This window comes from Fibrella forsythiae (assembly GCF_017353175.1).
Lineage (GTDB): Bacteria > Bacteroidota > Bacteroidia > Cytophagales > Spirosomataceae > Fibrella > Fibrella forsythiae.
On the sequence record NZ_JAFMYW010000008.1, the window covers coordinates 114,781 to 172,451 of the forward strand.

Here is a 57,671-nt window from a genome sequence, read left to right on the forward strand (position 1 = left end):
CTGGTGCTCGACATTTTTGCTGCGCTGGCTGAATATGATCGGGAGAGTCTGAATGAACGTACCCGCGTCGGTCGGGAACTGGCGAAGGCAAAAGGCACCTACATGGGTAGACCTGCTGGTCTTGACCCCGTCAAGTTGGAAAAGATTAAGACCGCAGCTTTGGCGGGTTTATCAATAACTGACATTGTTAAACTAACAGGTATCAGTATGTCTACAGTAAAGCGATACCGAGGGATAATATTATGACTAGAGTACTGGTCGCTTATATATTGCCTTGTTAAAACATAAAACATTTAATCTAAAGCTGTAGAATATGGAATTTCGTTATAAACATGTCTTCGATTTTATTAATCAATTTGAAACACCAAAGGAAGGAATTTTAAAACAGAAAAATTCTACTCTGGATCAAGTTCAAGCAAAATTAATGTTAAATGAATCTGAGTTTGCAATCCGCTTTTCTATAGACAATATTGAGACAAGAATAAACAAAAAACCAATTCATAAAAATGTATTTTTTTCAGGTATTGATCAACTTAAATTTACTACCTTCTTTATAAATCATAGCTATTTTAATATTTCTACGAATAGCCCATTCATAGAACACTACAATGCCCAGCTTAGTCAAATAGAATCTAAAAATTTCAATTCAAAAAAAGATTTTTTTTACAGGTTAGTAATTCCAGTCAAAGAAAAAGTAGACATTATTTTTAAAATTCAAGATACTGTTTTTAAAACAGAACTTGGAAGGAGTAGAACAGGCACATGTACCATTATTGATAGTGTTGAATATAATGTACATTGCATTGAAGATAAAAATACAAACAGGCACTTCTTGGTTATAAATTCTTCCAAAGAACAGAACATAAATATCTTTAGAAAAAAATCTTTTTCTGTACTAATTGGCTTAGGTTATTTATTAGGGTATTATGCGGGTGGGCGTGGATATTATATCGCTTATAATAATATCCAGATGGATAGTATTCATCAATATTTACATTCTGAATTACGCGACACGATGCAATCTTCATACCATCCTGTCTATGCTAATGCATATGGATGGTCAAGAAACAGGAAGCACCTAAAAAGGAAGATGGAACCTGTGAGTATAAAAGACTTTAGTAAATTGTGTCAGAAAATAGATGGGTCTCTTGATTTTGCATCCGTTTGTTTATCTATCATAGAAGTTTCTACATCCTCCCTTTTTCCTATGGCTTGCGGTTATGCTGTAGCTCTGGAATCCTTATCAGAGATTATCTTATCTGATTGGGAGCAGAATGGAGTTTCTAGTGCTCCTATTACTGATAAAAAGGTGTCTAAGCTTTTAGTACGAGAACTTATAAAAACTCTTCATCAAATCTGCCCTCCTTCATCAACGCCCGAAAACTCACTAACTCCATTACAAAAGAGAATTGAAAACGTCAATCAAAAAACAAACTTCAATGCACTAAAAGCACCATTCGAACTCTACGGCATTAATTTGACAGAGCAAGACATTGATGTATTGAAGACGCGTAATGATTTCCTACATGGTAGAATACCATTACTTGCAAAAGACGCTAATGACACTATAGACAATCTAAATAAAGGTCTATTTTATGCCGCAATCAGACTTTATACATTAGTTAATATACAGATTTTAAAATACATTGGTTTTAGTGGATGGATCGTAAATTACCCTAAGCGTTTCGAAAAGTATCATAAGATTAAGTTACCATTAGAAAAAACGTTCAGAAAGATTTGATGCCGTTTCATAAGCTATGGTGAACTCAGTCAAGAAAACCATAAGATATATTGCTACTATTATTTAGTATTAAAAAAGTCAAAAACATTAATCTGCTCCCGTTTTCTCTGTTCGCTCAGGTGCACATACTGCATAGTGGTCTGAATCTTTAGCCCATGTATCCCTGGAGCATGGCAAGATTCAGACTACTATGAAATTTGTGCACATAAGTGAGCGCAGAAAACGAGAGCAGATTAGTGTATTTGATCACTTCAATAAATAAACGATTAATTTGTAATTCCAATCTTGTCAAGTAGACTCTTTTTCTCTAAAAACTCTAAAATTGTAACCAAAGAACTAATTGTTTTTTTACTTAAATGTGAATTGTAAACCGAAAAATTAACATTTTTGGGAAAGTTTTCAAATGTAGATTCATAATAACTGTGACTAGAATTATACAAGTTATCCTTATCCCACTTTATAGGGATGGACACGCTATCCCCAAAAACATTTGAAGATGGTCTTTGCATTTCAAATACGTCTTGACCACTTCCGAGCGTATATCGCCCTTTTCCAAGCGAGAATATTATATCGTCAGCTTTATCGTTATTCCAACAGCTTATAAAATGTATAATAGGTAAAAAGGCGGCGAGAAATATGGTTGTTTTGTCTATAGGAATTGACATGTGACGATTAGTCAAGGTAGAGATTTCTTCTCTGAAGTGTTTATAATCTCCAAAAATGGTAGTTAGAATTGGTATAATTTGAAATAATGGAAAATCACCACTTTTTATAGAAAAACTATTTACTTTACTATTAAAATACTTTCCATATCCCGTTGTGAATTTCTGGTTAGTTGAGCCAGATGGAAAAAAACTATATATATGGGCGTTTGGGTCGTGTATTGAAAATGCTGGAATTTTGAATGACCCTAAATCGAAAGCATTTACTTTGTAACTTTTGTTGTATTTAATGATAGATCTTATAGATATCTTATTGGTTTCAACAAAGAAAGAAAGCAAGATCCCTAAAAGCGCGATGGTGTCTTGGTTTAGCTCTTCCGAAAATAAGCTTTGACAATGATATGAAATTGCTGACTGATTGTTAAAATGAAAAATTTCAGATGAATAAAATTTCTCCATGTAGCCATTGAAGTCAACATTTTCCCCATACTTGTGTTTGTATATATTTCTTATATTATCAATACTGCAAACAATTATTAGTTTGTCAAACCCAAATTTATCTTCTCCATCTTTAGAGCCACGATGAACGCTTAGAATGTTCAGGATTCTAAATATATGCTCTGGGTCTAGTCTATCAAAGTCATCTATAATTAATACGTTTTCTATGTCAATAATATCTTCAGTATCGCTATAGTCAGTATTAACTTTGTGTTGTATCTTGATTGTTTCTAAAGCTAATTGTATGGATTGAGTTATTAAATCTTCTTCATAAATAGAACCTGTTACCTTATCTTGCTTTGACGCAAAATCGTAAATGTCATCTCTATTGCTTTTGAAAGATTTATTAAGTTTCTTCTTCCACGCTTCATAACTTTTTATACTTGCTAACCCTTGTAAGAGCAATTTAGACCCCTTCTTTACCAAAAGCGCTTCGGGTGTATTGAAATCATCAGGAATGTCGATGTTATCAATTACTTGTAATATGGTGGTCGCAATCTCACGAGAATTTTTAAGGATATATTGATATAAGAAAGAACCTTCAGAAAAATCAGGTTTGTTTTCTGATATTAATTCTGGGCAGGCTAAAAGCTGTATCGCTATATCTGTCTTTATGTATTCGAATATGTCTTCGTTTTGACCAACTACATATTTGACTGGAGATAACCAGAATGTTTTATATTTTTCTTTGCGGTTAGTAAAGAAGTCATTTAGGAAGTAAGTTTTACCATATCCAAACGGAGCTGATAATAATATGTATTTATTATCAGGTTTATTAAGATGGCTTTCAAAAAGGGATATCGGATTGTCTAGATTGACTATCATGAAATTTTAAATATTTAGCTTGTAGTTGTTAATAAAATTGCTAACCGTCTGTCTGTCAACACCCATAATTCTCCCGATGGCGGAGTGTGAAACTTTGGACTTTAGCAGCTCTCTGATTGCTGACTCTTTGCCGGAGAGTTTTACTGACGCATTTAGACTTCCCTTTGGCCTACCAAGTTGCATTCCTTCCGCCTTCTTACGTGCTAGCGCCTCGGTAGTACGCTGACTAATTAGGTTCCGCTCGATCTCGGCGGATAGACTAAAAGCAAAGGCTAGCACCTTTGAGTTGATGTTGTTACCTAGCTCGTATCCTTCTTTGATGGCGAATACCCGGACATCGCGCTCCATGCAATCGTGCAGAATGCTCATGATTTCCATCAGCGATCGGCCGAGCCTGGATAGTTCCGTTACGTATAAAACATCCTTCGCCTTCATTGATGCAAGTAAACTTCCCAGGGCGCGGTCTGCTGCCGACCTGGTGCCACTGGCAGTTTCCTCAATCCACTGATCAACGTGCACACGATCGGCGCTGGTCTTCTTCAGGATCTCGAAACGCTGGTTTTCGGCGGTTTGGCGGTCGGTTGATACCCGGATGTAGGCGTAAATCATAGGGTGCTTGGTTAAACCCATTCAAGTCGTTAAATATAGGCAAGTATTGAGAGATTTTAACGCCACTTAGTATACATCATATGTGGGGTAGATAAACGCTCATTTAATGGCCATAACCTATCTGTTTGCGACTATTCTAGGTTAGTTTCAAACTATTTTTAAAAACCGTTTTCTGGTTTGGAATCGGAGACACTAAGTGGCCTTTTGCTTCAGCAAATTTTGAACCGGTAAAACGACGGGTCCTCAAAAGCTAATATCAATCGTACTTATGCTATAGCCCTAGTTCTATTAGATTTATTAACATTACACATGCCACAAAGAGGCGCTAGATTTAAGAGGTTATTCTTACACATGCGCCTAAGGTCTTCAAGGCCATTGACAGAGTCCACCAGCGTCAGAAAGGCACTTCCCTCTTCGTTAGTTGTCCATTTGGCAGCGGCAGATATAGTAGCGAACTGAGTTACAATACCCCGCCCTCTCCCTTTGGGCATCAGCTTAAAGTTCAGTCCAAAATCGGCGAGATTTGCTATATCTAATGCAACTCCTTTTAGTCCATTTGGCACTTGATCGGTTAGTCTCAATGCGCGTAGCGTCTTAAGGGCATGAAGATCCGTGTTAATACCCCCCTCTTGGGGCATGTAGTGATCAACTTGAATAGCATCCTCCGGCAAAATAATGCCACAACTGTGACAGGGGATAGTGGATATCGACTGGGGAGTTGAAGGACCAGCTCCTGTCTTGAAATTCATTGGGCGGTTCTTAGCGCGGTAGAGCACGCGCCAGTTTGGCTCGGTTTTTACGTCTCCATGTACAGAGCCTATATTTAGGCCGTCAATGATATTAGCATAATTAAGAGCCGCCGCTTTTGTCAGGATCATCCTATTGGGTGCCACAGGGTAAGGTGAGGAACTGTGTGGATTCTTTGGTGTCCTCATGACTCTGTTTGAAGCGCTACGAGGAGGCGCAGTAGTAACGCCAGCCGTAGTTAATAAGACTGAAGTAGTCACGCCACCTAGCGGGGTGCTGTGAATAGCACCACTTATCCCTTTAACAAGGGGCACATTGACTGGATACTGATCCGATAGGCTGCCAAATGCATCTTCGATGATCCGTCTTGCTAATTGATACATCTTTCGACTTAATTGAGGTTAATATTAGTATAGCATATTTCATGAAGTAGTAGATAAAGACGAAACTAAATTGAGCATTTTGACCCAATGCGGCGTTGGTATTTATTGAGCGGTTTGTCGTGTTTTAAGCAGGTACTGTCCTTTAACTAATTGATAGAGAAACGGCAAACAGCCATTAGGCTTGATTTAGCATATGAATGATGTCTTCCTCTGAAACATCGACATGCTCGGCATACCGTTTGAGCGGTATAACAGATACGTAAGTCCCTACGACCTGAGCCCCCCGTTTCTTAACAGGCGATCAAGAAAGGATTGGGTTATACCGTTAAACCAATGACTCACCTTTATGCAAAGCTGCATCTCGGCATCAGTTATCTCGTAACCGTCGCTGCTTTTGGGGTGTGTAATGTGATTACGAATTTTGATAGCCTCTTGAAAATTCTGCCATGCAGTTGTTCCTACGTCTAAGTTGATACCTGCGCTGTGCCGATAGTTAATTACCTTGACCGTAAACTGCAGATTTTCAGTTGAGGAGAGAAACTTTGACTGTTCTCTTATATTACCATTACCTTTCAATTAATACTCTGTTTCAGATAGCAGCAAATACTCACTCATGGGCATTTCAGGGGAGTTCGGTGACTTTACAGCCGATAAACATCCCTGTTTCATCAACCAGGTGCTTCCTTCTATACTGGTGGCGCTTATCTCATATTGCTGTAGCGATTTATTCGCTGTTTAAAAGTTGCGAATTTAGACATTTCATTGATTTGCCTAATGCTCAACCCTTGTCCTAATACCGGCTAATACCTGACCACTATCATCCCAGTATTCATCACTATTGCCCCAATAGTGCCCCGGTATTAGGACAATACCGGGTGAATAGTGCCTGGTATTACGCCAATACTAGGACACTATTCACCCACTATCATCATAGGGTTTGTCTAATGGAAGACGGTTTGCCTCCATATCGTCTTATTGATATCGCATACGCTTTCAGTAACCCGATTCTGCCCTTTGGCTCTGGCCAACTAAATAAATCTCGTTTAGTAGATGAACTCGCTGCTCCTATCTTTTCCAATCCGGATCATAACCTAATTGCCGCATGATCCGCTCCTTGGTCAGGTTGAAGTAGGTTGCTACCTGCTCTACAGTTAGCGGTAAGTCATAGTTTATCTGATTAGCGTCTTGAATGGTCTTGTACAGCTTGTAAGCGGTTGTTGTGCCCCGGACGGTATAGATGTACTCCGCGAACTCCTTGCGAGAAATGAATAAAGGCTCCTTAGTCAGAATACGCATAGCCGAAAACTAGATTTAGTACATGGGTATATCCCATAAAGATACTTGCCATTTTCGCAATAATTCACCCAGTTACTTGCGCATTTTGTAATAAATAACCTCCCCCTCTGCGTTTATCAACAGCTCACTTAGGATGCAGGCCAAAACAAAACAGGTCCCAAGCAGTGCTCGGGACCTGTACGCTGTCAGCGGTGGACAACTCCAGCTGAACGTTGGCAACTCCTGTCCAATTACTGCCATTACTGCTGTACTCAAGTGAGAAAACTGGCTCTAGGTTGGTGTCCCAACCAGAGAGACAACAGCAAGAACTAAGGTGGGACAGCGTTGGGTCAGTGGCCCGAAAAGGGGATGAGACACTGACCCAACGCCATTTTAAGGCTATCAGGCTACTTTTTAGCGTCTAGAACGCCCTTTGGGACGCTCCTCATCGTCTTCCTCTTGATCCTCCTCCGCATCGTCTTCCTCCTCCGATTCTTCACCGGACACCTCAGTCACCTGATCGTCAAAAAACTCCACAAACCAAGACTTGATGTTGAGGATCTCCTCTTTAGAAAGATCCAGCTCTACGTCATCGGAGAACCACCCCGTCAGATCTTCTTTCGCCTTCTCCCAGAAAGTGAGCAAAGCCTGGAGCGAATGCCAGATATGCAGCTCTTCTTCATCGATCTGGTGCCGATCACAGAAGACAATCAGCTTGTCTTTGAGCGCATCGACACGGACCAGGTATTCATTGACCTCTTCGCCTTCCCAGGTCGATTCCTTACAGTTATCCAGCAGCTCCTGAACCAGGCGGTTAAATTTATTGACCAGTAACGATTTGCGACCTTCGATACGCGTCTGTTCCGCCTGCTCGTCCTGCTCCAGCTGCTTTGTCTGCAAGACCAGCGTAGTCCGCTCGTTTTCGACTTCCTGCTGACGAATAGAGAGCTCTTTAGTCTGCTGGGTTGTCTGCTCCCGGCGAATGGCCAATTCCTCCATCTTAAGCTCGTGGTTGAGTCGGAGTGCTTCGAGCTGCACCTCTTTGTCAATACTACCGCCCTCTGCAAGGGAAGGCAGCTCTCCCACCGATACCGATCCGGGTGTGTCCTTCAGCGCCCGCTCGATAGTGCTTTTGGGCAGGCCCATCATCCCGGCAATTTCCCGGATGGAACAACCGTCTTTTTTCAGATCGGTGGCTTCGGCAACTTGTTTCTCTGTCATACTGATTATTGGTTTGGACAAAGAAAAAGGGCCGAAATTCGGCCCTGTCGTAGTTTGTCAAACGTTGTCGATTCAGTTCTCGATCGTTCCCGATTATTTTCACGGTTCGGTATAGTCGGTTTCCCAAGGGCCGAGAATGGCCACTAACCGGCGTACCTGATCCGGGAAAAAGACCTGTAGTCCCTTAATTTCGTTACGAAGTTTAACTGTCTCGGCCCGGTTATCGCGTTTGAGTCGGCGATTGAAGGTTACGTCAGTCAGTTTGTACTGCGCCAGCAACTCTTTCCGGCGCATGGTACGAATTCGGATTGTGGGGTTGTCTGTGGGTTGCATCGCATTGGGTTAACGCGTAAAGAGTATGGAAGACCTAGTAGTAGTGTCCCTGGGCCAGTCTGGGCTAGCCTACCCACCTCGCCGCCGCGCGGCCTGAATGGTGCGTAAAATGTACTTGTCGGTGTAGTTGCCTTTGCGGGCCATCAGGTCGGGGCTATGGGTCAGTAAATGCGCCCTAATGCGGCTATCGTCCCAGCCCTTTTGCACCAATCCTACCACAATGCCAAAGTCATGTTCACTGTGACTGGCTTGCCCTGTCCCACCCTGTCTACCAAAGGTTTGCGCTGTCCTGGACAGCGAGTGGGCCACCGTCCCGCTCCTGTCTGGGACACTCCTGTCCGGGACAGATAATCCATCAGAAAAGCCGCTTGCCATCATGTCCTGGCTTAAGGGAATAGACGCGGTCGGCACACACCCCCCCACTGGGGTAGAAAAAGAAGAGAGTCGGGAAGTGGCCCGGAGTAGTCGCACAAACGGATACCGTCCATTGGCCAGTTGGTACTTGGCCTTTCGGTTAGTCAGTCCCGGCAGACGGCCCACGTGGTCAGGCTCGGCGCTACACAGATCCGCCCCGTAACGCTGAGCCATGTCCCGGCAAGTAGCTTTAGCGTGCGCTCGGTCGGTGGGAGGGTGAGCCAGGATCACCCACGCCTGGTAGTTGGCTGGGGAAGTCTCCAGCAGCAGACAAGGCCGCAGTTCATCGGCTTTGATAAGGGTCAAGGCATCCCGCGTCAGATCGTCTAATAGCACATACTGCCAGCCTACAGGCCGGGCGTAGACATCGAAGCCCAAGCTGTTTTGCCAGCGCAGAAAAGCCACTGTCTTGGGGTCAGTCAATTGGGTTCCAGTATAGGTCACGGGCTTGGCCTGGTCAGCCTGAAAGTTGACCAGACGCACTCGGTACTGCGCCGCTTGTAAGGCCTCTACGTACTGCTCGATGGCGTGTTGTGTGAGATTAAGAGAAGACATCTTTTTACCCTGTGGGGGGTGTGTGGTGAACGACTTTCACTGTATTCCCTCTCATGACTTAAAGTTGGAATAGTACTAAAAAAATCATCTAATTAGTTGGCCAAAATGACTAAAAAATAAAAAATTTACAAACCTTTTCAAAACATGATCACTACACCACTACATCACTACAATCCAATCGTATTTTTTTGACTATCAATGAGTTAATTACTCGAAAACGTTGTAGCGATTGTAGTGATTAGTTTGAATTAGCCCCTTTTTTGTAGTGATTCGTAGTGATCCAGTTGAATCGTATTCACTACAAACTAATCAGCTATAAATCAGAATTTTAGATGACTATACATAGTTCTGTAGTGATGTAGTGATCAACTTTCCAAAACTTTATTTTTTAGCTAGTCAAAGAGTTGAAGCCAGTACGCATTTATTGGATAGGTACAATCTGACCGTCTAGCTGACGTAAGTGCGAAGCCCATGGATTGCAAGGCTTTTCCCATGTTTCGACTATTGATTCCTCCCGTTTTCCCCTCATACCGGTTTTGGAGCCATTGGACCAGTTCACCAGCCATCAGGAAGTGAGCATCGACTTGCTGCGGGACGGCGGGTTTGAAATGCCGGGATATGTATTCTCGCTCTGCCGTGATGAGCATATGCTGGCTATTGTGCCGTTCAGATTGATCGATCTCTTCGCGGCTCATCTGAAAGAAAAAACCGTTTTTGAGTAGGGCGTACGCTTGCGACCAGACCAGGTTGATATCGATGTTCCGAGCGTAGCCTTTCGGACCGCCGTTGTCGTGCTGAATATCATAGATTTGCATAACCAGCCAACGCACATTTCCCGTCTCATCGGTCAGAAAGTTGGCCTGGTTCGTCGAGCCAAAAAAGCTCGCCCGGCGCTTGTCAGGCATCGCTTTGCGGGCAAACGGACGGCGGACCTTCACCTTATCTTCGGTCAGGATGGCTTTGAACTTGCTGATATCGAATTTGGAGAACGCAGCCAACTCATCCAGGTTAATAATGAAATTTTCACATAGAGCAATCTTGGAATCCGTTCCCCCTTTAGCCAGATCGATGTGTTCGGTGTAATACGCCTCCAGGGCAGCGGGCAGATGGAAACGGGTAAACGATGACTTACCATCGTTTTGCTTGCCCACCAGCACGAAACATTGCTTGTTGAATGGAATCACTCCAATCCCACAGGCAACGGCCCGGACCAGCCATTTTCTGTACTGAGACAGAAACCAGGTATTATCCCGCGCTTTGACATAGCTAGCCAACTGAGCGATGTAATCCGGCTTTGTCTCATCCCAAGCGGGCAGAGTCTCGAAATATTCTTTGATGGGATCGTAGGTGGGTACGTAGCTGGAACGCATCAAGGCCATCAGCTCTTTGTCAAATCCTTTAAAACCCGCTTCGTACAACTCGACCATTATCGTGTTCTCGTTGAGTGGCTTAAATGGCCCTGTCTTCTGACCCTTTCTGGACTTAGCACGGGCCTCGATTTCGTTGGCGACTACATCGAGTCGAAACTCATAGCGATAATCCAGGTAGCGCCGAATACGAATAATTTTGGGTTCATTCTCGTCCTCATCTTGTAGAGCCGTAACTGGAGGCGCAACGACCGTACTGGGCGGCAAGTCAGGAGTAGGCTGGCCACTACCAGTAGGGGCTTCGGTAGCTGAGGTAGAAAAGGAAAGGTTAGGAATAGCGGAGTGATCTTGGGTACGCATATAGGTAAAAGATGAAACCCCGTACCGCGTTAGGAGCCGGTACGGGGTTTGGTGAATGGTCAAGCACTAAGCACTGTGGCGGGGTTGGCTGAGGGGCACGGTGAACATACCCACCCGGCTCATCTCGGCATCTACCCGCTTGTCATAAATGCGGGCGTAGTGCTTCTGCGTAGTACCGATTTTAGTATGGCCTAAAATCTGCTGCACCACCTCGATACTAAAACCTGCATTGAGAAACAGGGACCCCGCCGTTTTGCGGCAGATCTTGCAGGTTAGCCGGTGAGGGAAGTCAATGGCATCCTGAAGCACCTTTAGAAACAGATTGATATAGGCGTGCGTCGGCATCCGGCAGGGATTACTATAGCGGGCCAGTAGGTCAGCTACGCCGGGCAAGAGCGGTATCTGAGCCTGCACTGCCGTTTTACCCCGGTGAACGATGATCTTCTGCCCACCGCCCAGCAGACTCACCATGTACTTGGCCGGATCATCAAGTACCTGGCGCAGATCAGCCGGGTCAAGCCCGGTATAACACATCATCAGGGCCGCGTCGCGCACCGTGGCCAGCGTCCCGGTCAGGGGCAGTTTAGCCAGGCGGTCAATGTGCACATCCTCCAAAAAGTAAATGGGCTTACTAGGCCCTTGCCGTAGCTTGAGACTGCTCAGCGGGTTGACTTCCAAATGACCCTCCTCGATCATGAAGTCTAGCACCGCCACCAGTTGCTTGACGTAGATGCTGGCCGTAGTCCGGTTCATCTTAGGCAGTCCGCTGGGCGTTTTTAGCTTCAGTAGATAATCCAGATAAGCCTTGGCCCACTTGATATTGATCTGACCCAAGGGTAAATCTTTGGCCCGGTGAACGGCCTTCACAAAACCCGTCAGGTGAGCCGCGCCAAAGCGCCATTTTTTAAGCGTCGTTTGCTGGCGCTGCTCAACGGTGGTCAAGCAGGCGATAAAGGCCCGAAAACCGTCCAGGAGCATAGGCTGAACCTGCACCTTGGCAATAAAAGCCGAACGGATCGTCTCAGCGGTCGGCGTAAATTTGCCCTCCTCCGTTTGTTCCAGCAGAATGCGTAGATGTCGATCATACACTAGCTGCAGCTGCTTGTTAAGCAGGCGTATTTCGTCAGTGGTGCCAAAGAAGCACTGGGCTTTCTGGCTCCACTGATCAGGCCTGCCGTAGACTTTGGAGCCGTGGCGGGAACGAGCAGGCACTTCATTGACCGTCACCAAGATCATCACTTGTTGACGTTTTTCTTTGGGTAAGGCCTTAGTCTGTTTGCTTTTGCGAAAGGAAAAAAGGAGCCTAATCCCCGCCGTTTCATGGGGGTATGCTAGAGAAGCCATACGTTCGATGATTTAGGCCTGGCCACCAGGGGCAACCAGGCGTTGGGTTGGGATTAGGCCTGGGGAAGAATAAGCTTGGATTCGAGCGAATTGATTAGTTCGTGGAGCTGCCAAAGCCGGGCGCTGGCCTGCTCGATAGTCAGTTGGCCGCTAGCCTGGTCCTCCTTGATGAGGGCTACCCACTGGGGGAAGTCGGCCCGGCAATCGCGCAGGAAGCCATGCACGCCAATGATCTGCTCAATGAGGGTGCGGGTAATGGGGAGTCCCGTGGCAATGGCTTCGCCAAAGAGGGAAAATAGCCTTGATCGCAAATGTTGTTCTAAGAGCCAAGCGTCAAGATTTCTCAGTGGGAGAATGCCCCACTCATTGACTTCCCAGGTGAAGCACTGGATATTGGTGGGCACCCACAGGAAGTCGGAGTCTTCGGGCAGATTGGACGTTACAAACAAGCGCAGTTGATTGAGTGCACCATCGCTCAGAGCGGCTAGGCGGAACTCGAAGGGCTGATGGGCCTGAGTTTGTGGCCTGATCTTACCGCTGGGTAAAGCGGTAGCAGTACTCGGTCTGTTATGCCGGATTCTAAAAACCTTTTTGTATTTTTGCATCGTTGATTTTGCCTTTCCTTCGGCGTTCGACATAGCCCGGTTTGTGTTGGTAGCACAATCGGGCTTCTTTGTTTAATACCCTCTCGAGCAATAGTTATGTTAGATAAGTGACTATTAATTGATCTCATGACTCATATAGCCTGAGCACCAATAACTGGCTTTCCAGTCTCGATGAATTGCTGAATATCAGCCCTCCGAACGAAAACAATACGCCCTTGTGGGCCATCTGGCCGCACTAATGGAAAATAGTCTGCATTTGCCCATGCCCAAAATTTTGCTCTACTAATACCAAATAGTTCCAACACTTCAGTTGGGCGCAGAAAGGGCTTTTGGTCAAGCGCTATCGTGACTCTTGATTTTTGCAACGGCTTTTGAGTGCGCTGCACCTCTTTTACTATGGTTTGTTTCATCCTGCTATGGCTCTTTAGGAGCATTTACATACTTACAGGACAAATATTGATTACATAATATATACTACCAAAACATTTTACATAAATAATTTAATAGGCTACATTTTCCACCAATTCATTAAGTACTCCGTATCTCTCACATAGAGCCTTAAAGCCCTGACGTACAGAGAATAACACTTCTTCATTATCACAATATTCAATAAAGAGGTTATCAAACTCGGAGGATAGAAATAAACTTAAGGTTGGTAACCTCCGGGCACGTACTGCGAAGTTCTCTAAGTACTGATTTAATCTAAGAAGAGGTAGACCATATCTTTTAACTAAATCTTCAACATAGCTTCCTTTGACAGCATCGGCACGTATCCGGTTATAAACTGAGAGGGGCAAGATGCCCGTCAAACTATCATGAATAGCTTCTCTGGTACTAAATGTTAAGCGAGCAACCCGGTCTATTGGATTGAATTCAGTGTCATCAATTTTATAAGCTGTATTTAGCCACTGCCTAGTGGGGTATTGGTCATATTCATCACAAAACCAGCCCAAAAGGTCTAATGACCTAGCCTCATGGTATTCCTGTATAAGGTATGATCCTATAATATATCGGATATCATACTTTTCAACAGAAAAACCCTGAAGTGCAATAGCTATCTTAAAGCTCTCATTATCAAACGGTTTGAAGGCAAGAATTCTCCTTTTAATTTCATTCGTTTCATCCTGGATAAGTGGCTTAATGGGCGCTTTTTGTAAAAACTCATCCAATTTTTCAGGGGGAACGTAGTGTTCAATCACACTTTTAATCTGGGCACTCTGCCGCTTAACAGTTATTCGTATGTACAATGGATAGCCTTCTAGAATCTTGTCTCCGTAGTAGAGTCGTCGAGACTTTAAACCTTTCTCCACGTAATATTTCACACCAATCTTTTGCCCGTATATATTTTGGTGTTCTGTTAGCTTATTCATAATTAAAAGTTTACCATTTGATGACATTGGCAAGAGCCTGTTCCACATCAGAGCCAGCCAAGTGAACATATGTCATAGTCATCTTAATGTCAGCATGCCCAGCTAGACTTTGCACGACTGCCAAAGGCACTCCTCGACGCACTAAACATGTAATACCGCTGTGCCTGGCGCTATGAAACCCAATGTTGATCTTTGTAATCTCAGCGAGCTTTAACACATCTTTTAATCGGCGGTTCATGTGTTGAGCAGTCCGGCTGATAAATCGTTTACCGTCTACTGTTGGCCAATATTTTAGCAACAATTCCTGTGCTTTACCTCCATGCAACGTCCCTAAAGGAATACGAACTCTTTGCTTTGTCTTACACTGGACCTTTTCAATCAATAGCCCTTCAGCAGTTTTAACGACATGCTTGGGTGTGAGTGTAATGAGATCACTTACACGTAGCATCGTGTAGTACGCCAACAAAAATGCATCCCTGTAAATAGCTAATTGGATTTGTTCTTCATCTAATGGAAGTAACTCTATACGCTTAATTTCTTCGTCAGTCAAAATTGCTTTATCAACGGCCTTACCCCTAATTTTGAACTGATCATAGGGATTGTGAGACAAGAGTCCACTTTTTACAGCCCGACTGATATAACGCTTTAGAATTTTATGTTCAGCTTCAACAGTGTTGTCATCTAGTTTAAAGCGACCACGCTTGGCCTGATCGAACCTATTAATAAATGCAAAGGTCAAATCCCCAAATGCTACAGGCCCACCATGATGTAAATTCAGTCGATTTAACACTCTCCCACGCCGCTGATAAGTAACAGCAGCAATGCTAGGTTTATCTGCATCAATTTCAGCTCGCATATAAGCTGAAAACGTTTGTTTAGGTGCAGCTTCTTCCACGGTCAAATTGAGCATCAAGTCAAAATCTGCCAATGCAAAAACACGACCATGTGTGGCGGGGAAGTAGCTCTCGAAGTTTTTCAACTCCATAAGCCGCTGCATTATCTGCCGATTAGCTTGAGTATTGTTTTTGATCTCCCGGCTCTTGGGATTCCACTCTTGTGGAGTGATCCGAACATCGGTACTGAAATAGCGACGTGGACAGTTTTTCTGGTAAACTTCGATTTGTACTAATGCTTTACCCTCTGAGTTGAGCTTATTCTTACGATTGAATACAAGTTTATAGCTGACCATCGAATTGTGTTTTAAACAGTGATGGGCCAAACCTACGCGGCAAGTACTAGATAAAACCGGGTAGCAAACGAGTAGCAAACGAGGAGATATGTAAAACATCCTAACGCGCTCTAATAAACAAAAAGCCAAATCAGGAAAATATCAAAAAAGCCTGTAAGTGACTAACCTACAGGCTTTTAATTTTAAATCTGGCGGTCCGGACGGGACTCGAACCCGCGACCTCCGCCGTGACAGGGCGGCATTCTAACCAACTGAACTACCGAACCAGATTATTATTTCGAAGCCAGACGTCGTTGCCGTTGTCCTTTATCGTGGTGCAAAAGTAGGGTGCCGATATACTCGGCGCAAGCCTTGACCTTAAAAAAAACGACATTTTTTCACTAAAAAAGGCTTCTTGACTGGCTTACAGACAGATACAACGCAATCTTTTTTCGCCCAGGGCCACCATCCACTCAATTACCGCCAATTCATTTGGAGCGTGTTAGGGCAAAGGTTATATTTCAAATTGGTAGTCACCTTTCTCTATCTAGCTATGATTTTTTCACAGGCATACTCCGACATGCAACAGCAGGCTGGCCGCAGCAATAATCTTGATGGTCAACGGTCGTTTCCAGCGCCGTGTATGGAGATCTACTTGTTAACGCAGGCTCAACAGAAAGCGAGGCGGAAAGAAGCGGGCATTTTTGGAAAACTAGCCACTATTTTCGATTGGCAACTGACCCGCAAGCAGCGTAGAGACTACCTTCAGGCGTTGAATCAGGGGTTCACACTGGTGCTGACAGATTCGTCGAAAACCGTCTTGTGGGCCAGTCATAGCTTCCTGACTATGACTGGCTACACAACCAGCGAGGCTGTTGGGCAAACCACTAAGTTCCTGCAGGGCGAACAGACCAGTTCTACTGAGCTTAACCGCATTAACAGCCAACTCCAAAAACGAATGCCTGTGAAAGCTGATCTAGTCAACTACCGGAAGAATGGCGAAGCCTATGTCTGTCGGCTGGAAATTGAGCCACTTCGTAATAGCCAGGGCGAGTTCACCCATTTTCTGGCTGTGGAGATGGAAGTGGTTTAACGTAGCTTCCATTGGTTTTACGCCTGATACGCCTCTACAAACCCTGTCAGTTGTCATCAGGGCCTGGCGCATCATCGGGACTCATGAGCTCGGCCGCACCGGCGGGTTTCTCAATGGCAGGATCGGCATCCACGGCCAATGCCGACTCGTCAGCATCGGCTAGTCTTGACAGGTTAGGCAGATCAAGGTCGTCTGTAGTTGGGTTAGTTTCCATGTTACTTGTTCCAGTTAGTTGGTTTGTAAACCCGTCGCGCCATATCTGGTTTCAGACTTCGAGGCTGCGGAGCCAGGCCGGTACGCATGGAATCGGGCGTAAATCAGGCCGTAGCTAAACAATTCGTGGTCTGATTTTGGTTAGTCGGTTGTAGAAGTATATTGCTTTGCTCGACACCACTTCACACCATATGAAACAAGCAGGACGTATTCTTGGCTGGAGCTTTCTCGGGCTTTTGCTGCTCATCAGCGTTGCCCTGTCGCTGGCCTGGCTGTTCGATTTCAGGCAGACTGACAGGGAACTCAACGACGAGTTCGCCGCCCAGTCGGTTCGGCCGGTCGTGAGGCGCTATACAGTAGGGCAGCGCACTATTCGTTACATAGAAACGCCGCCACTACCCGGAAAACCGACGATCATTTTCGTACACGGTGCTCCCAGTTCGCTTTCCTTCTTCAATGGTTTCTTCAAAGACACGGCGTTGCTGCATCGTGCTCAGTTGGTGGCTGTTGATCGTCCCGGCTATGGCTATTCTGATTTCGGCCAGGTAGAGCCCTCTATTCTCCGGCAGGCCGAGCTATTACAACCTCTTATTGACCGCTATAAAAACACCACCGATCTGATTGTTGTGGGCTCATCGTACGGTGGATCGGTATCGGCCCGGCTGGCTATGAATAACCCCGGCATAATTGATCAGGTGGTGTTTGTTTCGTCGGCACTGGGGCCGGGGCTGGAACGTACCTACGGCATAAGCTACTGGGTTGATAAAGAACCGCTGCGGGCGCTTGTACCACCGCTGCTTCGATTAGCTAATGACGAAAAACTGGCGCATAAAAAAGCGCTCGAAGCTATTTTGCCCGACTGGCCGCGCATTACATCGGGTATCACCATGCTTCACGGTCAGCGCGACGAATTGGTGTATCCTACCAATGTTGCGTTTGCAAAAAAACAGCTACGGAACGCTCAGTTCAAGCAGTTTCTTCTGGCCGAAAGTCGCCACGACATCGTGGATAATAAACGGGAATACATCGCCTCTATTCTACTTAGTCTTCTGTCTACGCCCAACGGGGCTGCGTTAAGTCATACTGCTGGCAGGCCTTGATGCCTCCGCGCCATTTTCAGTGCTTCAGGCAGTGATTTCAACCCGGTTTTGCTCGGGGTCAAAAATAACGCTTTCATAATAGCCGTCGCCCGTGTGGCGTGGTTCACCCACAACGGGAAATCCATCAGTCCGGAAGCGCTCGGTCAGGGCATCTACGGCAGCTTCGCCGCCAACAGAAACGGCGAAATGAACCAAGCCGGTAAATTGCGCCAGAACATCATTCATTGTATCTGGAATACCCGGCATCTGCATCAGTTCAAGGCGCGGACCGCCCTCGGGAAATGACAGGAAATATGATGAGAAGCCTTTCGAATGGTTCGTGTACTTCTCATTGGCCGTTGCCTGAAAATAGGTTTCGTAGAAAGTCCGCATGGCTTCCAGATCGCGGACCCAAAGGGCAAGATGTTCGATACGCATAGTGCAAAGCTGGCCGATTTTTTTTGTGTTCTATACCACCTGCTTAGCTGTCTCCGATGCTGTATGAACACATTGACTGTTGCCTTACCGCGCTTTGATATCGAGCAGTTCAATCGTTTTTAGCTCCTGCTTCGCATTCCAGCCGCACAACAACGTTGCCGTCTGGCCAGTCTCCCGATACCGAATCAGCACGTCTTTACTACCCATCCAAAGCGTCCCGGTTGGCTGGCTGGCCGCTTCTGCCTTGATAATGTTATCCATCAGTGATCGGGTAGCATCTGTTGGCAACCGTTGGAATGTGCGTGAATCTGACGAGGGACTGGTAAAATTCAACCATAAATGAGCCCCACAGCCATCGACAGGCAATTGGTCGCCCACAACCCTGGCGTTAATTTCTACAATAGGTTGCTCTGCCAGAACAGTCGACTGATTCTGACAAGTAGCCGATACAGCCAGCAGGGCAACGATCAATAGCTTTTTCATAGTGATCAGTATCTGAAACTCAATAGACCCCGTTTCGATGGGGTTAGTTGTAATGCGCACCCGTTAAGCAGTCTACTTTTCAACATAATCGAGTTCTTTGGCGAAGGTTTCTTCCATTTGCGATAGCGACCAGAACGCCAGGCCAAACACCACAACGCCCAGTACAGCCGCTGCACCTAACGTACCTGCAAACGGCTTCAGGGCCTGAAAACTTAATGTCATGGGAATAAGCATTCCGCGCACGATACTGGGCGCCGATGTAGTGGCAGTAGCACGCAGATTAGTACCATATTGCTCGGCCACCATGGTCAGGTACATGGCTATGTAGCCGGTACAGATACCAAGCAGCAGGCAAATGACATACAGGCTACCGGTTGTTTTTACACCACCAAACAGATACACAGTACACAGAGTCAGACTACAGATAAGCAGGTACGTTACAGCCCGCCGCCTCGATTGCAGCCATTGGCTGAGCGGGCCGGAAAGCAAATCGCCAACTGCCAGACCACAATAGATCAGCATAACGCAGCGCCCCGGTTCAACGGTTGTCGTGAGCGCCATGGCCTCGCCAAACTCGTTGGCAAATGTGGCCAGGATACCCACGATAAACCAGGTTGGAAGCCCAACCGCCACGCAGCGTAAAAATTTGATGCTCCGCGACCGGCTACTGAAAAAATACAGAAAATCGCCCCGCCTTACTTCACCGTGTTCCTGCTTCAGGTTCGTGAACAGGCCCGACTCAAACATGCTCACCCGCAACAGCAACAGGGCTAACCCCATGCCACCGCCAACGAAAAAGGCCGTTTGCCAGTCGAACAGCGTGCTGGTTGCGTAGGCCACACCCGCCCCGAGATACCCAATGCCCGCTACGATAGACGATCCGTAACCACGAATGGCTCTCGGCAGAATTTCAGACACGAGCACCATCGCCGCGCCGATCTCACCCGACAACCCTACGCCCGCCACAAACCGCATCAGAGCATAATAAGTAGTTGGTTCGATGATGGTGATATACGGCACAAACCCGCAGGCAATGTTGGCCAGTGAATACATGATAATGCTGCCAAATAGAACTGACATACGGCCACGCCGGTCACCAATAACGCCCCACAGAATACCGCCCACGAGCAACCCGGCCTGTTGGAAGTACAGAATATATGCCCCCAGATGCGATACCTCTCCTTTGGTTAGCCCCAGCGACTGCAGACTGGGCACTCGCACTATATTGAAAATGAGCATATCGTACACATCCACGAAAAACCCCAACGCGGACACAATGACGGGCAAAGACCAGAGTGGCGATAGAGAAGTGCGAGGGGCGGAAGGCGAGGGGCTTAGGGTTGTAGGCATTAGTTGTGGTGGAATTTACGCTGGCGGATTTACTCTTCAATAAAGTCCATGTCCTTGCCGTGGGTTTCGGGAATGGTCAGGATACTGTAAAAGCCTAGCGCAAAGGCGATTACACCCACTATAGCTCCGGCATAGACGACGCCGTGCAGGGGCTTGGCAAACTGATATAGGGTTGTCATGGGGAAGGTTAGTCCGCGCACCATGTTGGGTACGGTGGTGGCGGCCGTCGCACGTAGATTGGTACCGAATTGTTCAGCGCCAATGGTCACGAACATAGCCCAGTAGCCAATACCGAAGCCCAGCGCCAGACAGGCTATGTACAGACCGTCGGCGGTAGTGAGTCCGCCGAAGAGATAAACAAGGGTTGATATAAACGTGAAGGCCATCAGCAACGTAACCGCCTTTTTCCGCGACGCCAGGGCCTGACTGATGAAGCCACTCGCCAAATCCCCTGTCGACAGACCCACGTAGCACCACATGATGGCCAGGCCAGGTTTGATTTCTTCCGTGATTCCCAACGCCGTTCCGAATTCGTTGGAAAACGTGGCCAATACCCCAATAACAAACCAGGTGGGAATGCCCAGCCCAATGCATTTCAGATAGCGGCTCAGCCGTTCGCCATTCGTAAAAAAAGCAAAGAAATTTCCTTTTGTCACCGACGTGTCGGCCGATACGTTCTTGAACATACCCGACTCAACCACGCCGACGCGCAGCAAGAGCAACCCGATACCGAGCCCGCCACCAATGAAATAGGCCAGCGGCCAGTCGAACAATTTAACGGTGAAATAGGCCACTACCGCGCCGGAAAGGCCCACGCCCGCCACCAGCGACGTACCTATGGCCCGCAGCCGGGTGGGCAGCACTTCGCTTACCAACGTAATGCCCGCACCAAGTTCGCCGGCCAGCCCCACACCCGCCACAAAGCGCATCAGGGCGTAATAGGTAGTTGGCTCCATGAATGTCACGTTTGGAATAAAACCACAGGCAATGTTGGCGATCGAGTAAGTAATGATGCTGCCGAACAATACGGAAAGTCGCCCCCGTTTGTCGCCCAGAATTCCCCAGAGGATACCGCCCAGCAGCAGCCCAACCATTTGCCAGTTGAAAATACGGGTGCCTTCGGTCGAAATCTGTTCGGCGGTTAACCCCAGTGCTTTCAGGCTGGGAACGCGTACGATACCAAACAGCAGTAGATCATAAATATCGACGAAGTAGCCCAACGCCGCCACGATGACAGGTAAGCTGAAGAGGCCAACGGCAGGTTTAGCGGATTCGGTATCAGGTAAAGAGGTTTGCATGGTTTGGTGAATTAATGCGCGAAGGTTACGTACAGAGGAAAGAGCATTACACGGCAAGCGTTATATCATCGGACGTGGCCGAATCCGTTTGCCGGGGCGTTGTTTCGCTGGTAGATTGAGAAGGAGTCACATTTGGTTTAGCTACTGAACGCGCAACGGGCTGAGGCAGGGTTTGCGCGTTCGTAAACGCAAGACGCAATGACCACACAGTCAGCGTTACCCGGCTAAACACGAAGGCCTGTTGCAGCAGGAAGAGAATACCAATCAGCAGCCAGTTACCGGCATTGAACGCCGATTCGACCAGCAGATACACCCCAAGCAGCACCGTTCCGATCAGAAGCAATAACAGATACCGGCCAAACGTAGCCAGCCGGTGAAGCCTGATAAACCGCCAGCTTTGCGCAAAAGCATGCATGGCCGCCGTTACATCATGCTGATACATCAGCACGCTGGCATACTGGCTGGTACAGAGAATGCGAACCAGAATAAGGCCGAATATCAACCCCACTACCGCCCCAAGGGCAACGTACCCACGTTCGGTGTACGAGACGTCGAGCGTACCGTCTAGTAGCAGTACAATTAACGTACCCACCAAGAGTAGACTGAGTCCCCACAACAGCACGAAAAGGCCCGTTACGGCAAGCAAGCGCAGATTTCGGCTAAAATAATGCGTACCTGCCTGCCAGAACGTGACCGCCGAAAACCCATTGGTAAAGCTATACAACACCCCTCCTTTTGCCCACACGCTGATCAGCAACGACAGAACCGCCGTCCACCACCCAGCCCGGATCAACGGCCAGACCGCGCCACCGTGATCGTGCATGAAATCGCTGAAGACAGTGTAGTTGAACCCCGGCATCATCTGCACCGGAGCCAGCGAACCGTGGACTTCGCTGGTCAGCGTACTGAAGAAGGCCAATGCCGGTGGCAGGGCGGGTATCAGCGTGAGCAGGAAGAGCAGTACCAGCAAGTGCCACTGGCGCAGGGTGTTGATTAACGTTTGGGAAAGCATAAGAAACGCGGCAGATAGCCACGCCGAAGATAACCAACCGCCTGTGGGCCACCAAAACCTTCTGCCTGCCTTCCGCGTATAAACTGGTATGGTCAACGCACTACTCCTATCCATTACCCTACTCACCCCCCCCGATTCAATGGCCCCGAAGCGGTTCAGCCTGCTACCGTTACCCCTGATCTATTACACGCCTGAAACCCGGTTCAGCTTTGGCGTAGCAGCCACGGCCACATTCCGGTTTCGGAACGACACGGCCAGCCAGGGATCTCCATTCCGGGCGCGTCCGTCGCAGGTGACGGTCGGGGCGGCCTACACGCAGAATAAACAGTTGCTGTTTTATATACCCTTCCAGATTTTCTACAAAAACAACCTCTACTTCGCCAACGGTGAGTTGGGCTACTACCGCTACAACTACTATTTCTTCGGCCAGGGACAACGCGACGTACCGGCAGAACTATACGGCGTCAATTTTCCTCGTGTGCGGGTGAATGTGTTTCGGCGAATCACCAAAGCCGATCCGGCCAAACCAGGGCGGGGCCTGTATGCGGGCATCCGGTACCAGTACGAGAACTATGATGTTACCAGCATAGCGCCCAACGGTGAACTGGCCTCCGGCAACGTACCCGGCGGGCTGGGGAGCCTGTTATCAGGCGCAGGAACAGGGTTGTTCTACGATTCACGTGACAACGTTTTTTACCCAAACCGGGGCGTGGTGGCCGATCTAACGTACCTGACCCAGGGACGGGCCGTGGGTAGTCAGGTACGTTTCGACAGGTATGTGGCTGATATGTCCAGTTATCATCCGCTGGGTAGCCGGGCCACGCTGGCATTGAATTATGTACTGAGCGTCACCGGTGGCGGCGATGCGCCGTTTAATGCGTTATCATTGCTGGGAGGCACCAAACGCAGCCGGGGCTATTACGAGGGCCGTTTCCGCGACGAGAACATGGCACTGTTGCAGGCCGAATTACGGCTCCGGGTCTGGCGGCGGCTGGGCGTGGTGGCTTTCGGGTCGATAGGCACGTTAGGGAACCGGAGTGATTTTCTACGCCTCAACGACCCCAAAGCCGCTTACGGAGCCGGGCTCCGTTTTCGGGTCAACCGTGATCTGGTCAATCTTCGCCTCGACTACGGCCGGGGTATCCCCTACGCCAGCCTCGGCTCAAGCGGCGTATACCTGACAATCGGGGAGGCGTTTTGATGAAGCAGGAGTTACAAATTGCCCGTTGCTTCGTCTGATCACTAATCGGAGTCAATGCGAAGCAGGTCGTCGCTTTCAACGCTTAATTTGTCCAATCCTGTACGCCCGGGACCGGTCATTGATAATTGATAGTCGATAATTGATAACTGTTACTAGCTTTGAACCGTTTACTGAACCATAAGCCAATTCGGCCAAACCACGTAAAACCATGTCAAGAGGATTAATCATTTTTGTTGTCGTTGCAGCCCTGCTGGGTATGTACGGCTGTAGTTCGTATAACGGCTTAGTAGATAAAGACACCAATGTCGATAAATATTGGAGCCAGGTTCAAACCCAATATCAACGCCGCGCCGACCTTATTCCGAACTTAGTTCGAACCGTACAAGGCGTTGCCAATTTCGAGAAAAGTACCCTTCAGAGCGTTATCGAAGCGCGCGCCAGTGCAACCTCAATCAAACTGTCGGCCGATCAGCTGACGCCCGAGAATATTCAGAAATTCCAGGCCGCGCAGGACCAGTTAGGCGGTTCATTATCCCGGCTGTTGGCCGTTTCCGAGAACTATCCGCAGCTGAAAGCCACCCAAAACTTCTCAGAACTTCAGGCGCAACTCGAAGGCACTGAAAACCGAATTGCCGTTGCCCGTAATGATTTCAACACGGCCGCCACAGACTATAATAAGTCGGTCCGTTCGTTTCCGAACAATATCTTCGCGGGTATCTTCGGCTTCCCTCGCAAAGGGCTGTTCGAAGCCAGCGCCGCCGCACAGAACGCCCCAACCGTTGATTTCGGCACGCAGAAGTAAGAGCTAGTTAAAAGTTAAGAATTACTGGTTAAGAGTTGATCAGCCGGTCTATGTAAATCGCGATGATCACTCAACAACTAGTAACTCTTAACTTTTAATTCTTAACTGTAAAAGCGATGATCCTCACCCCCGACCAGCAGCAGCAAGTTATTGCTGCCATCCGACAGGCCGAACGCGAAACATCGGGCGAAATCCGGGTGCATATTGAGGCAAGCTGTCCTGACGGCGACCCCATTAAACGAGCCATTGACGTGTTTGGGCATTTAGGGATGCATCAGACAAAAGAACAGAATGGCGTGCTGTTCTACCTGGCTCACGACGACCGAAAATTTGCCATACTGGGAGACAGTGGTATCGACGCGAAAGTACCGGCCGACTTCTGGGCAAGCACCAAAGAACTGATGCGCCGGTATTTTGCCGTCAATGACTATACCACCGGGCTTAGCCAGGGAATTGAGCGGGCGGGGCAACACCTGAAGGCTTTTTTCCCCCGCGCCAGTGACGACATCAATGAACTGCCCGACGATATCTCATTCGGTTGAGACACTAACGCTCTACCAGACTCCACCGTTTTACCCGTGACTGCTTTCCGCTCTATTTTCCGGTCCTTTTCTCCCAGGCTAGCCGCTGGTTTGTGGCTGTTTGGTATGCTGCTGTCGCTGGCAGCACACGCCCAGGCAGTACCCGACGATTCCTTACCCGCCCGCCCATCTCCGCCCCGACTGGTCAACGACCTGGTTGGCATGCTCTCGCCAAGTGAAGTGCAGCAGCTGGAACGAAAACTGGTAGCCTACAACGATTCAACATCTTCACAGCTAGCGATCGTTGTCGTTAAATCGACTGGCCTGTATGAACCAGCCGATTACGCGTTTTCGATTGGTCGCAAATGGGGCGTTGGCCAGAAAGGCAAGAACAACGGCGTGGTATTGCTCTGGGCAACCGGCACCCGTAAGATATTCATCGCCACAGGCCGGGGCATGGAAGGCGTACTGCCCGACGCCATTGCCAAACGCATTGTCAGTCAGATCATTGTTCCGAATTTCAAACAACAGCAATACTATCAGGGCCTCGACGAAGCCGTTGATGAGATGTTCCGCCGGGCCACGGGCGAATACAAAGCTGATCCAGTATCGGATGATGATTCGGGCGGAGGCGAGATATTCATCTGGCTGGTTATTATCGGCGTTATCATTTTCCTGGTCATTCGCTCAAGAAACGGCGGTGGCGGCGGCAACCGTTCGCGCGGCGGAGGGGGCATGTTCCTACCATACACCACGTTTTCGGGTTGGGGTAGCTCATCGGGCAGCTGGGGTGGTGGCGGAGGTAGTAGCGGCGGAGGTGGTGGCTTCGGCGGTTTTGGCGGAGGCGACTTCGGCGGAGGCGGCGCAGGTGGCGACTATTAAATCGACCAGCAGCAATCGTTCGTGCTTTCCTTTGTAGAGTGTCCGATCAAGCATTAGATGATGCAGGTGGGTCACGACCGATACGAGAACCACCTTTTATCAGATCCGTTGAACCAGGTCAGGTAAGTTCCCTGCGACAAGTGCGTCAGGCGTCGGAAACAGGCTGGTCAGATCCGTCTGACAGGCGTTAGCTTCACTGATAAAGTAGTTCCCAGTGAAATCATTTTGGTCAACTAGACTTGATCGCTCATGTCAAAACTTCCCTGGGCCAAATACTATTTTAGTTTTATAGCCGCAGCCCTCCTGGTGGCTTTACTAGCCAAGTTCGTTACAACTAATGTAGTTGTCATGCCCGCACTAGCCGTTGGCTTATACTGGCTCTTTCTTCGCGGGTTTGCCAGCATCAAAGGCTATGAATAAACGAGCAGTGTCTACGTCGGCCTGTTCAGTTATGTGGCTGGTAGGTTAGCCTGGCATCTAACGCAGGCAAAGGGGTAACGTACCTGGTCATGGACGGGCTTTCGCCCACCTCTCGATTGGCGTTATTGTATTATCTGTCAGCACGTTACAATTATCGTCTTACTCAATTTGCCGTCAATACAACGTACATGCGTTGGAGTTACAACTGTGTGACAAGTCCAGAGCTATAGTTGACCAACCGCTTCGTTTTGTCTATATTGCCACAAAGCGTTAGCGACCTAGTAGAGCTCAGCATGGACACGTACCCAGCCCACACCCTTACCCAAACAGTGAGCGAATGCCGCAACTGTGGCAATACGATTGATGAAAACTTTTGTTCACGGTGCGGCCAGCCAGCCACATTGAAGCGCATCAATGGACATTACATCGTCCACGAGATTGAACACGTATTGCACTTTGAACGGGGCCTCCTCTATACCATTAAAGCGTTACTGCTTAAGCCAGGGCAAACGATCAAAAGCTTCTTTTCGGAAGACCGGAATCGGCTGGTAAAGCCTATCATCTTCATTATTGTAACGTCTGCCATCTACTCGATCACCAGTGGCGCTCTACACATTGAGGATGGCTACATCAAGTTCAGCGAGCAGCACGCGTCGGCAACCGGAGCCATCTTCAAGTGGATTCAATCCCATTATGGGTATGCAAACCTCTTGATGGGTGCTTTTATCGCCATGTGGATGAAGCCCATCTTCCGAAAATACGACTATAATTTTTTTGAGCTGTTAATCGTGCTCTGTTTTGTAATGGGCATGGGCATGCTGGTTTTAGCAGTCTTCGCCCTATCGGAAAAGCTGTCCGGGACCCCACTTATGCAGGTAGGTAGTTACCTGTTCATTTTGTACGCCGGTTGGGCAATCGGTCAGTTTTATGACAAACATCGGGCAGCTAACTACGTCAAGGCCTTTGTAGCTTATCTTCTTGGTATGCTCTCATTTGCCTTGGTCGCTCTTGCAATAGGAGTAACCATAGATTTTGCTATTCGGCATAGCAACAACTTCAATTTTTCAGTTGCTTTTTAGCGATACCATTCCCTTTTCCCGCAACAATGTGATGAGCTACCTATTTCAACTGCCCATACGTTGTGTGGGCAAGCACACAAATCGCCGAAGGATGTAGTTCCGCGTACTCTGAGTAGACTAATTTTTGCTTTCCCAATCAAAAACTCAGTCAATTCTGATAAAGCAGGTCATCAGGATTGACTGAGTTTTTTAGTAGGTACTGCTGTCCGGAAAGTAGCCAACTGATTACTGATGATGACAACTTGTAAAAACTGCAACCACCATTTTGACGGCAATTTTTGTAACGTTTGTGGGCAATCTTCGCATACACACGACATTAATTTACATTACGTAGTGCACGAAATCCAGCATGGTATTTTACATGTTGACCGAGGTTTCTTTTTCACCATCAAAGAGCTATTTACCCGGCCAGGAGACTCGATTCGGGAATACATTGAGGGCAAACGAGTCGATCATTTTAAACCGGTAGCCTTCTTACTGATCCTATCGACCGTTTACGCGTTTTTAAGCAAACCGTTGAACGACTCATCGTTTATTGAAAGCGCCATAATGGGCTTTAAATCAGTTCCTGGCAATAAAAATGCACCGAATACATACGTAGTCATTGACTGGATACTCGCTCACTATGCCTATACCAGCTTGTTAATCATACCCATAGCTTCGCTCGCATCATACGTAGCTTTTGTAAAGTCGAAGTACAATTATTTTCAGCATCTGGTATTGAATTCGTTTCAGTGGGGTCAAACGACAGTATTTCATATAGTTTACTTATTCATTACCTATCTTATCAATAAAAATAACCCGAATTATACACTGGATTACATCGAAATCGCTATCGGATTTCTGCTAACCTATTGGACGTATTATCAATTTTTCGATACGATGTCCAGTGTTCGAAAAATCGCACTTACGCTGGTGAGCTATATCTTATTCATCATTTTCATCATAGCGTTTTCTATCATCCTCCTTTTTATTTTCAAGGCATAAATGGCCTAATTTGCCCCTATATTATACGTTGAACCAGTACGACAGTTTGACGACTAGCGCCCGGTTCTTACTCGTTAGCGAGCCGGGGAAATAGTTTTCCTGGTACACCACAAACAGATCTGACACCGGGGCGTAGCGCCATTGCAGGCGGGTGTTCAGCAACGTATTGGCCGTTTGGTTGTTTACCTGCACGGTCGTTGTCCAGAACAGTTTTCGCGAGAACGTTAAATCCAGCCGGGGGCCAACCAACAGGTATTGGGCTGATCTATAGGGGCTCGGGAGGCGGATATTGTTGTATTCACCATACACGCTTACCGATCCGTAGGGCTGGAACCGGTATTGAATCTGAGCGGTCAGGCTCGTGTTTTTCCCGTTGAAATAACCACCCGACCAGCCTTCCAGCGTTGCGGTCAGGAGTTTGCGCTTATCGGTATTAAGAAAGCCGAAGATGCCGTGGATGTTATAGCCGGTTCCGCTTGCCAGTTCCAGACCATCCGAATTGGTGGGGTCGAAACCGGAAAACAGGTACGTGTAGTGGTTGTAATAACCCAGGCCACCCTCTGTCGTATTCCGCGCCTGCACGTTGTAGCCAACATTGAATTCCCGATCAGTAAGCCGTCCATCCAGCGTTTGAATAAACGTAATATCCGATGAAGGGCCGTGCGAAATAATCTGCTTGTTGCCAGGTACGTAGAACGTGAGTTGCGCTTCCGGCCGCCACTTCCAGTAACCCCGGCGCTGAACGTACCCAATATCCCCCACTTTATAGTTGCGCCCCACGTATTCGTGCGTCCAGGACAAAGTCAGGTTCCGGCTGGTATAATTCAGGTTCAGGCCGTGGGTATCGTTACCGTTCCGATTATCACTGCTGATTCGCTGATCGCCGCTGCCTTCTGAACGAAAAACACGGTTGTAGAACACCTTTCCGCTCCACCGGTTATCGGCCGTTTGCAGGTTGTATTCCAGGCCACCCAACCGGGTAAAAGCCAGGCTATCGGGCAATGCGCCTATACCCTGCCGGTTCACGAAAATGCCGGAAATCGTTGACCGGCCAAACACCTGCCGCTGTATCACGCCCATCGTGTAGTTCTGGCCCGCAATTCCCCGGCTGGGCTGGGTAGCCGTTTGCGTATTAAGCAGACCGACGCGCCAGTATTTACCTAATTTACCGCTGAGGCGAGCGCCGTATAGCAACGGATTCTGTACGATAACGCCCGTAGTCGTATCGAGGCTGATACCAATTCGGCGGCTGAAAAACGGCCGGTTGCTCTCAAATCCGTAGTTGGCAAACAGATCCTGATTTTCGATAAAAAACTGCCTGCGTTCGGGATAAAATATCTCGAAACGACTCAGGTTTGTCACCTGCTGATCGGCCTCTACGTTCGAGAAATCAGGGTTTACGGTCAGATCAAGGTTCAGCGACGGCGTAATACCGATTTTGGCGTCGAAGCCGATACCCGCTTTGTAGGTACGTTGCCCCTGGGTTCCGTTGCCGGGTTCGCCCAGATCGTCGCTGTAGCGGCTACTCACGTACGGAATGAGCGAAATATTGGGCCCCGGGTTGGGCAGTGGGCGGTTGAACCGAACCGTATCGGCAAACGACAGGGCCGAAATACGGTAGGCAACCGGCACCCGCCGCCAGGCTGTACGCTGGTTATTTTTCAGGTCGTGCCGGGCGAAGTTCATCAGAAACCAGGTCGATCCTTTCCGGTAGCGGATGCTCTTAAACGGAATGGCCAGTTCGGCCTGCCATCGGTCGGGAAATTTCTTTACGGCCGAACGCCATTTATTATCCCATTCCGACGCCACCCGTTCGCCATTATACAACTGCCCTTCCCGCTCCACGCCGTAGGGCGTCACGTTGAAGGTAAATCCGTTGATACGGTCGCCAAACGGGTCGAGGTAAACCGTAAAATTATCGTTCTGGTCCCACTCGAAATCGCGCTTCAGGGAACTGGCAATGGCACGTCGGGCCGGGTCTTTGTCGAAACAAACCACAGCCACATACAGATGGTCGGCATCGAAGGTGACGCGCACGTCCGTGTTGTTATAAGCAGCAGCCGTATCGTTCGGGTAATTCTGAATAAACTGGTTAGCCACGCGGGCACGCTGCCAGGCTCCTTCCGTCAGCAAGCCATCAACGCGAATAGTTGAATCGGTGGGGGTAACGTGCAGGGTTTGGCCATGGGCAGTGAGGGCACAAATTGAATAAATAAGGACAATGAAATGTAGACGAAGCGGCATAGAATCGATTTTGACACCGTAAAAGTACGGCATCATGTCTGTTCACTTCGGCGAAAAGGATGAGTGGTTAAGGCATCTTCGGGCTCACCAAACTATTCCAGTTTATGGGGCGTTGGAAAGAAAGCACAGCGTAAAACAGGATTATGGTTAAGATTGGGTCAATTGAGTTAGGTGATTTTCCGTTGCTGCTGGCTCCGATGGAGGACGTCAGCGACCCGCCGTTTCGCGCGGTTTGTAAGGAAAATGGGGCCGATTTGATGTACACGGAGTTCATATCGTCGGAAGGACTGATCCGCGATGCCGCCAAGAGCGTTCAGAAACTCGACATTTTCGAGTACGAACGGCCAATCGGTATTCAGCTATTCGGGTCAGACATCGAAACGATGGGCGAATGCACCCGTATTGCCACCCGCGCCAACCCCGATTTGATCGATATTAACTACGGCTGCCCGGTGAAAAACGTGGCTTGCCGGGGTGCCGGAGCCGCCTTGTTACAGGATATTCCGAAGATGGTGCTGATGACAAAAGCCGTTGTTGATGCCACGCACCTGCCCGTTACGGTAAAGACCCGCCTCGGTTGGGACGAGAGTACCAAGAATATCATGGACGTAGCCGAACGCCTCCAGGATATTGGCATTCAGGCACTTACCGTTCACGGACGTACCCGCGTGCAGATGTACAAAGGTGAAGCCGACTGGACGCTGATAGGCCGGGTGAAGGAAAACCCCCGCATTAAGATTCCGATCTTCGGTAATGGCGATATCGACTCACCCGAGAAAGCGCTGGAGTACAAAAATCGCTACGGTGTTGATGGTGTCATGATTGGCCGCGCCAGTATTGGTTACCCCTGGATTTTCAACGAGATCAAGCATTTCGTGAAAACCGGGCAGCACCTCCCCGCTCCTACTGTAACCGACCGCATTGCCGCCTGCCGCAAACACCTCGACTTCTCCATCCAATGGAAAGGAGACCGGCTGGGTATTTTCGAGATGCGCCGCCACTACGCCAATTATTTCAAAGGCCTGCCCGATTTCAAGCAGTTCCGGATGCGCTTCGTCGTTGCCGACACCTACGACGAACTACTGGCCATCCTGCACGAAGTCAGTGAGACTTATGAGGAATTGATGTATAATGGATAACGCGGCTACTGCGGTACCATGTATAATGGCTCCGCAAAGGAACGTACCTAGCAGAGCCATTATACACCGTACCACAGCGGCGGACCGCATCATCTATTACACATTCGCCATATGACCGAAACAACTACGACTGAACCTGTTCTTGTTACCCAAAAACGCCCGGTGCTTGCCTGGATACTACTCACGTGCATGGCGCTGGTGTGGGGCAGTTCGTTTATTATGATGAAGAAGGCGCTAGGCGCTTTCACGGTTCAGCAGGTGGCATCTGGGCGGATCTTCTTTGCTTTTCTGTTTTTCATTCCCTTCCTGGTTGTGCAGGCCCGGCAGCCCGATGTACAGGTGGTGCTTCGTCGGCGCTGGCTGGCCTTGCTGGCGTCGGGGGTACTCGGCTTTTTACTGCCTGCCTTTTTGTTTGCCGAAGCGGGCGCGCACTTAAGCAGTTCACTGTCAGGTACGTTAAATTCGCTTAGTCCGCTGTTTGTCTTGCTCACAGGTACGTTGTTGTTTCGGCAACAGTTCCGGGCCAATCAGGTATGGGGAATCCTGCTGGGCCTGGTCGGCTCGCTGATTCTGGTGTTTTTCAGCGCTACCGGTTCGTTCACCGTCAACGGCTATGCCTTTCTGGTTGTACTGGCCACGGTCATGTATGGCATTAACACCAACCTCATCGGCAAGTATCTGAGCCACCTGCCTGCCCTCGTTGCCCCCCCCTGGACGTTCGCTTTTGTTGGTCCCATCGCCGGTATTTTCCTGCTATCGACTGACTTCGTAAGCCGTGCCGTTGCGGCCGATGCGCTGGTGCCAATGGGCGCCGTTCTGTTTCTGGGCATCATGGCATCAGGTATTACATCCGTACTATTTATCCGGGTAGTGCAACTGGCATCGGGGGTCTTTGCCGCGTCGGTAACGTACCTGATTCCTGTGGTGGCCGTTGTCTGGGGCCTTTTCGACGAAGAAACGATCTACCCGCAGCAATACCTCGGCCTAACCATCAGCCTGTTGGGCATCTATTTGGTGAACCGGCAGAAATAACTGATCACCGACCCAATCGATCAAATTCACACTAACTTAACTAGCAATTGCCGCCTATCTGGTATACTTGGCGTATCTAATTAACCAGAGTGTGTATGTCTCCCTTACGTCGCGTTGGCCTGCTACTAGTAGCCGTTGGCTGTTTGTGGTCCTGTAAAGAAAAGGCTCCGGATACGCCCACGCCCCTACCCGATCCCGGCCTTACCTGGCAGGTTCATGAAGATTTTCTGTTCGACCGGAAAATACAGTTGGCCAGCTACGCCGATAGCGCTATTATTATTCTGTCGGGCAACCGCACAACGGCGATCGCACCCGACCCCGACCGTAGGTCTACAACAGACACGACTTTTGTTCATTTTGGTGGTCAGGCCGAAAACAATGGACGTACCGATTATCGCCCGCTCCTTCATTCAACGTTTTTCGGGTTTCTGTATGAGGGCTTCGTAAACCTGGTACCCACCACCGACCCGGTGCTCAACTATAGCAATGCACGACTGATTATGAATCAGTTAGACGCCGACTTTGCTTCGTTCGCTACCCTGCCTGTCGATATGGGAGAGACCATGGCTGCTAATCAGCAGAACCAGTTTATTGTGCCTTACAACGTGTATGATCGCAGGTACGCTACGCCAGTGATCGACGGCAACCAAACGTGTTTGCTGCTGGTGTCGGTCACGGTACCCAAGGCTCCGTACGTAGCCCTCACGATCGCGAAAACCCAAAAAATCGTATTACCAGCTAGTAGCGGATTACGTTCGGTGCAGCGTATTGGCAACAACTTCATCGTATCGTTATCGTCAGGTACATATCGCATTAAGCCTGATGGTACGTACCTGAAAACATACCCCTATTCGTTAATACGCCAGTTTACAACGAACGAAACGGTGTATGGACTAACGAATGGAGGCGCCGGAAGTCTCCAGCTTGTTGCCTCAACGGACCAGGGAAACACCTGGCAAACTATTGCCACCGACCTGCCAACAAATTACTCGCTATTGAGCTATAAGCAGGTGCAGAATCAGGTCATTGGTGTTTATAACAGCCAACTTTTTCAGTTAACGATCACGCCAACAACCTTATCTACCACTGAACTGGATAACACCGGACTGTATGGCAACAAGATCACCTCGGTGGCAACGTATCGTAACACGGTGTATGTATCGACCCTCTCAGGCGTATTTACAAAACCTGTTCGTACCTTTCTGACACCGAAGAAATCCTGAAACTTAATAGCCTGAACCTTTCCCATGTACACTGCCTCCGTCAACAACGCCGCTCCCGTCAGTATCGATATTCAGCCTACGGGCATCATGCTGAATGACCATCCCTACACGTGGGATCTGTCGAAACTAGGCGAAGGTCAGTATCATATCCTGAAAGATGATCAGTCTTATTCAGTGGAAGTACTATCGGTTGACGCGGCGACGAAGACAGTACAATTGAAAATCAACGGGCGGATTCATGACATTGTGGCGAAAGACCGGTTCGATCTTCTGCTCGAAAAAATGGGCATGAGCAACGCAGCATCCAGTAAGGTAAACAACATCAAAGCCCCCATGCCCGGCCTTATTGTCGGCATCAGCCTGGAAGTTGGCAGTACGGTAAGCAAAGGCGATACCGTGCTGATTCTGGAAGCGATGAAGATGGAGAATAGCATCAAGGCCCCCGGCGACGGCATTGTGAAAGCTATCAAAGTGCAGAAAGGCGACCGGGTCGAAAAAGGGCAGGTATTGGTAGAGTTTTAAAACGGTCAACACCGCTTTTACCGCACTTCATTAATACTAATTGTTTACCGCTTTCGGGTCTGCACTCATAGCAGCTATCCTCCGCTGACCATTGTACCCGGCTTAACAGGCTACAGGAACTGAACGATCCTATCTAAATGGAATCGCTCCTTTCCTAGCGTGCGCCTTTCCTACCTTTCGCGGGTTTCCTTATCTTTGCCCCCGCAAAAAAGGCACCTCTGTATGGCTCAACAACCCAAGTACAAACGAATCCTGCTCAAACTGAGCGGCGAGGCACTCGCAGGCCCTGGCGGCTACAACATTGACCCGGCCATTCTGGAGCAATATGCCAAAGAAATCAAGCAGGTCGTCGAACTGGGCGTCGAGGTGGCAGTCGTGATTGGGGGGGGCAATATCTTCCGGGGCGTATCAGGCGAACGCTCGGGCATCGACCGCGTTCAGGGCGATTATATGGGCATGCTGGCCACGGTGATCAACGCCATGGCCCTGCAAAGTTCGTTTGAAAAGCAGGGGTTATTTACCCGCGTTATGTCGGCCATCAAGATGGAGCAGATCTGCGAACCCTACGCCCGTCGGCGGGCCGTTCGGCACCTCGAAAAAGGACGCATCGTTATTTTCGGAGCCGGAACGGGGAACCCCTACTTCACTACCGACAGTACGGCCGCGCTGCGCGCCAACGAGATCGAAGCCGATGTGGTGCTGAAAGGCACGAAAGTCGATGGTGTATACACCGCCGACCCCATGAAAGATAAAACGGCCACACGCTACACGCACATTACGTTTCAGGACGTTTACGAAAAGAAATTGAGCGTGATGGACTTAACCGCCTTTACACTTTGTCAGGAAAACAACCTGCCCATCATCGTTTTCAACATGAACGAGACTGGTAGCCTGCTGCGCCTCGTTCAGGGAGAAGATGTAGGTACGTTAATCACCGTAGAGTTACCAACAAAATAGAGTTTACTGTCTACAGTTTGCCCGCACCGGCGGACCGGTTTACTGTTGCGCCGCTTCAGGTCTACATCTGTCCAGAAGCAGCGCAACAGCAAACTGTAAACAGTAAACTGATTTCTTATGGAAGAGATTGAATTATACCTCGATGACGCCAAAGAGACGATGGAGAAGGCGTTCAAACACTTGTCTATCGAGCTGACCAAAATTCGGGCAGGTAAAGCCTCGCCTGATATGCTTGGCGGTATTCAGGTCGACTATTACGGGTCTAAGTCACCCATCACCAACGTGGCGTCGGTTACCACTCCAGACGCCCGAACGATCGCCATCAAGCCATTTGACCGGAAAATGATCGGTGAAATCGAGAAGGCCATTCGCAACAGCAACATTGGCCTTGCGCCCATGAACGATGGCGAGCTGATTCGTCTGAGCGTTCCACCGCTGAACGAAGAGCGCCGCCGCGACCTTCTGAAGCGCGTGAAGCAGGAGATTGAAGTGGCAAAAGTGAACGTGCGTAATATCCGTAAAGATACCAACGACGCTATCCGTAAACTGACGAAAGAAGGTGTATCGGAAGATGCCGTGAAGGTAGGCGAAGAGCGCGTTCAGAAACTCACCGATTCGTTTATCAGCCGCGTTGACGACACTTACGCAGCCAAGGAGAAAGATATCCTGACGGTCTAACTCTGTTTCAACGCAGAGGCACAGAGGTATCATAGAGAATATGGAGTAATCAGCCTATGAGAACAAGACTCCGGGTTCTCTATGACACCTCTGTGCCTTTGCGTTGAAACAGTACTAACAACAAAAAACCTGCAAGCGAGAGCAGGCAGGTTTTTTAAAGACAGCTAAATGGGTAAGCCCTATGGACTTACCGAACGTAAATATAATCGCTGGAACTGATACACCTTACTTTTTGGCGAAATCACGGTGGTTGGCCGCCGAATACAGTTCTTCTTTGGGCAGATTGCGGAAATAATCATACGTAATTTTCAGCCCTTCCTCGCGCGACACTTTAGGCTCCCAACCCAGCAATTCACGCGCTTTCGTAATATCAGGCTGCCGCTGTTTGGGATCATCGACCGGTAACGGCTTCAGAATCAGCTTCTGCGACGTACCTGTGAGCTTGATGATCTCCTCCCCAAATTCTTTGATCGTAATCTCGACCGGGTTACCAATATTGACCGGATAAGCATAATCGCTTAGTAACAGCCGGTAAATTCCGTCGACCAGATCCGCCACGTAGCAGAACGACCGAGTCTGCGAGCCATCGCCGAATACCGTCAGGTCTTCACCGCGCAGTGCCTGTCCAATAAAGGCGGGCAACACCCGACCGTCGTTGAGGCGCATGCGGGGACCATACGTATTAAAAATCCGGACAATACGGGTTTCCAGGCCGTGGTAGGTATGGTAGGCCATCGTCATTGCTTCCTGGAACCGCTTGGCTTCGTCGTATACGCCACGCGGACCAACCGGGTTCACATTGCCCCAGTATTCTTCCGGCTGCGGATGAACGTTCGGATCACCGTATACTTCCGACGTAGACGCAATGAGTACCCGCGCTTTTTTCACCCGCGCCAGACCAAGGCAGTTGTGAATGCCCAGTGAACCCACTTTCAGAGTCTGGATCGGAATTTTCAGGTAGTCGATCGGGCTGGCTGGTGAGGCGAAGTGTAGAATATAATCGAGTTCACCAGGTACGTGGATGAACTTGGACACATCGTGATGATAAAACTCAAAATTGGGCAGTTTGAACAGGTGCTCGATATTGCGCAGGTCGCCCGTGATCAGGTTATCCATCGCAATAACGTGATAGCCCTCTTTAATAAACCGATCGCATAAATGCGATCCCAAAAAACCGGCACCTCCGGTAATAAGTACACGTTTCATAGTTCCTCTGTGAATTCATCTTCGGCATAACCCCCAACTCTATGAAGGAGGCTACACCAAAGCCTCTTAACTGTTTACAACTTCGCGGCCAATCGAGTAATAGGTATACCCCATCTCGCGCATCTGCTCGAGTTCGTAGACGTTGCGACCGTCGAAAATCACTTTGCTCTTCAGCAGCAGGTTCATTTTCTCGAACTCCGGTGTGCGGAACATAGGCCACTCGGTCATGATCACCAGCGCATCGGCATCATCCAGGGCGGCGTATGACGTGTGTGCAAACGTGATCTGGTTACCCAGAATATTGCGTACATTCTCCATCGCTTCCGGATCATAGGCCGTGACTTTCACACCTTCGGCCAGTAACTCACGAATATTGTCCAGCGCAGGTGCTTCCCGGATATCATCGGTATAAGGCTTAAACGCAAGTCCCCAGACAGCAATAGTCTTTCCTTTCAGATCATCGCCGAAATGCTTCTTGATAACTGGCAACAGGCGTTTCTTCTGGGCGTTATTCACATCCATTACCGACTGCAACACTTTGAAGTCGTAGTCGTAGTCCTGCGCGGTTTTGGCCAGCGCCTGTACATCTTTCGGGAAGCAACTACCGCCGTAGCCGATGCCGGCAAACAGGAAGCGCTTACCAATCCGGCTGTCGGTTCCGATCCCTTTCCGGATATCGTCAACGTTGGCACCTACTTTTTCGCACAGGTTGGCAATCTCGTTCATAAACGTGATTTTGGTTGCCAAAAATGCGTTGGCAGCATATTTGGTCATTTCGGCCGAACGCTCGTCCATGAAGATGACGGGGTTTCCCTGCCTGACCAGCGGCGCGTACAACCGGTTCATCACCGCCTTCGCCTTATCTGACTTGGTGCCAATCACTACCCGGTCGGGCTTCATAAAGTCTTCCACCGCCACACCTTCACGCAAAAACTCGGGATTCGACACCACGTCGAAATCAACCTTGGCGCTTTTAACGATGCAGGCATGTACCTTTTCGGCCGTACCTACCGGAACGGTACTCTTATCAACAATAACGGCGTATTGTTCCAGAATAGGGCCAAGATCATTGGCCACACCCAGAATATACTTCAGATCGGCTGAACCGTCTTCGCCCGGAGGTGTTGGCAGGGCCAGGAAGATAACTTCGGCACCTTTGATACCTTCGGCCAGATTAGTGGTGAATTTTAACCGCCCTTCTTCCACATTCCGGTGGAACAGCACATCGAGGCCGGGTTCGTAGATGGGAATGATGCGGTTATTAAGTTTTTCAACTTTCCGCTCGTCGATGTCGACGCAGGTAACCTGATTGCCGGTCTCGGCGAAGCAGGTGCCGGTAACCAGCCCCACGTACCCCGTACCTACTACTGCTATTTTCATAAAAAAGGATTATATTCTCTAGACGTTTTTAAGGCTGATCGGCCACAGATCATATTGTACTATTTTGACATGCCCGTTCTGCGGTCACAAAAATAGATGTTTTTCGGAATAGGACGAGTTTGATACGCAATACACTGACCTAGTGTTTTTTTTGCGCATTATCTACACAGGCATATTATGGCCAAAACACCGGATTTGCCCTCGATTATATGGTAATTTATCAGGAAGGAACTACACTATTTTGACAATTTCCGAATATCCGATTCCGTGCATTTTTTATCGAATGGCCAGCGTCAACAACACGTCCGGAATTTGGTTATCCGGGTGTATATTACTGAATACTTCATCAATACAGAACTCCCTTAACGCAGCTTCATGACTAGCGAAATAGTAGAAAACCAAGTTGATACTGTACAACTCATACGTGAGTCAGTGCGGGAATTTGCCCTTCGCCATCTGGCTCCGCACGTTCGCGACTGGGATGAGCGGCAACATTTTCCAGCCGACGAATTTAGGGAAATGGGATCCCTGGGCCTTTTAGGAATGCTTGTCCCGGAAACCTACGGCGGTGCCGGGCTGGGCTATCACGAATACGTAGCTGCCATTGTTGAACTCTCGAAGGTCGACGGGGCGGTTGGCCTGTCTATGGCAGCTCATAATTCGCTTTGCACCAACCACATCCTGATGTTTGGTAGCGAGGAACAGAAACAGACCTACCTGCCCAAACTGGCTTCGGGCGAACATATTGGTGCCTGGGGCCTAACCGAGCCCAATACAGGCTCTGACGCAGGCAACATGCGCACCCGCGCCGTTCGGCAGGAAAACGGCGACTGGATCCTGAACGGGGCCAAGAACTTCATCACCCACGGCCGGTCGGGCAACGTGGCGGTTGTCATTGCCCGTACCGGCGAGCCAAACACGCCGCATAACGCCACGGCTTTCGTGGTCGAACGCAATACGCCCGGCTTCCGCGGGGGTAAAAAAGAAGACAAGTTGGGTATGCGGGCGTCCGAAACAGCCGAAATGATTTTTGAGGATTGCCGCATCCCCGACAGCCAGCGGCTTGGCGAAGTGGGAGCAGGTTTTGTTCAATCGCTGAAGATCCTGGACGGTGGTCGTATTTCCATCGCTGCGCTGAGCCTGGGCATTGCGATGGGTGCCTACGAAGCCGCACTAGCCTACGCTCAGGAGCGGCAACAGTTTGGCCAGCCAATCTTCAATTTTCAGGGAATCTCGTTTAAACTGGCCGATATGGCTACCGACATCGAAGCGTCGCGGCTCCTGATCGAACACGCAGCCGAGTTGAAAAATCAGCATAAACCCGTAACCAAGGCGTCGGCCATGGCGAAATTGTTTGCGTCGGAGGTATCAGTACGGGTGGCCAACGAGGCCGTTCAGATTCTGGGCGGCTATGGCTACATCAAGGATTTCCCGGTCGAGAAATTTTACCGCGATGCCAAACTGTGCACCATTGGCGAAGGCACCAGCGAAATTCAGAAAGTAGTCATTGCCCGGCACATCATGTAGTTAGCGCAGGAGCGTTAGTTCACCCCGGTATTCTTCGCCGGGGAAGCCTGTACGAATCAGGTACGTATAGATACCCGGCGGGGCGGGAGTATCACCTACCCGCCCCGCCCAGGGTGTTGCATAGCCTTTCGAGTGAAAAATTACACCGCCCCAACGGCTGTAGATAAACACCTCGGCATCGGGCATCGATTCGATGTTCCGAAGTGCCCAGGTATCGTTTTTACCGTCATCATTGGGTGTGAACGCCGACGGAATGAATAACCGGTTGGCCACGACAATCCGAATTCGCATACTGGCTTCGCACCCCGCTTCGCTCAGCCCGTTTACCTGATACGTTATGGAATCGAGGGGAGTGCAAAGCGGGCTGCTCAACGTGGGGTCGTCCAGATACCGTGGCGGAGTCCACGTCAGTAGGGTATTGGGCAGGCTGGCCTGAACGGGTAGTGGCACGCCAACGCCCGGTGTAATTCGGTAGTACGTTTCGCCCGTAAGCGTCAGCCCCGGCGACACCGTTACGGCCACCGCCTGCGAACTGGTTTCGTTGGTGCAGGTTGTAGCTGAGCTTTTCACGACCGTATACGTACCTGACGAATTCACCACCAGTACTGGCCCGGTAGACCCTATCAAATTGCTCTCATCTTTTTGCCACTGATACGACCATTTCGGGTCGTTATCGGTTGTGAGCGTCACCGAGGCTGGCGAACACACCGCAACCGCCGACAAGGGCAGGCCCTTGCTCAGGATCACGGCAGGTGGTGGCGTCGTGGTGGTACATTCCACAACCGGTAACTGAAAATCGCGTCGAACAAGGCCAATCCGTTCACCGTTTCGCCACTCCTCTACCTGCACGGTGAAAAGGAATAAACCCTGCCTAGTTGCCTTCACCGTCAGCTTACCCGTTGAACTGATACGTAAGGCCGGGTTACCGGGAATGGCATTTTGTTCGCTTAACCCCGCCGCCCAGGAAACAAGCGGAAATGAACTATGAGAAATGGGCGTAACCAACGGATCGGCAACCGACGTGAATCCGCGCATGGGGGTTACAAGCGAATACCGAAGCTGATCACCGTCGGCATCGATGGCGCTGAAATCGGTAGTGAAGAGTTTATCCTGGCAAATGTATTCCCCGTTTGGAAACACCAGTTCGGGTGATGAATTGAGTATGTCGGCTCCGTTTCGCATCATGGCCGGAAACTCCATATAAAACAGCATACCTACATTGGCGCCGTTGGCCAGATTGCTGATATCGTTGTTTCGGCAGCAACGATCCCAGGAAATATAATAGCCGTCGGGGTCGGCATACCGGCTTTTATCGAACTGGAAATTTATGTTGTAGACAGCTTTCAGGGTGCGCAGATTTCGCTGCTGAGCGCAAAGCACGTTTTTATACGCAACGGAGCTAGCCTGTCGAAAAAGCAGCCGAACGGTATCCATCAGGGCGTTATCCCGTTTCCGGAAAATACCCACGGTGGCGCTCGGGTCCCGATTGCCCGTGTTGGCGTTCAGTTCATTCCAGTACTGGTTCATCTGCACCAGAAAAAGGCCCGGCGTTCTGTTAACCTGCCGCATGGTGAGTTCACCCCCCATGATGTGCGATGCCCATCCCAACCGGCAAACCAGAAGAAGAAAAAGTACAAACACGTACCTGACCATATTTTTTAGTGCATATATACCCGTCGTCAACACGACTTATACGCTGACCAATTCGGTATGTAAATCTATGATAATCACACGAATACTGCTTTTCTGACGAGGTATTCTTATTAAAAGTAACAGACTGCGAATATTATATTTAAACTATTGAATATTATTGCATTTATATATCACAAGTAAAACATAAAGACATTTATTTGATCTGGCTATGATCCGACTTACTCAACCACAAATGCAGCAGCTTTTTGCGCTGCACGAATACATTCGAGACCAGTTTACCAAGATGGACTGGATTAAACTGGCCTACCTGACCAACAGTCTCGATTTGATCGAAGACCACCCGCGTCTCTTGCGAAGCCTCGACTTCAACGATGATGATTATGAAGGAAACAGCCTGCAGGTACTGGCCCGTATCGTTGGCACAGATTCTGGCTATTTAGCCGATATTGAACAGTTTATTGCAGAGAAAAAAACCAGAGAAAAGTTGCCTGCCGGTAAGCCGACGAATGAGTTTGTTTCAACAAATCGTACCGTTATTCCTGAACGGGTCATCCGGTTTGCGCCCGATGTTTTTCAGATCCCCGACAAATCCGTTGAGCCGGATGTGCTTTCCGTGATGATGCCATTTGAGGGGCGGTTCAACGGAACGTACCTGGCCATTCGAAATGTGTGTGCCCGGCTGAACATTACCTGCCGCCGTGCCGACGATATCTGGGACAACAGTATTCTGATTCAGGATGTGTTCGACCTTATTTTTACCAGCCGCGCCGTTATCACTGACTTTACCGACCGGAATCCGAACGTATTTTATGAGACCGGGGTGGCTCATACATTGGGTAAACTGGTTATTCCGATCACCCAATCCGTAGGCGACATTCCGTTCGACCTTCGGCATCACCGGGCGCTAACCTACCTGCCTAACCAGGAGGGGTTGCTCAAACTGGAAAGTGATCTGGAGAAAAAGCTGGCCAGAGTATTCAACGTATCAGGCTCGAAATAGAGAAAATAGCCAATCCTGTCTACACATCATTCTATCAGCGAAAAGCTATTGTTAAACTCCCGATTCTCTTCAGATTTCGCACTTAGCTTTCTGAACTAATTCAACTCAACGGCGGCTTTTCAGAAGGCTACATCTGAACTGCCGCTTTCATTTTTTACATGCTTCATCGTCTACTTCTTGTTGTCGGAATCACTTTTTCTATTGGTTTATCGGCATATGGCCAAACGCCGGCACGCGGTCAGCTAACCGGGCGTATCATAGATGCCGTTACTCAGCAGCCAATGCCTTTTGCGACGGTAGCCGTCTGGAAAAAAACAGGCACCGACAGCACGCTTGCCGGCGGAGCACAGACCGACGATCAGGGTCGTTTCTCGGTACCAAATCTGCCCTTTGAGCGGCTATGGGCCGTTGCTTCGTTTGTTGGGTACGTTGCCAATGGTCAGGCAGTTGCGCTGACCACCGGCCAACCTACAAGCGACCTGGGTACGTTATCGCTTCGCTCCGATTCGCGTTTGCTGAATGAAGTGAAAGTAACGGGGGAAAAAGCGGCGATCAGTCTGAGTACCGAAAAGCAGGTCTTCAACGTAGCCAAAAACATAACTACGGTTGGTGGCACTGCCGAGGCGCTGCTGCGCAATGTACCGTCGATCATTGTTGACGAAAGCGGAAACGCTACCCTGCGCAATCTGGCCACAACGATTTACATCAACGGGAAACCAACGCAGCTTACGCTGGCGCAGATTCCGGCCAATCAGATCGAGTCGGTGGAGGTGATCACAAACCCATCAGCGCGCTACGACGCATCTACTTCGGGTGGCATTGTGAATCTGGTGCTGAAAAAAAATCGGCAACCGGGCTACAACGGACTGATTAGCCTGGGCATCGGTAACAATCATCGTTACGATGCCACCGCCAATGTAGACTGGCGGCAGGGCCGCTGGAATGTAACGGGTCTTTACAGCCTGAACGCCACACAAAACCCGCTGACCGGCTACACGAACCGCGTAAACCGGAATGCAGCGACCGGGCAGTCAACAGGCTTTTTCGACCAGAATACGGCCATCCAACTGAATAATACATTCCAGAATGGCCGTATTGCCGCTGATTACACCGCCAGTCCCAGAGACGTGCTGACGGTGGCTGGTACGGTGGCAGCAGGCGCGTTCAACAACGCATCTGACCAGCAATACACCTATCGCGATGCAGCCGGTAACCGAACCGGATACGGCGGCCGCACGGTTGACCCACATAACAATTTCACCAACGTAGGGGCTGAATTTGACTGGAAACACAGTTATGCGCGGAAAGGGCAAGAGCTTAGTCTGACCACGTCGATCAACCGTAACCAGGTTTCCAACGCGGCTGAGTGGTATACAACTTCCTTCAATTCAGACGGTACGAGCCAGCCAAATTTCCCCGAACGGGACCGCATCAACGGACGAACGGCAGGAACACAATACCTGGCCCAGCTTGATTACGTGCGGCCATTGGGCGATTCGGCCAGGTGGGAATTTGGCGCCCGCAGCTTCACGTTCAGCCGCGACCTGCAGTATTTCTTCAATCAGCAACTGGAGGTTACGCAGGCATATCAACTTGTGATTCCTTTCTCGCAGAATGCGGCGATCACCGAAACCGTGAACGCGGTGTATGGTATGTACACTAAACAGCTTCGTAATGGCATTGGCATTCAGGCGGGTCTGCGGCTCGAGCAGTCGAGTCTGACGGGGCAGAACCGGTTTGACAACAGTTCGTTTGGGTACAATTATCCGTCGAAGACGGGGCAGAACTGGTTTCAGGCTTTTTTCCCTACTTTTTCGGCCACGAAGAAACTTAGTGAGTTGAGCGAACTGGGCCTGAGCTTGAGCCGTAAAGTGGGTCGTCCCGGTTTCCGGCAGGTGTCGGCCAGTATTCAGGCGAGCGACCGGCAGAATATCACGATCGGTAACCCAGCCCTTCGTCCGGAGTTTGTGAACACCGCCGAACTGATTTATAACCGCACGATTGGTTCGGCGCAGTGGCTGGCAACGGCGTATTACATCTACGAAGACCACACCATCAAGCCCTTTGTGCAGCCTTCGCTTACTGATTCATCCTTACTCGTCACCACTTTCGTGAACGTCAAAGCCGATATTCAGTATGGCCTCGACCAAACGCTGAAGATGGATTTGGGACGGCATCTGAGCTTACTGGGCAGCCTGAACGTGCGCCACTTTGCCATTCAGTCGGCTACCACGCAGAATCAGCTATGGGTGTACAACGCCAAAATCAACCTGACGTACCGTTTCCCAGCCAACATCACGGCGCAATTAACCGGTACCCGCGATAGCCGATCGGTGCAGCTACAGGGCTATCGGTTGCCAGTAAATGCGGCTGATTTCGCTTTACGGAAAGGAATTTGGCAAAACCGGGGGAGCCTGGTGTTTACTGTCAATGACATCTTCAATTCGCGGCGATTCCTGACTACCTACGAGCAGCCGACCGTTTTCCAGCAATCGATGAACCGGCGCGAGGTACGTTTCTACAAAGTAACTGTTCAGATACCACTGGGCGGCGCCGATGCCAGCAAACGGAAAGAACGGAATGACCGGCCCGACGTTGACTTCAGCAATTAGCCCTACATTTAGGCATCCTACGACGGCCATCCCCACAACTGGCCGCACATGCTTATACGGTTGACTACCATGAAGAAGATTGCCCGTCACTGCCTTATTCTGTTTTTAGCCTACCCTACCTATTTCCTGTCTGCTCAACCGATTACCGCCAGCCGCTGGACATCGCTGTTCAACGGTAAAAACCTGGTGGGTTGGGATACGTACCTGCGCCAGCCCGAAGGCACAGACAAACCACCATTTGGCCTCAACAACGATCCGTTACGCGTTTTTACGGTGGCAGAAGGAGCTATTCACGTGTCGGGGCAAATGTGGGGTGGCATCAGTACCAGACAGGAATTCGAAAATTATCACCTCCGCTTTCAGGTCAAATGGGGCGCGAAGAAATGGTACCCGAGCGACACGACGAAGCGCGATGCGGGTTTGCTGTACCACGCTACCGGCCCTATGACGTTTGCGTATGACTGCTGGCTGCGCAGTAACGAGCTACAGATTCAGGAAGGCGAGATCGGCGACTTCTTCGGGGTTGGTGGCGGCTCGGCTGAATTTCCGATGAAGAAGGTTACGGTCCGCGGCAACATGCTGGATCAGTACGATGCAGATGCGCCACTCCAGCGCAATGCCGATGCCATCGGCGCAGGACGGGTGTACCGCTCAGGTGATTTTGAAAGCCCGCACGGCCAGTGGACAACCGGCGAACTGATTACCCGGGGTGCCGACGCCGTTTATATCGTGAATGGGTACGTAGTGAACCGCCTGTTCAACACATACCGCCCGGCCTTACGGCAGCAAACGACCCGCGGTAAGCTCCAGTTTCAGTCGGAAGGGGCCGAAGTATATTACCGCCACATTGAACTGCGCCCCGTGAATTTTTCCCGGTCAGGCCTGCCTAAGCTCGTTGCTGACAAACTGGCGATCAGGGGCATTCAGGCCGATAAACCCCAGACGGTGCGGATCACGAATCAGGGAGAGTTGGTTGAGTTGGTTGCCGTTGAGCTGATTGGCACGGATAATGACCGGTTTATCCTTGACTTACCCGCGTTCCCGCTCCAACTGGCCAAGGGGAAGTCGATCAGTTTACCCGTTCGGGTCAGACCAAACACAGCGCCGGGTACGTTAGTCAAACTACGACTTGAAACGGTTCTGGGCCCTGTTCCTGCTCTTGAGGTGATGTTGCAAAGCCATTAAACAGAACCCGCCTGATATGAAATTTCCCTTTCTTTTTCTGATTGCCATACTATTCGTCAGCAGTTGTCATCAAAAGCGGAGTAACCACGAACCAATGGTCACCGCTGCTGCCGACTCGCTGATACAGGTGAGTTATACGAGCAACCAGATCAAGACCGATTCGGCTTTGTTTGCCAAACCAGAGCAATTAGGCGATCTGGACGACAACAGCCTGTCGGAATCGTCGGGGGTGGCAGCCAGCCATCAAAACCCCGGCTACCTCTGGACAGACGAAGACTCGGGCAATCCGGCGGAGGTGCAGTTGATCAATAAAGCAGGCGAAGTGGCGGGGCGATACACACTGGCGGGCATCACCAATATTGACTGGGAGGATATTGCCGTTGGGCCGGGGCCCATGCCAGGGAAAAGTTACGTATATGTTGCCGAGATTGGTGATAACAGCAGCCAACGCCCAACTAAAACCATCTACCGATTCCCGGAACCAACGCTAAAAAAAAACGAATCAACTGTTCTGGAAACAATCTCAGCCTTCGACAGTATCAGACTGCAGTTTCCCGACGGGCCGGGAAACGCCGAGGCGATCCTGATCGATCCGGGTACGTTGGATTTGTATATCCTGTCGAAAGAAAAGAACTGCGCGCTTTACAAAGCCAGTTACCCGCAATCGCTGACCAGCACGACCCTCATGGAAAGGCTGTTAATCATGCCATTGGGCAATGTTACCGCAGCAGCCATTTCGCCGGAGGGCAACGAAATACTGGTACGCAGTTATCACCAGCTCTGGTATTTTACCCGCCAGAAAGGCGAGTCGATTGTTGATGCGCTGAAACGGGCGCCCCGCCTGTTACCCCTCGCCGATGAGCCGCAGGGCGAAGCCATAGGCTGGGCTACCGATGGAGCCGGCTTCTACACCACCAGCGAGCGAACGTTCTTTTTCGCGCAACCGCTTTATTTCTACCGACGAAATTAGACAGCTTTTTTATTCCCTGAAAAAGCCACCTACTGGTGCAGTTTATACCGTAGAGCCAGATTTACGATTCGGCCCTCCTGCGGGCCCCAGAGCGGTACGGTGTTTGGGCTATTGCGCGGCCCCGATACTACCGAGCCATAGTTGATCTGCTGCACGTTGAACAGATTTTCAGCATTGAGCACCAGGCTTACTTTACCCAGCATTCGTTCAACAGCAGCGGCCCAGAACCAGTAGTTCGGCACCAGCTGATTATCGTACAGATACTGATTCCCTACCCAGCTCGACTCAATACCGAACCGCCATTTGTCGGGAATGCTGTAGGCCAGGGTGAGCGAAAATTTGTCGCGGGGACTGTATGGCAAGAACGTGTTGGCGCCAATCGGTGTCACATCGCTTCCCTGCCGCACGGCATCGCCCCGCCGAATGGCCGTGTGGTTATAGCCCAGGTAAAATTCGATCTCGTCGTATTCCAGGCGCAGGTACGTATCGGTGCCGAGGCTGGTAATGTCGTAGGCGGCGTTTTGCAGCACGGTTCGCTGGCTGGCCGATGTTGAACTGGCCGACGTAACGGCCACCACCGGATTGCTGATGCTGGTATAATAAAACGCCTGATCGAGCTGGACACTTAGTTCACCGATGTTGCCCCGGAAAGCTACGTCCATGTTCACGCCCAGCGAGCGTTCGGGGCGGGTGGCGGTGCTAACTGGCAGCAGATACCGATAACTCAGGCTGGTGCGGGCATCGGCACCGGTCAGGTTTGAGAAGGTGTTGGGCGTTTTATAACCCGTTCCAATGCTGGTTCGGATGCTCCATTGCTCGCTGGGCTTCACCAGCACCGACAGGCGCGGCAGAAAGAAGGTGCCAAATACGTTGTGCTGATCGAGCCGCAAACCACCCTGAAACGTCACCTTGCCAACCTTATAGTCGTTCTGAACGAAGGCCCCAATGGTTTGGTACTTGTAATCGGTGATGCGTGTGCTGTCGCCGGCTCCTTTGCTAAACTGCTCCAGCGTCAGATTTACCCCGGCTACCATCGTGTGTGGGCCATGCTCCAGATAATCGGCCGCTTCGAAATAACCCGACAGTTGTTTACCTACAAACCGGTAGCCGTTATCTACCTGCGTACGATCGAAGAAACTGGCCGTTCCCCGCGCCGTTAAGGTATTTACCTGGCTGAACGACCGATTCAACGTGGCGTCGATGGTGTGGCGCTGCGAAGTGTTATCAATCACGTAGGTACGTGTCGCATCCCGGCCATAAATGGCTTCTACATCGCCACCGGTACGTTTTTCGTCGACCAGCGTGTAGCCAACGTTGAGCTGGGTACGTTCCGCAGGCGTCAGAAACAGGCGCGGATGCAGCGTAAACTGTTTGATCAGCGGTACATCGGCGAAGCCATCACCGTTCACATCAACGGCGGGTTGATCGGTATAGCCGCCGAAAACGGTCGCACCAACTTTTGAACTCCACTGCTCCGAGTAATAGGCGTTCAGATTCGTTTCCTTCAGCGTTGAGTGGTTCAGGACAGCGGTTAATTCACGTTCTTCTTTCGGGCGGCGCGACACCAGGTTGATCAAGCCGCCAATGGCCCCGCCCCCGTATAGTGTTGAGGCAGAACCTTTCACGATTTCTACCTGCTTCAGATCGAGCGGTGGAATCTGCAACACGCCGAGGTTACCCGAAAAGCCTTCAAAAAGAGGCAGTCCATCCCGCAGAATCTGGGTGTATTTGGGATCAAGGCCCTGCATTCGGATACCCTGATTACCCGTTGCCAGCGAGGTACGTTGCACGTGAATGATCGAGATATCGCCCAGGATGCTGCCTACGTTGCCAGGTACCACGGCGGCTTCTTCGTCCATGTCTTCCTGCCCCAGCACGTCTACCTTGATGGGCAGGTCTTCGATGCGCCGGTTCGTGCGGGTCGCCGTCACCACCACTTCCTCCAGCGCTGCCTCGGCGGCCGCCAGCCGGATCGTCAGCACCGAATCGGGGTTGCTTAGTGGCAGCGTTAGCGTGTACGGTGAATCTTTGTAGCCAACCAGACTGACCACCAGGCTGGTATTACCCGGCCTGAGATTCGTTAATCGGGCCAGGCCATTGGCATCAGCAACCATACCTGTTGGCAGCGTGGTCTGAATTCGAACAGTTGCTCCGGCCAGGGGCTGGTGAGTGAGGCTATCTTCAACTCGCAGTTGCACGGTTTGCGCATGGACAACAAGGCTGACGAGCCACAGGATCAGTAGTCCGGCAAGGCGGGTGGTATCGCGTTTATGCATGTATGTGTGTAGTTGACGTGAAGGTATTACCCAAATTTGACGAGAATCTGAAGCGTATTTCCCTTCAACGCCAGACTATCACCAGCAGACCAACCAGAATCAGGCAACCACCCAGCAGGAGTTTTGGCGTCACTGGCTCGCGAAGCAACGTAACAGACAGAAGAATAGTAATGAGGATGCTTCCCTTGTCGATGAGGGCAACATCTGACACCCGACCAATCTGAATGGCCTTGTAGTAAAATACCCACGAAAGCGACGTTGTGAGGCCAGACACGGCCAGAAAAGCCACTATTCGCCCGGTGAGCTGATTCACCTCGCGGGCGTTTTAAAAGACCAGGAAGTTGAGCAGGACAAGCCCAAACACAACGGTCGTTCGAACGGCCAGACCCAGATCTGAGCTGATGTCTTTCAACCCCATTTTAGCAACAACCGAGGTTAACCCGGCAAAAAACATCGAGATCAGGCTGTAGATTACCCAGGTTGGCATACGCATCAGTTAACAGGAAATAAAACGGTGAACGTATGTAAAGCGGTTGCCGCATTGTACCGATACTGCACCGTCTGGCCATAACGCTCGGCAATTTGCTCTACCAGCGCTAACCCCAGGCCAGTCGACTCAGGACGAGCAGGGTTTTTAACGAATCGGCCGAAAAGTTGCTCGACCGGAAAAGGCAATGGCGACCCAGCATTGGTAGTGCTGAAGCCAGACGCCGTCAAAGTCACCTCTGTGTTTGTACCTGGCCGAGCATGAACGAGCACGTTTTTGATCAGGTTGCTAAACAGCACATCGGCCAGATACGGGTTCATTCGTTGATACACGTCCGGAACAATGTGGCTGATCCAGTTTAATTGCCGATGGTGGGCATATGCTTCAAGATTACGATACTGTTTCTCCACGATCTCGCTCAGATTAACCTGCTGTTGGTCGGTAAACTGCTGGTTATCCAGTTTGGTCAGCAGTAGCAGGCTTCTGTTCAGGTGCACCAGCCGCCGTATCGATCCCTGCGCCTGCTCCATATACGCCACCTGTTCATCTGTCAGCGGCTCTGTGGCCAGGAGTTGATCCAACTGGGTGGTGACCACAGCCAGCGGCGTCTGCATTTCATGAGCGGCATGATCGGTAAATTCTTTCTGCACTGCATATTGCCGATGCAGGTTCTGGCTCATGGTATTCAACGCTACCTGCAACTGGCTAAACTCATCGATGTTGCTGGCGGTGAATACAGTGGGCGTCCTGGCATCGAGCCGATACTGGCGTAGCTGCTCAATGAGTGTATAGAAAGGTTGCCATAATTGGCGGGCGATCCAGCCGTTTAGCGCAATCAGAACGATCATCAGTAACAGAAACACCACAATGATACTGACCGATAAGAGGCGGGCAATTTCTTCAAATTCACCCACCGCCTGTGTCACCGTCACCAGATACGCTTGGGCATCCACCTGAATTGTGGCGCGGAGCTTCCGAACAGGAACAAGTTCTTTTTCAAACAGGTCGTAGGTAAGCGTATCCGTAAAAACAGGGAGCACCTGCCGACTCGCCGGTACAATTGTCACATGCGGGTTTCCTATTCGATACCGTTCCCGACCCGGCAACGTACCTGCCGATGAGAGCTGGTTCGATACGTAAGCCAGATCACTACTGAGTTGCTCGTCTACTTCGTAACGAATACCCCGGTGAATAAGCGTGTGAAACAGCCAGCCGCCCCCAACAGCCACCGGAATAGCCACTAATAACAGATACAGCAATGTTTTACGAAGCAGGCTCATGATGGATAAGCAAATAGATAGCCAGCTCCATAGCGGGTTTTGAGGCAATCAGGGCAACCCCCATCCATCAATTTCCGGCGCAGATTTTTGATATGCGTGTACAGAAAATCATGCGAATCGGCCATGTCCATATGATCACCCCAAACATATTCGGCAATGGCCGCTTTAGTTAATAACCGGTTGGGATTGGCCATAAAAAATAGCAACAACTGATATTCCTTCTCTGTCAGTTCAAGGCGTTGCTCCTGAACCATAACCCGGTGCGACTGCGTATCGACCGCAATAGCGCCAAACCGAAGCAGGCTATTTCCCCCGAAGACACGGCGCCGAAGCACAGACTTGATACGTGCGTTGAGTTCGGGCAGGTGGAAAGGCTTGGTAATGTAATCATCGGAACCCAGTTCAAGGCCCAGCAGCTTATCATCAAGCGAATCATTGGCCGAAATGATAATAAGTCCGGGCATGGAAGTACCGGGCATGGATCTGCTTTGGGAAGCCGTCAGATTATTCGCTTTCAGCTGCCGAATCAGGTTCAGGCCATCCCCGTCGGGTAATCCCAAGTCTATAACAATGCAGTCATAGCCGTAATCGTTGATTGCCTGCGAAGCGGCGGTAAAGCTGGTAGCGGTTGTAATGAGGTACCCCTCTTTTTCCAGAAACTGCCGCATAGCCATCAGCAACGCAGGTTCGTCTTCAACCAGCAGAATTTTCATGGCCGTGTTCGTTTGCTCAAAAATGCGCACAAAAACTGTAGTAATTCTGTGTCGTCTGGCAAACTAGATTCCATATGCATTCAGGAATACGCCCTGCTTTGTAAAAAAACAAGAAGCAACCATTTCGTATCTTTACGTAGCTTACATCAACCCAAACGCATGAAAAAACACATGATTTTGCTGACCTCAGCTCTCCTGATTTCGGTCGGCTCATTTGCACAGACACTCAACGAAGTTATCGACAAACATATCGCTGCTCTTGGTGGTCTCGATAATCTGAAAGCCTTGAAATCGGCCAGATTTACGCAGTCAACTATTGCCCCGGGGCAAAGCATTGATGCTACGGCTACCGTTATTTTCGACAAAGCAACACGTATCGAGATGAGCATGGGCGGCACCGACATCGTTGTGGTGACAAAAGGAGATGCAGGCTGGGCCAAACAAGGCGATAGCGCGCCTCAGGACGTACCTGCGCAACAGCTCAAAACCATTATCGAGAGCGTAACTCTACCCGGTCTGGAAATTGCCAACGCCTCACGGAAGGGGCAGAAAATTGAATTTAAAGGTAAAGAGAAAGTAGACGGTAAAGAGTACTACGCCCTTTCGATGCCCATTCAGGGAGGTATATCAACGTTCTACATTGACCCGGCAACGTACCTGATCGCGTCGCGCAAGGGTTCGATCCAGGCCATGGGCCAGACTGTAGACGCCACGCTGGAGTATGATGAATATAAAAAGGCCGGTGCGCTAACCCTACCCTATAAGGTACAAACGGAAGCCATGGGCCAGTCGGCAACCGTCCGCCTGACCGCCTTCGAGGCAAATCCAGCGATCAATGAATCGGTTTTCGATAAGCCGAAGCAATAGAAACGTCATTGAGCTTTGCTATTAATAACGGCAAAGCTCAATGACGTTTCTGTCAGCTCGCTGCCGGTGTGCGGTCAGTAACCAGTTGGCCATCATTTCGCATGGCGTAATCCTGTCCGGCTTTATCGTCTTTACGCACAAAGGGTCGAATGATAAGGCGGGTACCGCGCTCATACGTAAACAGTCGGTAGATCCAGTTGCTCAACACAACCAGCTTGCTGCGAAAACCTACCAGGTACCAGATATGGACAAACAACCAGGCCATCCAGGCAATGAAACCGCCCAGATGTAGGTTTTTCGACAGGTCAGCCACAGCCCTATTCCGGCCAATAATAGCGAGTGATCCCTTGTCGAAATACTCGAACGGGCGCATCTCGCCATTTCTCAACATCAACGTCAGGTTCATAGCCAGGTGTTGCCCCTGCTGAATAGCCGGTTGAGCGACCCCCGGATGCCCGTTCGGCCATTTCTCCGACTTCATACTGGCAATATCGCCGATGGCATAAATACCGTCAACGCCTTTTACCCGGCTGTATTCATCGACAAGGTAACGCCCTTTCTCAACCGATTCGGCGGGCATACCATCAATGGTTGCACCGGCTACACCAGCCGCCCACACCAGCGTTTGTGTCGATATTTTTTCGCCGGTTTTAAACGTCACCACGTTTCCATCGTAACTATCAACCAGTGTTTTAACCTTCGTTATTACGCCCAGTTCATCCAGGTACGTCTGCGTTTTGGCCGCTGATTCGGGCGACATGGGTGGTAATACCCGGTCTACCCCTTCAACCAGGTAGATGTTCATCTTGCTAAAATCCAGGCCCGGATAATCGTTGGGCAACACGTGCTTTCGCATTTCAGCCAGCGAACCAGCCAGCTCTACGCCTGTTGGGCCACCGCCTACGATTACAAAATTCAGTAGGCTTTGCCGCGTTTCGGGGTCCTTAATAATACTGGCCTGCTCGAACGACTGGAGCAGCTGGCTCCGCAGGTTCAGGGCATCAGGGATCGTCTTGAGCGGAAACGAATTGTTCTTTATCTGATCATTGCCGAAGTAGTTTGACTTTGATCCCGACGCGATGATAAGGTGATCGAAGTGTATATCGCCAATTAGTGTGGAAACAGTCTTGGTGGCCGGGTTTACGCCCGTGACCCGTACCAGCCGAAAGTGGAAGTCGTCGTATTTCTCGTCGAAGAGTTTCCGTAAGGGTTCAGCAATGGCATCAGGTTCAAGGCCAGCCGTAGCCACCTGATACAGCAGGGGCCAGAATCCGTGATAGTTCTGTTTGTCGAACATCACAATCTGAAAGCCCTTGTTTTTTAAGCCCTTTACTACATTGATTCCACCGAATCCCCCACCAATTACCACTACGCGTGGCTTATTGGTGTCGGGAATGTTCAGGGATAGTTTATCGAAGTTTACCATCGTATCCGTCTATTGAGTATCTACTGCACTATCTACTGGTTTAGAGCGGGTTTTGTTTGCGAGGGCTCGAGTTCATGAGGCAGAAAACAAAACGCCCGGCCTAACAGACCGGGCGTTTACCTTAACGTATTTGGGTACGTTTATTTCTTGGGCGTTGCGGCCGGGGCAGCAGGGGTTGCTGGCTTTGGCGTTACGCCCATTTTCTTCAATACGATGTCCGAGATGTTACCATCTTCAGGAGCATACAGCAAGATCACCGCTGTGCCGGCACCGGCATCCAGGTTGAACACGTGCGAATAGCCGTTTTCTTTAGCTACAGCGTCAATATTCTTCTGGATGTTTTGCAATACCGGGCTTACCAATTGCTGATATTTCTGTTGCAGTGTGGCTTCAGCGTTCTTCTGGAATTCCTGGAAACGGCTCTGCAACCCCTGAAGTTCTTTTTCCCGATCGGCCCGGATCACTTCAGACATCTGCGCACCGCCTTTTTCGTAGGCTTGCAATTTCTCCTGAAATTCTTTCTGCATCCGCGTCGATTCGTTTTCGAGCTGCGTCCGCTGAATGGTCAATTGGTTCTGAATATCCTTTGCCTGAGGCACCTGACCCAGCAGGTAGTCCATGCTTGTATAGCCAATCTTAATCGGCGTAGCGGCCGTTGCCCGGGGGGCTGGTGCTGCTGCCGTAGAGGTAGCTGGCGTAGTTACCGGCGTTGACGCCTGGGCTTGCGCCCGTGCGCTCAGGCCCCCCATCAATAGGGCTGCGCTAAGCGCCATGACCAGATTCTTTTTCATTCGACTGTTTATTGGATTGTTATTTAGGTTTTGCACTGTTTGCTGGTTGAGCGATAGGGGTCTGTTTGGCTTTCTGACTGTCAGGGTCAAGCCCCATTTCCTCCATCACATAATCGGTGTAATCGTGCCGGGGGTTGGTGTATAACATCAACATTCCTTCACTGGCCTTATCGAAAATAAAATCGAGTTTTCGTTGCGACGCTACCTTATCAAGGGCGCGGTTCAGTAACTCCATCGGTACTTTCATGAGTTCCTTCTTTTTCTGGAAAAGCAGGCCCTCATAGCCAAACACTTTATTGTTGTATTCTCTGGCTTCGCGTTCCTTGTCACCAATAACTCGTTGCCGTTCCCGCTTCATGTCGTCGGTTAGCAGAATCTCTTCGGCCTGGTACGCACGCTGCATTTTTTCAATCTCCAGTTGCTTGTCCAGTATGTCTTTCGACCACCGATCGGCAAACTGATCAATTCCATCCTGAGCCTTCTTGTATTCGGGTAACTTGCTGAATATGAATTCAGTATCAACGTACCCGAATTTCTGCGCCCAGCCTGGAATGCTCCCTGCCAGAAGCCACAAAGTTACTAAGAACAAACCCCTTTTCATACTGCTCTTCGGTGGTTGTCTGGTGGTTAGATGTATTTACGAAGAGAACGTTTAATTGAGCAAACAATTTTAAGTTTACCGTTTGCTGTTTACTGTTTTCTGCCACTTCGCTACTTGGCAGCGAAACCGAAAACAGTAAACAGCAAACGGTAAACTCTCTATCTGAACTGCTGACCGATCGTAAAGTGGAACTGACCTGTACCAGCCTGTTGAACACCAGGCACTGTGTCGAAGCCCCAGCCGTAGTCGATACCGATCAGGCCAAAGGCGGGCATGAAGATACGGGCACCGGCACCAGCCGACCGGCGAAGATCAAATGGGTTATACTGCTTGTAACTAGCCCAGTTATTACCAGCCTCAACGAAACCGAGTACGAAGATCGTAGCCGACGGATTCAGCGACACCGGGTAACGAAGCTCAGCCACGTACTTGCTGTACACGACCCCGCCCTGGCTTGTCTCGTTACCAACAGGAACCCGGTTGTTATCGAGGGTAATAACCCGGCGATCCGGATAACCGCGCAGACCGATGATATCCTGCGCTAGTGCAAACTGCCCCTGACCAGCCAGACCTGAACCACCCAGTACGAACCGTTCGAATGGACCAATGGCGGTGCGGGCGTTATAGCTACCCAGGAAACCCATATGTGCCCGAGCGTTCAGTACGAATTTACCCACCGCCGTCTGGAACCAGCTGGCGTCGAACATCCACTTGTGGTATTCCACCCATTTGTAGGGGTTCGACTGATCGACCTGGTAATCTTTCGACCGGAATACCGAATAAGGTGGCGTGAACGATCCACTCAGCGTGAAGGATGAACCCAATCGTGGGAACTGCGGATTATCAATGCTATTCCGCGACAGCGTAGTATTGAACGTGAAGTTGTTCGAGATCCCGTTGTTATACCCGTTGCCGAAGATGGCAATGTTGTTCAGATCATACCGCTGATACGTGATCGAGTTGCTCAGCGAGAAGAAGTCATCGGGCACTTTCAACTGCCGACCCAAGCCTAGGGTAATGGCCGTGTTGGTATAGGCTCCAATCGGCACAGCACTGCTGCCGGCCGACGAGTAGAAATCAAGGCCAAACTGACGATACACCGTGTGGCTCAAGCTAACCGACAACGCATTGGGCTTACGACCACCCAACCAGGGCTCGGTAAACGTAGCCGAATACGTTTGGTATTGACGTCCGTTTGCCTGAAAACGAAGCGACAGACGCTGACCGTCGCCGGCAGGTAGCGGACGCCAGGCACTCAAATTAGTAATGTTGCGGGCCGAGAAGTTGTTGAACGTAAGACCCAACGTACCTACGAAACCGATAAAGCCACCCCAACCGCCCGATAATTCGATCTGGTCATTTGGTTTTTCTTCAACTGTGTATTCGATATCAACCGTACCATCTGGCTGCGGAATCGGGTTGATGCCGATTTTCTCGGGATCGAAATAACCGAGTGTTGATAATTCGCGCTGGGTACGTACAATAGCTGTTTTCGAGAACTTCTGCCCCGGCAACGTACGGATCTGCCGCATGACTACATGGTCTGACGTCTTGGTGTTTCCGTTCA

55 protein-coding genes and 1 tRNA gene (2 of these 56 only partly in view) are annotated in these 57,671 nt (G+C 49.8%); 23 read left to right on the forward strand and 33 right to left on the reverse strand.

Annotation, left to right across the window (positions count from 1 at the left end; all coding sequences use genetic code 11):
• Both J2I46_RS23510 and J2I46_RS23515 read left to right on the forward strand, forming a co-directional pair.
• Positions 1-246: the 3' end of a recombinase family protein gene (locus J2I46_RS23510; RefSeq protein ID WP_207331523.1), read on the forward strand. 312 nt of this gene lie to the left of the window's left edge; only the last 246 of its 558 coding nucleotides appear in the window; its start codon lies beyond the left edge, outside the window; it ends in the stop codon at positions 244-246.
• 67 nt (positions 247-313) lie between these two features.
• A complete protein-coding gene (locus J2I46_RS23515; RefSeq protein WP_207331524.1) occupies positions 314-1,741 on the forward strand; it encodes a hypothetical protein in 1,428 nt (475 codons plus the stop codon).
• Positions 1,742-2,007: 266 nt separating this feature from the next.
• On the opposite strand, the gene J2I46_RS23520 is transcribed toward J2I46_RS23515, so the two are convergent.
• From J2I46_RS23520 to J2I46_RS23585, 14 genes are all read right to left on the reverse strand, one after another.
• Entirely contained in the window at positions 2,008-3,726 is a 1,719-nt protein-coding gene (locus tag J2I46_RS23520) for a P-loop NTPase fold protein (RefSeq protein ID WP_207331525.1), read from the reverse strand.
• 6 nt (positions 3,727-3,732) lie between these two features.
• On the reverse strand, positions 3,733-4,335 hold the full coding sequence (locus J2I46_RS23525; protein WP_207331526.1) for a master DNA invertase Mpi family serine-type recombinase: 603 nt from the start codon (positions 4,333-4,335) through the stop codon (positions 3,733-3,735).
• 266 nt (positions 4,336-4,601) lie between these two features.
• On the reverse strand, positions 4,602-5,213 hold the full coding sequence (locus J2I46_RS23530; RefSeq protein WP_207331527.1) for a hypothetical protein: 612 nt from the start codon (positions 5,211-5,213) through the stop codon (positions 4,602-4,604).
• A 1,317-nt stretch (positions 5,214-6,530) separates the two neighbouring features.
• On the reverse strand, positions 6,531-6,761 hold the full coding sequence (locus J2I46_RS23535) for a hypothetical protein (protein ID WP_207331528.1): 231 nt from the start codon (positions 6,759-6,761) through the stop codon (positions 6,531-6,533).
• 393 nt (positions 6,762-7,154) lie between these two features.
• Entirely contained in the window at positions 7,155-7,961 is an 807-nt protein-coding gene (locus J2I46_RS23540; protein WP_207331529.1) for a hypothetical protein, read from the reverse strand.
• 99 nt (positions 7,962-8,060) lie between these two features.
• Positions 8,061-8,294, reverse strand: coding sequence for a hypothetical protein (locus tag J2I46_RS23545; RefSeq protein ID WP_207331530.1), 234 nt, complete (start codon positions 8,292-8,294; stop codon positions 8,061-8,063).
• Between the two features lie 69 nt (positions 8,295-8,363).
• A complete protein-coding gene (locus tag J2I46_RS23550; protein ID WP_207331531.1) occupies positions 8,364-9,263 on the reverse strand; it encodes a DNA-primase RepB domain-containing protein in 900 nt (299 codons plus the stop codon).
• Positions 9,264-9,655: 392 nt separating this feature from the next.
• The gene (locus tag J2I46_RS23555; RefSeq protein WP_207331532.1) at positions 9,656-10,990 is read right to left on the reverse strand and encodes a VapE domain-containing protein; all 1,335 of its coding nucleotides are present in this window, start codon (positions 10,988-10,990) and stop codon (positions 9,656-9,658) included.
• A 66-nt stretch (positions 10,991-11,056) separates the two neighbouring features.
• Positions 11,057-12,334, reverse strand: coding sequence for a tyrosine-type recombinase/integrase (locus J2I46_RS23560; RefSeq protein ID WP_207331533.1), 1,278 nt, complete (start codon positions 12,332-12,334; stop codon positions 11,057-11,059).
• 53 nt (positions 12,335-12,387) lie between these two features.
• Positions 12,388-12,972 (reverse strand): hypothetical protein, encoded by a 585-nt coding sequence (locus J2I46_RS23565; protein WP_207331534.1) that lies wholly within the window; start codon positions 12,970-12,972, stop codon positions 12,388-12,390.
• A 98-nt stretch (positions 12,973-13,070) separates the two neighbouring features.
• On the reverse strand, positions 13,071-13,349 hold the full coding sequence (locus J2I46_RS23570) for a helix-turn-helix transcriptional regulator (RefSeq protein WP_207331535.1): 279 nt from the start codon (positions 13,347-13,349) through the stop codon (positions 13,071-13,073).
• A 90-nt stretch (positions 13,350-13,439) separates the two neighbouring features.
• Positions 13,440-14,309 (reverse strand): hypothetical protein, encoded by an 870-nt coding sequence (locus J2I46_RS23575; protein WP_207331536.1) that lies wholly within the window; start codon positions 14,307-14,309, stop codon positions 13,440-13,442.
• A 10-nt stretch (positions 14,310-14,319) separates the two neighbouring features.
• Positions 14,320-15,498, reverse strand: coding sequence for a site-specific integrase (locus tag J2I46_RS23580; protein WP_207331537.1), 1,179 nt, complete (start codon positions 15,496-15,498; stop codon positions 14,320-14,322).
• Positions 15,499-15,687: 189 nt separating this feature from the next.
• Positions 15,688-15,764 (reverse strand) — tRNA-Asp (locus tag J2I46_RS23585).
• 266 nt (positions 15,765-16,030) lie between these two features.
• Between J2I46_RS23585 and J2I46_RS23590 the strand changes: the two genes are divergently transcribed.
• Positions 16,031-16,570 carry a PAS domain-containing protein gene (locus J2I46_RS23590; RefSeq protein ID WP_207331538.1) on the forward strand — a complete coding sequence of 180 codons (540 nt, stop codon included), beginning with the start codon at positions 16,031-16,033 and terminating at the stop codon, positions 16,568-16,570.
• A gap of 46 nt (positions 16,571-16,616) precedes the next feature.
• Here the strand turns inward: J2I46_RS23590 and J2I46_RS23595 are convergent, their stop codons facing one another.
• A complete protein-coding gene (locus tag J2I46_RS23595; protein ID WP_207331539.1) occupies positions 16,617-16,784 on the reverse strand; it encodes a hypothetical protein in 168 nt (55 codons plus the stop codon).
• A gap of 190 nt (positions 16,785-16,974) precedes the next feature.
• Between J2I46_RS23595 and J2I46_RS23600 the strand changes: the two genes are divergently transcribed.
• Complete coding sequence (locus J2I46_RS23600) at positions 16,975-17,883, forward strand: alpha/beta fold hydrolase (protein WP_207331540.1); 909 nt, start codon at positions 16,975-16,977, stop codon at positions 17,881-17,883.
• 24 nt (positions 17,884-17,907) lie between these two features.
• On the opposite strand, the gene J2I46_RS23605 is transcribed toward J2I46_RS23600, so the two are convergent.
• The 5 genes from J2I46_RS23605 to J2I46_RS23625 form a co-directional block, all read right to left on the reverse strand.
• Positions 17,908-18,300 carry a VOC family protein gene (locus J2I46_RS23605; RefSeq protein ID WP_207331541.1) on the reverse strand — a complete coding sequence of 131 codons (393 nt, stop codon included), beginning with the start codon at positions 18,298-18,300 and terminating at the stop codon, positions 17,908-17,910.
• A gap of 84 nt (positions 18,301-18,384) precedes the next feature.
• On the reverse strand, positions 18,385-18,783 hold the full coding sequence (locus tag J2I46_RS23610; RefSeq protein WP_207331542.1) for a hypothetical protein: 399 nt from the start codon (positions 18,781-18,783) through the stop codon (positions 18,385-18,387).
• 72 nt (positions 18,784-18,855) lie between these two features.
• Positions 18,856-20,133, reverse strand: coding sequence for an MFS transporter (locus J2I46_RS23615; RefSeq protein ID WP_207331543.1), 1,278 nt, complete (start codon positions 20,131-20,133; stop codon positions 18,856-18,858).
• A gap of 29 nt (positions 20,134-20,162) precedes the next feature.
• Complete coding sequence (locus tag J2I46_RS23620; protein WP_207331544.1) at positions 20,163-21,431, reverse strand: MFS transporter; 1,269 nt, start codon at positions 21,429-21,431, stop codon at positions 20,163-20,165.
• A gap of 46 nt (positions 21,432-21,477) precedes the next feature.
• Positions 21,478-22,443, reverse strand: a complete 966-nt coding sequence (locus J2I46_RS23625; RefSeq protein ID WP_207331545.1) for a hypothetical protein — start codon at positions 22,441-22,443, stop codon at positions 21,478-21,480.
• A gap of 88 nt (positions 22,444-22,531) precedes the next feature.
• Here J2I46_RS23625 and J2I46_RS23630 point away from each other — a divergent pair, with 88 nt between their 5' ends.
• The 7 genes from J2I46_RS23630 to J2I46_RS23660 all read left to right on the forward strand — a co-directional run bounded on the left by J2I46_RS23630 (position 22,532) and on the right by J2I46_RS23660 (position 28,335).
• Positions 22,532-23,644 carry a BamA/TamA family outer membrane protein gene (locus J2I46_RS23630; protein ID WP_207331546.1) on the forward strand — a complete coding sequence of 371 codons (1,113 nt, stop codon included), beginning with the start codon at positions 22,532-22,534 and terminating at the stop codon, positions 23,642-23,644.
• A 208-nt stretch (positions 23,645-23,852) separates the two neighbouring features.
• Positions 23,853-24,446, forward strand: coding sequence for a LemA family protein (locus J2I46_RS23635; protein WP_207331547.1), 594 nt, complete (start codon positions 23,853-23,855; stop codon positions 24,444-24,446).
• A 116-nt stretch (positions 24,447-24,562) separates the two neighbouring features.
• Positions 24,563-24,988: a TPM domain-containing protein gene (locus tag J2I46_RS23640; protein ID WP_207331548.1), complete on the forward strand. Its 426-nt coding sequence runs from the start codon at positions 24,563-24,565 to the stop codon at positions 24,986-24,988.
• A 105-nt stretch (positions 24,989-25,093) separates the two neighbouring features.
• Entirely contained in the window at positions 25,094-25,849 is a 756-nt protein-coding gene (locus J2I46_RS23645) for a TPM domain-containing protein (RefSeq protein ID WP_207331725.1), read from the forward strand.
• A gap of 249 nt (positions 25,850-26,098) precedes the next feature.
• Positions 26,099-26,269, forward strand: coding sequence for a hypothetical protein (locus J2I46_RS23650; RefSeq protein WP_207331549.1), 171 nt, complete (start codon positions 26,099-26,101; stop codon positions 26,267-26,269).
• 230 nt (positions 26,270-26,499) lie between these two features.
• Complete coding sequence (locus J2I46_RS23655) at positions 26,500-27,348, forward strand: DUF3667 domain-containing protein (protein ID WP_207331550.1); 849 nt, start codon at positions 26,500-26,502, stop codon at positions 27,346-27,348.
• A 333-nt stretch (positions 27,349-27,681) separates the two neighbouring features.
• On the forward strand, positions 27,682-28,335 hold the full coding sequence (locus J2I46_RS23660; RefSeq protein ID WP_207331551.1) for a DUF3667 domain-containing protein: 654 nt from the start codon (positions 27,682-27,684) through the stop codon (positions 28,333-28,335).
• 21 nt (positions 28,336-28,356) lie between these two features.
• On the opposite strand, the gene J2I46_RS23665 is transcribed toward J2I46_RS23660, so the two are convergent.
• Positions 28,357-30,579 carry a DUF5916 domain-containing protein gene (locus J2I46_RS23665; RefSeq protein WP_229379915.1) on the reverse strand — a complete coding sequence of 741 codons (2,223 nt, stop codon included), beginning with the start codon at positions 30,577-30,579 and terminating at the stop codon, positions 28,357-28,359.
• Positions 30,580-30,722: 143 nt separating this feature from the next.
• Here J2I46_RS23665 and dusB point away from each other — a divergent pair, with 143 nt between their 5' ends.
• The 6 genes from dusB to frr all read left to right on the forward strand — a co-directional run bounded on the left by dusB (position 30,723) and on the right by frr (position 36,130).
• On the forward strand, positions 30,723-31,718 hold the full coding sequence (gene dusB / locus J2I46_RS23670; protein WP_207331552.1) for a tRNA dihydrouridine synthase DusB: 996 nt from the start codon (positions 30,723-30,725) through the stop codon (positions 31,716-31,718).
• A gap of 111 nt (positions 31,719-31,829) precedes the next feature.
• On the forward strand, positions 31,830-32,750 hold the full coding sequence (locus J2I46_RS23675) for a DMT family transporter (RefSeq protein WP_207331553.1): 921 nt from the start codon (positions 31,830-31,832) through the stop codon (positions 32,748-32,750).
• Between the two features lie 95 nt (positions 32,751-32,845).
• The gene (locus tag J2I46_RS23680; RefSeq protein WP_207331554.1) at positions 32,846-33,973 is read left to right on the forward strand and encodes a hypothetical protein; all 1,128 of its coding nucleotides are present in this window, start codon (positions 32,846-32,848) and stop codon (positions 33,971-33,973) included.
• 24 nt (positions 33,974-33,997) lie between these two features.
• Positions 33,998-34,495 carry an acyl-CoA carboxylase biotin carboxyl carrier protein subunit gene (locus tag J2I46_RS23685; protein WP_207331555.1) on the forward strand — a complete coding sequence of 166 codons (498 nt, stop codon included), beginning with the start codon at positions 33,998-34,000 and terminating at the stop codon, positions 34,493-34,495.
• A 222-nt stretch (positions 34,496-34,717) separates the two neighbouring features.
• On the forward strand, positions 34,718-35,452 hold the full coding sequence (gene pyrH / locus J2I46_RS23690; RefSeq protein WP_207331556.1) for a UMP kinase: 735 nt from the start codon (positions 34,718-34,720) through the stop codon (positions 35,450-35,452).
• A 117-nt stretch (positions 35,453-35,569) separates the two neighbouring features.
• Positions 35,570-36,130, forward strand: coding sequence for a ribosome recycling factor (gene frr / locus J2I46_RS23695; RefSeq protein WP_207331557.1), 561 nt, complete (start codon positions 35,570-35,572; stop codon positions 36,128-36,130).
• A gap of 225 nt (positions 36,131-36,355) precedes the next feature.
• Here the strand turns inward: frr and J2I46_RS23700 are convergent, their stop codons facing one another.
• Positions 36,356-37,336, reverse strand: a complete 981-nt coding sequence (locus J2I46_RS23700) for a UDP-glucuronic acid decarboxylase family protein (RefSeq protein WP_207331558.1) — start codon at positions 37,334-37,336, stop codon at positions 36,356-36,358.
• 66 nt (positions 37,337-37,402) lie between these two features.
• Entirely contained in the window at positions 37,403-38,716 is a 1,314-nt protein-coding gene (locus tag J2I46_RS23705) for a UDP-glucose dehydrogenase family protein (RefSeq protein ID WP_207331559.1), read from the reverse strand.
• Between the two features lie 375 nt (positions 38,717-39,091).
• Here J2I46_RS23705 and J2I46_RS23710 point away from each other — a divergent pair, with 375 nt between their 5' ends.
• Complete coding sequence (locus J2I46_RS23710) at positions 39,092-40,243, forward strand: acyl-CoA dehydrogenase family protein (protein ID WP_207331560.1); 1,152 nt, start codon at positions 39,092-39,094, stop codon at positions 40,241-40,243.
• On the opposite strand, the gene J2I46_RS33370 is transcribed toward J2I46_RS23710, so the two are convergent.
• Positions 40,244-41,884, reverse strand: coding sequence for a gliding motility-associated C-terminal domain-containing protein (locus J2I46_RS33370; RefSeq protein ID WP_207331561.1), 1,641 nt, complete (start codon positions 41,882-41,884; stop codon positions 40,244-40,246).
• Positions 41,885-42,104: 220 nt separating this feature from the next.
• On the opposite strand from J2I46_RS33370, the gene J2I46_RS23720 reads away from it, so the two are divergent.
• The 4 genes from J2I46_RS23720 to J2I46_RS23735 all read left to right on the forward strand — a co-directional run bounded on the left by J2I46_RS23720 (position 42,105) and on the right by J2I46_RS23735 (position 47,663).
• Positions 42,105-42,896 carry a hypothetical protein gene (locus J2I46_RS23720; protein WP_207331562.1) on the forward strand — a complete coding sequence of 264 codons (792 nt, stop codon included), beginning with the start codon at positions 42,105-42,107 and terminating at the stop codon, positions 42,894-42,896.
• A 158-nt stretch (positions 42,897-43,054) separates the two neighbouring features.
• A complete protein-coding gene (locus J2I46_RS23725) occupies positions 43,055-45,508 on the forward strand; it encodes a TonB-dependent receptor (protein WP_207331563.1) in 2,454 nt (817 codons plus the stop codon).
• Between the two features lie 69 nt (positions 45,509-45,577).
• Complete coding sequence (locus tag J2I46_RS23730) at positions 45,578-46,693, forward strand: 3-keto-disaccharide hydrolase (protein WP_207331564.1); 1,116 nt, start codon at positions 45,578-45,580, stop codon at positions 46,691-46,693.
• Positions 46,694-46,709: 16 nt separating this feature from the next.
• Positions 46,710-47,663, forward strand: a complete 954-nt coding sequence (locus J2I46_RS23735) for a YjiK family protein (protein WP_207331565.1) — start codon at positions 46,710-46,712, stop codon at positions 47,661-47,663.
• Between the two features lie 29 nt (positions 47,664-47,692).
• On the opposite strand, the gene J2I46_RS23740 is transcribed toward J2I46_RS23735, so the two are convergent.
• The 5 genes from J2I46_RS23740 to J2I46_RS23755 all read right to left on the reverse strand — a co-directional run bounded on the left by J2I46_RS23740 (position 47,693) and on the right by J2I46_RS23755 (position 52,419).
• Complete coding sequence (locus tag J2I46_RS23740) at positions 47,693-49,939, reverse strand: TonB-dependent receptor (RefSeq protein ID WP_207331566.1); 2,247 nt, start codon at positions 49,937-49,939, stop codon at positions 47,693-47,695.
• Between the two features lie 64 nt (positions 49,940-50,003).
• On the reverse strand, positions 50,004-50,252 hold the full coding sequence (locus J2I46_RS32930; protein WP_310589077.1) for an EamA family transporter: 249 nt from the start codon (positions 50,250-50,252) through the stop codon (positions 50,004-50,006).
• Between the two features lie 12 nt (positions 50,253-50,264).
• Positions 50,265-50,426 (reverse strand): DMT family transporter, encoded by a 162-nt coding sequence (locus J2I46_RS32935; RefSeq protein WP_229379916.1) that lies wholly within the window; start codon positions 50,424-50,426, stop codon positions 50,265-50,267.
• Between the two features lie 5 nt (positions 50,427-50,431).
• Complete coding sequence (locus J2I46_RS23750; RefSeq protein ID WP_207331567.1) at positions 50,432-51,706, reverse strand: sensor histidine kinase; 1,275 nt, start codon at positions 51,704-51,706, stop codon at positions 50,432-50,434.
• Positions 51,703-52,419, reverse strand: coding sequence for a response regulator transcription factor (locus J2I46_RS23755; RefSeq protein ID WP_207331568.1), 717 nt, complete (start codon positions 52,417-52,419; stop codon positions 51,703-51,705). Before J2I46_RS23755 ends, J2I46_RS23750 begins: the two co-directional genes overlap by 4 nt.
• A gap of 159 nt (positions 52,420-52,578) precedes the next feature.
• Here J2I46_RS23755 and J2I46_RS23760 point away from each other — a divergent pair, with 159 nt between their 5' ends.
• Positions 52,579-53,286: a hypothetical protein gene (locus tag J2I46_RS23760; protein WP_207331569.1), complete on the forward strand. Its 708-nt coding sequence runs from the start codon at positions 52,579-52,581 to the stop codon at positions 53,284-53,286.
• 52 nt (positions 53,287-53,338) lie between these two features.
• Here J2I46_RS23760 and J2I46_RS23765 read toward each other — a convergent pair whose 3' ends face one another.
• The 4 genes from J2I46_RS23765 to bamA form a co-directional block, all read right to left on the reverse strand.
• Positions 53,339-54,712, reverse strand: a complete 1,374-nt coding sequence (locus J2I46_RS23765; RefSeq protein WP_207331570.1) for an NAD(P)/FAD-dependent oxidoreductase — start codon at positions 54,710-54,712, stop codon at positions 53,339-53,341.
• Between the two features lie 140 nt (positions 54,713-54,852).
• Complete coding sequence (locus tag J2I46_RS23770) at positions 54,853-55,503, reverse strand: OmpH/Skp family outer membrane protein (RefSeq protein WP_207331571.1); 651 nt, start codon at positions 55,501-55,503, stop codon at positions 54,853-54,855.
• A gap of 19 nt (positions 55,504-55,522) precedes the next feature.
• Complete coding sequence (locus tag J2I46_RS23775; protein WP_207331572.1) at positions 55,523-56,104, reverse strand: OmpH/Skp family outer membrane protein; 582 nt, start codon at positions 56,102-56,104, stop codon at positions 55,523-55,525.
• 158 nt (positions 56,105-56,262) lie between these two features.
• Positions 56,263-57,671, reverse strand: the 3' portion of a protein-coding gene (gene bamA / locus J2I46_RS23780; RefSeq protein WP_207331573.1) for an outer membrane protein assembly factor BamA. 1,168 nt of this gene lie beyond the right edge of the window; 1,409 of the gene's 2,577 nt are visible here — the last part of the coding sequence; its start codon lies off the right edge, out of view; it ends in the stop codon at positions 56,263-56,265.

Excerpts from the sequence above, each read along its gene's own strand:
- J2I46_RS23595 (WP_207331539.1), bottom strand. The coding sequence starts at position 16,784 with ATGGAAACTAACCCAACTACAGACGACCTTGATCTGCCTAACCTGTCA.
- J2I46_RS23575 (WP_207331536.1), bottom strand. The coding sequence starts at position 14,309 with ATGAATAAGCTAACAGAACACCAAAATATATACGGGCAAAAGATTGGT.
- J2I46_RS23515 (WP_207331524.1), top strand. The coding sequence starts at position 314 with ATGGAATTTCGTTATAAACATGTCTTCGATTTTATTAATCAATTTGAA.
- J2I46_RS23555 (WP_207331532.1), bottom strand. The coding sequence starts at position 10,990 with ATGCGTACCCAAGATCACTCCGCTATTCCTAACCTTTCCTTTTCTACC.
- J2I46_RS23550 (WP_207331531.1), bottom strand. The coding sequence starts at position 9,263 with ATGTCTTCTCTTAATCTCACACAACACGCCATCGAGCAGTACGTAGAG.
- J2I46_RS23710 (WP_207331560.1), top strand. The coding sequence starts at position 39,092 with ATGACTAGCGAAATAGTAGAAAACCAAGTTGATACTGTACAACTCATA.
- J2I46_RS23765 (WP_207331570.1), bottom strand. The coding sequence starts at position 54,712 with ATGGTAAACTTCGATAAACTATCCCTGAACATTCCCGACACCAATAAG.
- dusB (WP_207331552.1), top strand. The coding sequence starts at position 30,723 with ATGGTTAAGATTGGGTCAATTGAGTTAGGTGATTTTCCGTTGCTGCTG.
- J2I46_RS23540 (WP_207331529.1), bottom strand. The coding sequence starts at position 7,961 with ATGACAGAGAAACAAGTTGCCGAAGCCACCGATCTGAAAAAAGACGGT.
- J2I46_RS23605 (WP_207331541.1), bottom strand. The coding sequence starts at position 18,300 with ATGCGTATCGAACATCTTGCCCTTTGGGTCCGCGATCTGGAAGCCATG.
- J2I46_RS23675 (WP_207331553.1), top strand. The coding sequence starts at position 31,830 with ATGACCGAAACAACTACGACTGAACCTGTTCTTGTTACCCAAAAACGC.
- J2I46_RS23700 (WP_207331558.1), bottom strand. The coding sequence starts at position 37,336 with ATGAAACGTGTACTTATTACCGGAGGTGCCGGTTTTTTGGGATCGCAT.
- J2I46_RS23600 (WP_207331540.1), top strand. The coding sequence starts at position 16,975 with ATGAAACAAGCAGGACGTATTCTTGGCTGGAGCTTTCTCGGGCTTTTG.
- J2I46_RS23680 (WP_207331554.1), top strand. The coding sequence starts at position 32,846 with ATGTCTCCCTTACGTCGCGTTGGCCTGCTACTAGTAGCCGTTGGCTGT.
- J2I46_RS23565 (WP_207331534.1), bottom strand. The coding sequence starts at position 12,972 with ATGTCGAACGCCGAAGGAAAGGCAAAATCAACGATGCAAAAATACAAA.
- frr (WP_207331557.1), top strand. The coding sequence starts at position 35,570 with ATGGAAGAGATTGAATTATACCTCGATGACGCCAAAGAGACGATGGAG.
- J2I46_RS23610 (WP_207331542.1), bottom strand. The coding sequence starts at position 18,783 with ATGAAAAAGCTATTGATCGTTGCCCTGCTGGCTGTATCGGCTACTTGT.
- J2I46_RS23620 (WP_207331544.1), bottom strand. The coding sequence starts at position 21,431 with ATGCAAACCTCTTTACCTGATACCGAATCCGCTAAACCTGCCGTTGGC.
- J2I46_RS23705 (WP_207331559.1), bottom strand. The coding sequence starts at position 38,716 with ATGAAAATAGCAGTAGTAGGTACGGGGTACGTGGGGCTGGTTACCGGC.
- J2I46_RS23770 (WP_207331571.1), bottom strand. The coding sequence starts at position 55,503 with ATGAAAAAGAATCTGGTCATGGCGCTTAGCGCAGCCCTATTGATGGGG.
- J2I46_RS23775 (WP_207331572.1), bottom strand. The coding sequence starts at position 56,104 with ATGAAAAGGGGTTTGTTCTTAGTAACTTTGTGGCTTCTGGCAGGGAGC.
- J2I46_RS32935 (WP_229379916.1), bottom strand. The coding sequence starts at position 50,426 with ATGCCAACCTGGGTAATCTACAGCCTGATCTCGATGTTTTTTGCCGGG.
- J2I46_RS23665 (WP_229379915.1), bottom strand. The coding sequence starts at position 30,579 with ATGCCGCTTCGTCTACATTTCATTGTCCTTATTTATTCAATTTGTGCC.
- J2I46_RS23580 (WP_207331537.1), bottom strand. The coding sequence starts at position 15,498 with ATGGTCAGCTATAAACTTGTATTCAATCGTAAGAATAAGCTCAACTCA.
- J2I46_RS23530 (WP_207331527.1), bottom strand. The coding sequence starts at position 5,213 with ATGATCCTGACAAAAGCGGCGGCTCTTAATTATGCTAATATCATTGAC.
- J2I46_RS23755 (WP_207331568.1), bottom strand. The coding sequence starts at position 52,419 with ATGAAAATTCTGCTGGTTGAAGACGAACCTGCGTTGCTGATGGCTATG.
- J2I46_RS23635 (WP_207331547.1), top strand. The coding sequence starts at position 23,853 with ATGTCAAGAGGATTAATCATTTTTGTTGTCGTTGCAGCCCTGCTGGGT.
- J2I46_RS23535 (WP_207331528.1), bottom strand. The coding sequence starts at position 6,761 with ATGCGTATTCTGACTAAGGAGCCTTTATTCATTTCTCGCAAGGAGTTC.
- J2I46_RS23560 (WP_207331533.1), bottom strand. The coding sequence starts at position 12,334 with ATGGCTTCTCTAGCATACCCCCATGAAACGGCGGGGATTAGGCTCCTT.
- J2I46_RS23545 (WP_207331530.1), bottom strand. The coding sequence starts at position 8,294 with ATGCAACCCACAGACAACCCCACAATCCGAATTCGTACCATGCGCCGG.
- J2I46_RS23750 (WP_207331567.1), bottom strand. The coding sequence starts at position 51,706 with ATGAGCCTGCTTCGTAAAACATTGCTGTATCTGTTATTAGTGGCTATT.
- J2I46_RS23615 (WP_207331543.1), bottom strand. The coding sequence starts at position 20,133 with ATGCCTACAACCCTAAGCCCCTCGCCTTCCGCCCCTCGCACTTCTCTA.
- J2I46_RS23520 (WP_207331525.1), bottom strand. The coding sequence starts at position 3,726 with ATGATAGTCAATCTAGACAATCCGATATCCCTTTTTGAAAGCCATCTT.
- J2I46_RS23725 (WP_207331563.1), top strand. The coding sequence starts at position 43,055 with ATGCTTCATCGTCTACTTCTTGTTGTCGGAATCACTTTTTCTATTGGT.
- J2I46_RS23630 (WP_207331546.1), top strand. The coding sequence starts at position 22,532 with ATGGTCAACGCACTACTCCTATCCATTACCCTACTCACCCCCCCCGAT.
- J2I46_RS23735 (WP_207331565.1), top strand. The coding sequence starts at position 46,710 with ATGAAATTTCCCTTTCTTTTTCTGATTGCCATACTATTCGTCAGCAGT.
- pyrH (WP_207331556.1), top strand. The coding sequence starts at position 34,718 with ATGGCTCAACAACCCAAGTACAAACGAATCCTGCTCAAACTGAGCGGC.
- J2I46_RS23650 (WP_207331549.1), top strand. The coding sequence starts at position 26,099 with ATGTCAAAACTTCCCTGGGCCAAATACTATTTTAGTTTTATAGCCGCA.
- J2I46_RS23720 (WP_207331562.1), top strand. The coding sequence starts at position 42,105 with ATGATCCGACTTACTCAACCACAAATGCAGCAGCTTTTTGCGCTGCAC.
- J2I46_RS23640 (WP_207331548.1), top strand. The coding sequence starts at position 24,563 with ATGATCCTCACCCCCGACCAGCAGCAGCAAGTTATTGCTGCCATCCGA.
- J2I46_RS23730 (WP_207331564.1), top strand. The coding sequence starts at position 45,578 with ATGAAGAAGATTGCCCGTCACTGCCTTATTCTGTTTTTAGCCTACCCT.
- J2I46_RS23740 (WP_207331566.1), bottom strand. The coding sequence starts at position 49,939 with ATGCATAAACGCGATACCACCCGCCTTGCCGGACTACTGATCCTGTGG.
- J2I46_RS23590 (WP_207331538.1), top strand. The coding sequence starts at position 16,031 with ATGATTTTTTCACAGGCATACTCCGACATGCAACAGCAGGCTGGCCGC.
- J2I46_RS23625 (WP_207331545.1), bottom strand. The coding sequence starts at position 22,443 with ATGCTTTCCCAAACGTTAATCAACACCCTGCGCCAGTGGCACTTGCTG.
- J2I46_RS23760 (WP_207331569.1), top strand. The coding sequence starts at position 52,579 with ATGAAAAAACACATGATTTTGCTGACCTCAGCTCTCCTGATTTCGGTC.
- J2I46_RS23525 (WP_207331526.1), bottom strand. The coding sequence starts at position 4,335 with ATGATTTACGCCTACATCCGGGTATCAACCGACCGCCAAACCGCCGAA.
- J2I46_RS23685 (WP_207331555.1), top strand. The coding sequence starts at position 33,998 with ATGTACACTGCCTCCGTCAACAACGCCGCTCCCGTCAGTATCGATATT.
- J2I46_RS23645 (WP_207331725.1), top strand. The coding sequence starts at position 25,094 with ATGCTGCTGTCGCTGGCAGCACACGCCCAGGCAGTACCCGACGATTCC.
- J2I46_RS23570 (WP_207331535.1), bottom strand. The coding sequence starts at position 13,349 with ATGAAACAAACCATAGTAAAAGAGGTGCAGCGCACTCAAAAGCCGTTG.